The organism is Thalassospira sp., assembly GCF_030690045.1.
Classification (GTDB): Bacteria; Pseudomonadota; Alphaproteobacteria; order Rhodospirillales; family Thalassospiraceae; genus Thalassospira.
On the sequence record NZ_JAUYHK010000003.1, the window covers coordinates 57,672 to 114,252 of the forward strand.

The 56,581-nt window shown below is 57.0% G+C and carries 59 protein-coding genes and 1 tRNA gene (2 of these 60 only partly in view); 35 read left to right on the top strand and 25 right to left on the bottom strand.

What is annotated here, in order from left to right; all coding sequences use genetic code 11:
• From Q8O73_RS01900 to Q8O73_RS01910, 3 genes are all read left to right on the top strand, one after another.
• On the top strand, nt 1-470 hold the 3' end of the coding sequence (locus tag Q8O73_RS01900) for an RNA degradosome polyphosphate kinase (RefSeq protein ID WP_305554082.1). The gene continues 1,678 nt to the left of window position 1, outside the view; 470 of the gene's 2,148 nt are visible here — the last part of the coding sequence; the start codon falls outside the window, past its left edge; the stop codon is at nt 468-470.
• 26 nt (nt 471-496) lie between these two features.
• Nucleotides 497-1,993, top strand: coding sequence for an exopolyphosphatase (gene ppx, locus Q8O73_RS01905; protein WP_305554085.1), 1,497 nt, complete (start codon nt 497-499; stop codon nt 1,991-1,993).
• Between the two features lie 110 nt (nt 1,994-2,103).
• Nucleotides 2,104-3,393, top strand: a complete 1,290-nt coding sequence (locus Q8O73_RS01910) for a DUF1835 domain-containing protein (RefSeq protein ID WP_305554088.1) — start codon at nt 2,104-2,106, stop codon at nt 3,391-3,393.
• 24 nt (nt 3,394-3,417) lie between these two features.
• On the opposite strand, the gene Q8O73_RS01915 is transcribed toward Q8O73_RS01910, so the two are convergent.
• Nucleotides 3,418-4,335, bottom strand: coding sequence for a LysR family transcriptional regulator (locus tag Q8O73_RS01915; protein ID WP_305554091.1), 918 nt, complete (start codon nt 4,333-4,335; stop codon nt 3,418-3,420).
• A gap of 107 nt (nt 4,336-4,442) precedes the next feature.
• On the opposite strand from Q8O73_RS01915, the gene Q8O73_RS01920 reads away from it, so the two are divergent.
• Nucleotides 4,443-5,309, top strand: coding sequence for an SDR family oxidoreductase (locus Q8O73_RS01920; RefSeq protein ID WP_305554095.1), 867 nt, complete (start codon nt 4,443-4,445; stop codon nt 5,307-5,309).
• Between the two features lie 79 nt (nt 5,310-5,388).
• Here the strand turns inward: Q8O73_RS01920 and rnd are convergent, their stop codons facing one another.
• The 5 genes from rnd to chvE all read right to left on the bottom strand — a co-directional run bounded on the left by rnd (nt 5,389) and on the right by chvE (nt 12,405).
• Nucleotides 5,389-6,555 carry a ribonuclease D gene (gene rnd / locus Q8O73_RS01925; RefSeq protein WP_305554098.1) on the bottom strand — a complete coding sequence of 389 codons (1,167 nt, stop codon included), beginning with the start codon at nt 6,553-6,555 and terminating at the stop codon, nt 5,389-5,391.
• A gap of 133 nt (nt 6,556-6,688) precedes the next feature.
• Entirely contained in the window at nt 6,689-8,437 is a 1,749-nt protein-coding gene (gene araD, locus Q8O73_RS01930; RefSeq protein WP_305554101.1) for an L-arabinonate dehydratase, read from the bottom strand.
• A 52-nt stretch (nt 8,438-8,489) separates the two neighbouring features.
• On the bottom strand, nt 8,490-9,674 hold the full coding sequence (gene mmsB / locus Q8O73_RS01935; RefSeq protein WP_305554104.1) for a multiple monosaccharide ABC transporter permease: 1,185 nt from the start codon (nt 9,672-9,674) through the stop codon (nt 8,490-8,492).
• A complete protein-coding gene (mmsA, locus tag Q8O73_RS01940) occupies nt 9,671-11,206 on the bottom strand; it encodes a multiple monosaccharide ABC transporter ATP-binding protein (RefSeq protein WP_305554107.1) in 1,536 nt (511 codons plus the stop codon). The genes mmsB and mmsA overlap by 4 nt, the downstream gene beginning before the upstream one ends.
• A gap of 110 nt (nt 11,207-11,316) precedes the next feature.
• Nucleotides 11,317-12,405: a multiple monosaccharide ABC transporter substrate-binding protein gene (chvE, locus tag Q8O73_RS01945; protein ID WP_305554110.1), complete on the bottom strand. Its 1,089-nt coding sequence runs from the start codon at nt 12,403-12,405 to the stop codon at nt 11,317-11,319.
• Nucleotides 12,406-12,633: 228 nt separating this feature from the next.
• Here chvE and Q8O73_RS01950 point away from each other — a divergent pair, with 228 nt between their 5' ends.
• From Q8O73_RS01950 to msrB, 9 genes are all read left to right on the top strand, one after another.
• Nucleotides 12,634-13,623 (top strand): LysR family transcriptional regulator, encoded by a 990-nt coding sequence (locus Q8O73_RS01950; protein WP_305554113.1) that lies wholly within the window; start codon nt 12,634-12,636, stop codon nt 13,621-13,623.
• Between the two features lie 72 nt (nt 13,624-13,695).
• Nucleotides 13,696-14,142 (top strand): thermonuclease family protein, encoded by a 447-nt coding sequence (locus Q8O73_RS01955; protein WP_305554116.1) that lies wholly within the window; start codon nt 13,696-13,698, stop codon nt 14,140-14,142.
• A 227-nt stretch (nt 14,143-14,369) separates the two neighbouring features.
• Nucleotides 14,370-15,224, top strand: a complete 855-nt coding sequence (locus Q8O73_RS01960) for a transporter substrate-binding domain-containing protein (protein WP_305554119.1) — start codon at nt 14,370-14,372, stop codon at nt 15,222-15,224.
• 28 nt (nt 15,225-15,252) lie between these two features.
• Nucleotides 15,253-15,915, top strand: a complete 663-nt coding sequence (locus Q8O73_RS01965) for an amino acid ABC transporter permease (protein WP_305554122.1) — start codon at nt 15,253-15,255, stop codon at nt 15,913-15,915.
• Between the two features lie 12 nt (nt 15,916-15,927).
• Nucleotides 15,928-16,593 carry an amino acid ABC transporter permease gene (locus Q8O73_RS01970; protein ID WP_305554125.1) on the top strand — a complete coding sequence of 222 codons (666 nt, stop codon included), beginning with the start codon at nt 15,928-15,930 and terminating at the stop codon, nt 16,591-16,593.
• Nucleotides 16,594-16,615: 22 nt separating this feature from the next.
• The gene (locus Q8O73_RS01975; RefSeq protein WP_305554128.1) at nt 16,616-17,377 is read left to right on the top strand and encodes an amino acid ABC transporter ATP-binding protein; all 762 of its coding nucleotides are present in this window, start codon (nt 16,616-16,618) and stop codon (nt 17,375-17,377) included.
• A gap of 23 nt (nt 17,378-17,400) precedes the next feature.
• Nucleotides 17,401-17,784, top strand: coding sequence for a RidA family protein (locus Q8O73_RS01980; RefSeq protein WP_305554131.1), 384 nt, complete (start codon nt 17,401-17,403; stop codon nt 17,782-17,784).
• Between the two features lie 68 nt (nt 17,785-17,852).
• Nucleotides 17,853-18,629 (top strand): IclR family transcriptional regulator, encoded by a 777-nt coding sequence (locus Q8O73_RS01985; RefSeq protein ID WP_305554134.1) that lies wholly within the window; start codon nt 17,853-17,855, stop codon nt 18,627-18,629.
• Nucleotides 18,630-18,728: 99 nt separating this feature from the next.
• A complete protein-coding gene (gene msrB / locus Q8O73_RS01990; protein WP_305554137.1) occupies nt 18,729-19,172 on the top strand; it encodes a peptide-methionine (R)-S-oxide reductase MsrB in 444 nt (147 codons plus the stop codon).
• On the opposite strand, the gene Q8O73_RS01995 is transcribed toward msrB, so the two are convergent.
• From Q8O73_RS01995 to Q8O73_RS02020, 6 genes are read right to left on the bottom strand one after another with little or no spacing between them, the layout of a single operon-like run.
• Nucleotides 19,169-19,627: an HAD family hydrolase gene (locus tag Q8O73_RS01995; protein ID WP_305554140.1), complete on the bottom strand. Its 459-nt coding sequence runs from the start codon at nt 19,625-19,627 to the stop codon at nt 19,169-19,171. The genes msrB and Q8O73_RS01995 overlap by 4 nt on opposite strands.
• Nucleotides 19,624-20,226 (bottom strand): histidine phosphatase family protein, encoded by a 603-nt coding sequence (locus Q8O73_RS02000; protein ID WP_305554143.1) that lies wholly within the window; start codon nt 20,224-20,226, stop codon nt 19,624-19,626. Before Q8O73_RS02000 ends, Q8O73_RS01995 begins: the two co-directional genes overlap by 4 nt.
• A gap of 11 nt (nt 20,227-20,237) precedes the next feature.
• On the bottom strand, nt 20,238-21,326 hold the full coding sequence (locus tag Q8O73_RS02005; protein ID WP_305554146.1) for an MBL fold metallo-hydrolase: 1,089 nt from the start codon (nt 21,324-21,326) through the stop codon (nt 20,238-20,240).
• On the bottom strand, nt 21,326-22,435 hold the full coding sequence (locus Q8O73_RS02010; protein WP_305554149.1) for an ABC transporter ATP-binding protein: 1,110 nt from the start codon (nt 22,433-22,435) through the stop codon (nt 21,326-21,328). Before Q8O73_RS02010 ends, Q8O73_RS02005 begins: the two co-directional genes overlap by 1 nt.
• A complete protein-coding gene (locus Q8O73_RS02015) occupies nt 22,423-24,150 on the bottom strand; it encodes an iron ABC transporter permease (protein ID WP_305554152.1) in 1,728 nt (575 codons plus the stop codon). The genes Q8O73_RS02010 and Q8O73_RS02015 overlap by 13 nt, the downstream gene beginning before the upstream one ends.
• A 3-nt stretch (nt 24,151-24,153) precedes the next feature.
• Complete coding sequence (locus tag Q8O73_RS02020; RefSeq protein WP_305554155.1) at nt 24,154-25,134, bottom strand: ABC transporter substrate-binding protein; 981 nt, start codon at nt 25,132-25,134, stop codon at nt 24,154-24,156.
• 214 nt (nt 25,135-25,348) lie between these two features.
• Between Q8O73_RS02020 and Q8O73_RS02025 the strand changes: the two genes are divergently transcribed.
• Nucleotides 25,349-26,143 carry a DeoR/GlpR family DNA-binding transcription regulator gene (locus Q8O73_RS02025; RefSeq protein WP_305554158.1) on the top strand — a complete coding sequence of 265 codons (795 nt, stop codon included), beginning with the start codon at nt 25,349-25,351 and terminating at the stop codon, nt 26,141-26,143.
• Here Q8O73_RS02025 and Q8O73_RS02030 read toward each other — a convergent pair.
• The gene (locus tag Q8O73_RS02030) at nt 26,134-26,913 is read right to left on the bottom strand and encodes a class II glutamine amidotransferase (RefSeq protein WP_305554160.1); all 780 of its coding nucleotides are present in this window, start codon (nt 26,911-26,913) and stop codon (nt 26,134-26,136) included. The two genes, Q8O73_RS02025 and Q8O73_RS02030, sit on opposite strands and share 10 nt — an antisense overlap.
• Nucleotides 26,914-26,967: 54 nt before the next feature.
• On the opposite strand from Q8O73_RS02030, the gene Q8O73_RS02035 reads away from it, so the two are divergent.
• From Q8O73_RS02035 to Q8O73_RS02100, 14 genes are all read left to right on the top strand, one after another.
• Nucleotides 26,968-27,132, top strand: coding sequence for a hypothetical protein (locus Q8O73_RS02035; protein ID WP_305554162.1), 165 nt, complete (start codon nt 26,968-26,970; stop codon nt 27,130-27,132).
• Nucleotides 27,123-27,198, top strand: a tRNA-Thr gene (locus Q8O73_RS02040). The genes Q8O73_RS02035 and Q8O73_RS02040 overlap by 10 nt, the downstream gene beginning before the upstream one ends.
• A gap of 169 nt (nt 27,199-27,367) precedes the next feature.
• Nucleotides 27,368-28,972 carry a hypothetical protein gene (locus Q8O73_RS02045; protein ID WP_305554164.1) on the top strand — a complete coding sequence of 535 codons (1,605 nt, stop codon included), beginning with the start codon at nt 27,368-27,370 and terminating at the stop codon, nt 28,970-28,972.
• Nucleotides 28,969-29,442 carry a hypothetical protein gene (locus Q8O73_RS02050; RefSeq protein ID WP_305554166.1) on the top strand — a complete coding sequence of 158 codons (474 nt, stop codon included), beginning with the start codon at nt 28,969-28,971 and terminating at the stop codon, nt 29,440-29,442. Before Q8O73_RS02045 ends, Q8O73_RS02050 begins: the two co-directional genes overlap by 4 nt.
• A gap of 219 nt (nt 29,443-29,661) precedes the next feature.
• Nucleotides 29,662-30,714: an RNA polymerase sigma factor gene (locus Q8O73_RS02055; RefSeq protein WP_305554168.1), complete on the top strand. Its 1,053-nt coding sequence runs from the start codon at nt 29,662-29,664 to the stop codon at nt 30,712-30,714.
• Nucleotides 30,715-30,937: 223 nt separating this feature from the next.
• Complete coding sequence (locus tag Q8O73_RS02060; RefSeq protein ID WP_062952013.1) at nt 30,938-31,261, top strand: RebB family R body protein; 324 nt, start codon at nt 30,938-30,940, stop codon at nt 31,259-31,261.
• A gap of 229 nt (nt 31,262-31,490) precedes the next feature.
• Nucleotides 31,491-31,826, top strand: coding sequence for a RebB family R body protein (locus tag Q8O73_RS02065; protein ID WP_305554175.1), 336 nt, complete (start codon nt 31,491-31,493; stop codon nt 31,824-31,826).
• Between the two features lie 152 nt (nt 31,827-31,978).
• Nucleotides 31,979-32,320, top strand: coding sequence for a RebB family R body protein (locus tag Q8O73_RS02070; protein WP_305554178.1), 342 nt, complete (start codon nt 31,979-31,981; stop codon nt 32,318-32,320).
• 15 nt (nt 32,321-32,335) lie between these two features.
• Entirely contained in the window at nt 32,336-32,653 is a 318-nt protein-coding gene (locus Q8O73_RS02075) for a RebB family R body protein (protein WP_305554181.1), read from the top strand.
• The gene (locus Q8O73_RS02080; protein ID WP_305554184.1) at nt 32,653-32,829 is read left to right on the top strand and encodes a hypothetical protein; all 177 of its coding nucleotides are present in this window, start codon (nt 32,653-32,655) and stop codon (nt 32,827-32,829) included. Before Q8O73_RS02075 ends, Q8O73_RS02080 begins: the two co-directional genes overlap by 1 nt.
• 62 nt (nt 32,830-32,891) lie before the next feature.
• Nucleotides 32,892-33,116 (top strand): RebB family R body protein, encoded by a 225-nt coding sequence (locus Q8O73_RS02085; RefSeq protein ID WP_305554187.1) that lies wholly within the window; start codon nt 32,892-32,894, stop codon nt 33,114-33,116.
• Nucleotides 33,117-33,192: 76 nt separating this feature from the next.
• A complete protein-coding gene (locus Q8O73_RS02090) occupies nt 33,193-33,516 on the top strand; it encodes a RebB family R body protein (RefSeq protein WP_305554190.1) in 324 nt (107 codons plus the stop codon).
• Between the two features lie 53 nt (nt 33,517-33,569).
• Entirely contained in the window at nt 33,570-33,830 is a 261-nt protein-coding gene (locus Q8O73_RS02095) for a RebB family R body protein (RefSeq protein WP_305554193.1), read from the top strand.
• A 39-nt stretch (nt 33,831-33,869) separates the two neighbouring features.
• Nucleotides 33,870-34,352, top strand: coding sequence for a hypothetical protein (locus Q8O73_RS02100; RefSeq protein WP_305554196.1), 483 nt, complete (start codon nt 33,870-33,872; stop codon nt 34,350-34,352).
• A 4-nt stretch (nt 34,353-34,356) separates the two neighbouring features.
• Here Q8O73_RS02100 and Q8O73_RS02105 read toward each other — a convergent pair whose 3' ends face one another.
• The 3 genes from Q8O73_RS02105 to Q8O73_RS02115 form a co-directional block, all read right to left on the bottom strand.
• Nucleotides 34,357-35,661: an adenylate/guanylate cyclase domain-containing protein gene (locus Q8O73_RS02105; RefSeq protein WP_305554199.1), complete on the bottom strand. Its 1,305-nt coding sequence runs from the start codon at nt 35,659-35,661 to the stop codon at nt 34,357-34,359.
• 133 nt (nt 35,662-35,794) lie between these two features.
• Complete coding sequence (locus tag Q8O73_RS02110) at nt 35,795-37,324, bottom strand: ATP-binding protein (RefSeq protein WP_305554202.1); 1,530 nt, start codon at nt 37,322-37,324, stop codon at nt 35,795-35,797.
• Nucleotides 37,321-38,046: a response regulator gene (locus tag Q8O73_RS02115; protein WP_305554205.1), complete on the bottom strand. Its 726-nt coding sequence runs from the start codon at nt 38,044-38,046 to the stop codon at nt 37,321-37,323. Before Q8O73_RS02115 ends, Q8O73_RS02110 begins: the two co-directional genes overlap by 4 nt.
• 217 nt (nt 38,047-38,263) lie before the next feature.
• Here Q8O73_RS02115 and Q8O73_RS02120 point away from each other — a divergent pair, with 217 nt between their 5' ends.
• Nucleotides 38,264-38,917: a hypothetical protein gene (locus Q8O73_RS02120; protein WP_305554208.1), complete on the top strand. Its 654-nt coding sequence runs from the start codon at nt 38,264-38,266 to the stop codon at nt 38,915-38,917.
• A 136-nt stretch (nt 38,918-39,053) separates the two neighbouring features.
• Nucleotides 39,054-39,584: a GNAT family N-acetyltransferase gene (locus tag Q8O73_RS02125; protein ID WP_305554211.1), complete on the top strand. Its 531-nt coding sequence runs from the start codon at nt 39,054-39,056 to the stop codon at nt 39,582-39,584.
• On the opposite strand, the gene Q8O73_RS02130 is transcribed toward Q8O73_RS02125, so the two are convergent.
• The 4 genes from Q8O73_RS02130 to Q8O73_RS02145 form a co-directional block, all read right to left on the bottom strand.
• Complete coding sequence (locus Q8O73_RS02130) at nt 39,542-41,338, bottom strand: Na/Pi cotransporter family protein (RefSeq protein ID WP_305554214.1); 1,797 nt, start codon at nt 41,336-41,338, stop codon at nt 39,542-39,544. The genes Q8O73_RS02125 and Q8O73_RS02130 overlap by 43 nt on opposite strands.
• Nucleotides 41,339-41,432: 94 nt before the next feature.
• Complete coding sequence (gene glpD / locus Q8O73_RS02135) at nt 41,433-42,965, bottom strand: glycerol-3-phosphate dehydrogenase (protein WP_305554217.1); 1,533 nt, start codon at nt 42,963-42,965, stop codon at nt 41,433-41,435.
• A 195-nt stretch (nt 42,966-43,160) separates the two neighbouring features.
• Nucleotides 43,161-45,095, bottom strand: coding sequence for an asparagine synthase (glutamine-hydrolyzing) (gene asnB, locus Q8O73_RS02140; RefSeq protein WP_305554220.1), 1,935 nt, complete (start codon nt 45,093-45,095; stop codon nt 43,161-43,163).
• Nucleotides 45,096-45,180: 85 nt separating this feature from the next.
• A complete protein-coding gene (locus Q8O73_RS02145) occupies nt 45,181-47,097 on the bottom strand; it encodes a sigma-54-dependent Fis family transcriptional regulator (protein WP_305554222.1) in 1,917 nt (638 codons plus the stop codon).
• A gap of 346 nt (nt 47,098-47,443) precedes the next feature.
• Here Q8O73_RS02145 and adh point away from each other — a divergent pair, with 346 nt between their 5' ends.
• On the top strand, nt 47,444-48,964 hold the full coding sequence (gene adh, locus Q8O73_RS02150; RefSeq protein ID WP_305554225.1) for an aldehyde dehydrogenase: 1,521 nt from the start codon (nt 47,444-47,446) through the stop codon (nt 48,962-48,964).
• A 66-nt stretch (nt 48,965-49,030) separates the two neighbouring features.
• A complete protein-coding gene (locus Q8O73_RS02155) occupies nt 49,031-49,453 on the top strand; it encodes a DUF779 domain-containing protein (RefSeq protein WP_305554229.1) in 423 nt (140 codons plus the stop codon).
• Nucleotides 49,454-49,534: 81 nt separating this feature from the next.
• Here the strand turns inward: Q8O73_RS02155 and Q8O73_RS02160 are convergent, their stop codons facing one another.
• On the bottom strand, nt 49,535-50,545 hold the full coding sequence (locus Q8O73_RS02160) for a YeiH family protein (protein WP_305554232.1): 1,011 nt from the start codon (nt 50,543-50,545) through the stop codon (nt 49,535-49,537).
• A gap of 106 nt (nt 50,546-50,651) precedes the next feature.
• On the opposite strand from Q8O73_RS02160, the gene Q8O73_RS02165 reads away from it, so the two are divergent.
• The 3 genes from Q8O73_RS02165 to cydB all read left to right on the top strand — a co-directional run bounded on the left by Q8O73_RS02165 (nt 50,652) and on the right by cydB (nt 54,145).
• On the top strand, nt 50,652-51,578 hold the full coding sequence (locus Q8O73_RS02165) for a LysR family transcriptional regulator (RefSeq protein WP_305554235.1): 927 nt from the start codon (nt 50,652-50,654) through the stop codon (nt 51,576-51,578).
• A 184-nt stretch (nt 51,579-51,762) separates the two neighbouring features.
• Nucleotides 51,763-53,133 carry a cytochrome ubiquinol oxidase subunit I gene (locus tag Q8O73_RS02170; protein WP_305554238.1) on the top strand — a complete coding sequence of 457 codons (1,371 nt, stop codon included), beginning with the start codon at nt 51,763-51,765 and terminating at the stop codon, nt 53,131-53,133.
• Between the two features lie 13 nt (nt 53,134-53,146).
• Nucleotides 53,147-54,145, top strand: a complete 999-nt coding sequence (gene cydB, locus Q8O73_RS02175; protein ID WP_305554309.1) for a cytochrome d ubiquinol oxidase subunit II — start codon at nt 53,147-53,149, stop codon at nt 54,143-54,145.
• A 135-nt stretch (nt 54,146-54,280) separates the two neighbouring features.
• Here cydB and Q8O73_RS02180 read toward each other — a convergent pair whose 3' ends face one another.
• The 4 genes from Q8O73_RS02180 to Q8O73_RS02195 form a co-directional block, all read right to left on the bottom strand.
• Complete coding sequence (locus Q8O73_RS02180) at nt 54,281-54,562, bottom strand: HigA family addiction module antitoxin (protein ID WP_305554241.1); 282 nt, start codon at nt 54,560-54,562, stop codon at nt 54,281-54,283.
• A gap of 16 nt (nt 54,563-54,578) precedes the next feature.
• The gene (locus Q8O73_RS02185) at nt 54,579-54,857 is read right to left on the bottom strand and encodes a type II toxin-antitoxin system RelE/ParE family toxin (protein WP_305554244.1); all 279 of its coding nucleotides are present in this window, start codon (nt 54,855-54,857) and stop codon (nt 54,579-54,581) included.
• Between the two features lie 113 nt (nt 54,858-54,970).
• Nucleotides 54,971-56,284, bottom strand: a complete 1,314-nt coding sequence (locus Q8O73_RS02190; protein WP_305554247.1) for a TRAP transporter large permease subunit — start codon at nt 56,282-56,284, stop codon at nt 54,971-54,973.
• A 2-nt stretch (nt 56,285-56,286) separates the two neighbouring features.
• On the bottom strand, nt 56,287-56,581 hold the 3' portion of the coding sequence (locus Q8O73_RS02195) for a TRAP transporter small permease subunit (RefSeq protein WP_305554249.1). 224 nt of this gene lie beyond the right edge of the window; 295 of the gene's 519 nt are visible here — the last part of the coding sequence; its start codon lies off the right edge, out of view; its stop codon occupies nt 56,287-56,289.

The following is a 56,581-nucleotide window of genomic DNA, read 5'->3' on the forward strand; positions in this document are numbered from 1 at the left end:
GCGCCGGGGTGCATATCGAACTGGTGGTGCGCGGCATTTGCTGTTTGCGGCCCGGTGTGCCGGGGCTTTCGGAAAATATCCGGGTCAAATCGATTGTCGGGCGGTTCCTTGAACATTCGCGAATCGTGATTTTCGCCAATGGGGCCAAATTGCCGTCGCGCAAGGCCAAGGCCTTTATCTCGTCGGCGGACTGGATGCCGCGCAACCTCAATCGTCGTGTGGAAACACTGGTGCCGGTAGAAAATCCGACCTGTCAGCGGCAAATCGTTGACCAGATCATGATTGCGAATCTAAAAGATACGGCGCAAAGCTGGTATTTGCAGCCCGATGGCAGTTATGAACGGTGCGAAGGCGGCCCCAATGCCTTCTCCGAGCATGAATATTTCATGACCAACCCGTCCCTGTCGGGCCGTGGCAGCGCCATGAGCGAAGAAGACGTTACAGTGCCGGTTCTGGTTCTGGACGAATAGGCGACAAAAGCAGGTTCAAGACCCGTATGCTGACTGACCAAAGGGCTTCCAACCGCATTGCCATCATTGATGTCGGGTCGAACTCGGTGCGACTTGTTGTGTTTGATGGCATGACCCGCGCCCCCGCCCCGATTTTCAATGAAAAGGTGATGTGCGGGCTGGGCCGCGATATCGACGCCACCGGCCAGCTTAACCCCGAAGGCGTTGAAATGGCCGTAACCGCCATGCGGCGTTTTGCCGGGTTGCTGCGTGCCATGAAAATTGTCCGGGTCGATGTTCTGGCCACGGCCGCCGTGCGGGCGGCCAGTGACGGCGATGCCTTTTGCAAACGCATCAAAACCGAAACCGGCCTGACGATCAAAATCATCGATGGTCTGGAAGAAGCCCGCCTGTCCGCCCTTGGCGTCATTTCCGGTGATCCGGATGCCACCGGCATCATGGGCGATATTGGCGGTGGGTCGCTGGAACTGGTTTTGCTGGATCAGGGCGCGATCCGGGAACGGGTCAGCCTGCCGCTGGGCGCGATGCGTCTGCAAACCCTGTTTGGCAATAACAGAAGTGCGGTCGAGGCCGAGGTGGAAAAACATCTGTCTTCTGTGCCGTGGCTCGATCAGGGCAAGGACAAGCCGTTATTTGCGGTTGGCGGATCGTGGCGGTCGATTGCCAAACTTTATATCGCACAGGAAAACTATCCGATTTCGGTCATTCACAATATGACCCTGCCACGCCCGGAAATTGCCGAACTGACCCATATCCTGTCCCAGCAAAGCCGCATATCGCTGGAAAAAATCGGCGGGGTTTCCAAACGCCGTGTGGACAGCTTGCCGCATGGCGCCCTAGTGATGAGCCGCCTGATCAGCAAGATGCAAGCCCGCGACGTGGTCTTTTCCGGGCATGGCCTGCGCGAAGGCTGGATGTTTGAGGTTCTGCCTGCTGCCATTCGCGACCGCGACCCGTTGCTCGATGCCTGTCAAAGTTTCGCCGAGGACAGCGAACGGTTTCACCAGCATGGCGAGGAATTGTATCGCTGGACCGATCCGATTTTCCGCGATCAGCCGGAAAATCTGCGCCGGTTGCGTCTTGCCGCCTGTATCATTGGCGATATCGGCTGGAACGAACATCCGGATTACCGCGCCGAACAAAGCTATAACCGCATTTTACGCCATCCCTATCTTGAACTCAGCCATCCGGAACGGGTGTTTCTGGCCTATACCATGGGGTCGCGCTATACCGGTAATTTCAAGGGCGATGCCTCCAGCGACCGTTTGCTGGATGACGAGACCCGCCTGACCGGTCGCCTGTTCGGGCAGGCCATCCGGCTGGGTCACAGCCTGTCGGGCGGGGTCGAGGGGATTTTGCCCGGCACCCAACTGGTGCCCGGCGACCGCGAACTGGTGTTGCGCCTGCACAAGGATTATGCCGCCATCAATGGCGAAGTGGTCGAACAAAGGCTGGCAAAATTCGCCAAATTGATGGACCGCGACAGCCGGATCGAAATTGTTGAAAATCTGGTTTCTGCCTGAATTTCTTTGATCGTCTTTTCATCGGATGATAGTTTCGCGCACCATCATCCGCATTGTTTATTGTTTGCATGTCTGCCAGACAGACACAGCCCTATCAGAAAGACACTTTCTTGTCGCGACACGATCAGACCCATTCACAGGAACCGGCCGATGACGGCATTCCTGATCTTGAGCATCAAAAAAAACGCGCCAAGGACCTGTTCAAGGCGCTGCGCGCCGGAAATGTTGTTGAACGCAAGCGCCTGACAGCGGTTTTGCCCAAAACCGCCCATGTTGCGGCGGCGGATTTGAAATTGTCCGATGCCCAACAGGTGATTGGCCGCGAAAACGGCTTTGCCGGATGGCCGCAAATGAAATCCTATATCGACAAAATGGCGATCACCCGCCAGTCGATTGCCAATGGCAGCCTTACCATCCCCGATGATGACCGGACCTTGCATATCCGGTGTGGCACAGACATTCGTCATGCCTTGCAAATTGCCGGATTTCAGGGGAATTTCCACGAATTTTCCGATCCGTTCTGTCAGGGACCGATTCCCGATGCGCCGTTACCGGTTCTGATGCAAACCCGTGCGGATTTTATCAGTGCCGCCTTTGGCATTCCGCCCGCCGAGGCGATGGACCGCCAGCAACGCGCCTATGCCGGATTGATGCAGGCCGGGGATTATGCCCGTGTTGTGCTGTGGTTTGAACATGACAGTTTCGATCAGTTGATTTTGGCGTTTTTGCTGGATTTCTTTGGGGCCTTGCATCTGCCGGCCCGTCTTGAACTGATCTGTGTGGACAAGGTGCCCGGTGTGACCGACTTTGTCGGTCTGGGGCAATTGTCGCCCGAAATGTTGCGCAAATTATGGGACAATGCCCGTGGTCAGGTGACCGATGCGCATTATGATCTTGGCAAAAAAGTCTGGCGCGCCATCCGTGCCAGCGACCCGGCGGAACTTGCCGCCATTGCCAAATCAGATACCCGTCCGGTGCGCCTGATGGCCCGTGCGCTGGAACGCCATCTGGCAGAATTGCCTGCGATTGAAAATGATCTTGGCCTGACACAGAAACTGGTTCTGGAAATTCTCGACGAAGCCGGACCATTTCCGGCCAGCCGGGTGTTTGGCCGCCTGATGCGCGGCAAGGAACCGTTGCCGTTTCTGGGCGATATGATGTTCTGGCATTTGCTGGATGATCTGGCCAATACCACAGTTCCGCTGATTGACTGGGCGCGGGATAGCGGCGTGGCATGGCCGGACCGGGTTTTGACCCTGACCGACACCGGCAAACAGGTTTTGGCCGGGCAAAAGCGTTTCTTTGAATTTTATCGCGGCACGCGCTGGGTCGGGGGGGTTAAAATCACCGCCGATGCGCCCTGCCCGCACTGGGACGCGACCCGCCGCAAGATTGCCTGATCGTCGATGGCAAAATGCGGCCCATCAGGCCGATAATCGCCGCACAATGCGAAACACCTCGCCCCGCAACCATTGATGCGGGGCGGCGGTCGCATTGCGCACATGCCAGGTTTGATAAAATCCGAAATCGGGCAACGGCACCGGGCAGGCACAGGTGGCAAACCCGGCCATCACATTATGGCGCAGCCCCGATGGCAGGGTGGTAATCACCCGGGTTCCCCGGATCAGCCGCGGCACATTGTCAAAGGTTGAAACCTGCAACACAGTGCGCCGGTCGCGTTGTATTTTCGCCAGTTCGTCATCGATGACAGAACTGTCATCTTCGCCAAAACTGACCCGCGCATGCGGTAACGCGCAATAGCGTTCCAGCGTATCGGGCGGTGCATCATGCTGGCTGGCATCATAAAAACAGACCAGCCGTTCCCGAAACAGCGCCTGGCGCGTCAGATCGGCGGCATCCTGCGCCACATCCAACCCCAGAACAAGGTCAAGCTGCCCGCTGCGCAGGGCCTCCATCATATGACCACCGCCCCGCACCGGATGGATTTTCAGGCGGATATCGGCGGCACAGGATTGTATTCTTTGGAACAGGCGCGGCAGGATTACCGCACTTTCAAAATCATTCGCGCCGATCACACAGCGAAAGGAATGCGCCGGATTATCCGGGTCGAAAACATCGACCCGCGCCAGATTGCGGATATCTTGCAGCAAGACCCGCACCGGCCCGGCCATTTGCCGGGCATGGGCGGTTGGCGTAATGCCGCGCCCGGCACGCACAAACAACGGGTCGTGCATGATCCGGCGCAACCGTTCCAGCCCGTGACTGACGGTGGGTTGCCCGACCCCCAGACGATGGGCCGCCCCCGTGACCGATCCTTCGTCATAGATGGTCAGAAACAGGTGCAACAGGCGGGTGTCAATATCCAATTCATCGATTTTCATGCATGAATAATATCATTTTGATCGAATTGATCATATGGAATTTTGAGGTCATCTTCTGCGTCAGAAAGGCGGGCCTGTTTCCCGCGACACAAACGGAGAATACGACGATGAAATATCTTGTAACCGGTGCAACCGGCCAGCTTGGCGGCCTTGTGGTCAAACATCTTCTGGATCGTGTTGCCGCCAGCGACATCGCGGTCAGCGTCCGCAGCCCCGAAAAGGCATCCGGCCTCACGGCGTTGGGCGTTGATGTCCGTCACGGCGATTTTGACGATCTGGCCCTGACCACGGCGGCCTTTCGCGGCGTTGAAACGGTCTTGATCATTTCCGCCGAAGCCGACAACGCCACCCGCATCCGCCAGCACCGCACGGCAATTGATGCCGCAAAGGCCGCCGGAGTGGGTCATGTGACTTACACCAGTGTTGTGGACCCGCGCCCCGACAGCGCCTTTACCTATGCCGCCATTCATGCCGATACCGAACAATATCTGGCGGCCAGCGGCCTGAAATATACTGTGCTGCGCAATTCATTTTATGCCGATCTTTTGCTGGCCGGGGTGCCGCACGCCCTTGAAACCGGCGATTATGCCGCCCCCGCCGGACAGGGCCGCATCACCTATGTCCCGCGCAACGAACTGGCACTGGCCGCGGCCAGTGTCCTTGCCAATCCGGCGGACCATGTCAACAAAACCTATAACCTGACCGGGGCCAAGGCCGTCAGTTATGACGAGATTGCGGCGATGATTGCCAGTATCACCGGCAAGGAAATCCGGTATGTCGATCTGCCGCCTGCGGTTTATAGCGACATCCTCAAAAGTTTTGGCCTGCCGGAACATGGCGTGACCGCCATTGTCGGCCTGTATGAAGCCGCCCGCGCCGGGGATTATGAACCGGTCAGCACCGACCTTGCCACCCTGCTGGGCCGCCAACCGCAATCCGTGCAGGATTTCCTGACGGGGGCGTTGCGGAACTGAAAAACACCATATCGGATCAATGCAAAACGGGGCTCAAAATCTGGCCCCGTTTTGTGTTTCTAAAGCCCGACAAGAACGATCAGGCGTTGTCGAGTTCCACCAACGCCACTTCACCCTTTTCAAGCCTGAGCGCGATCTGGCCGTGTTTGAGGCGCAGGGCGTACTGGCCGAACAATTCATGGCGCCAGCCATGCAGCGCCGGGACATCGGCGTCATCGTCGGCGGCGATAGTGTGCAGATCCTCGCTGGAGGCGACAAGGCGCTGGGCGACGCCCTTTTCCTCGCTGCACAGTTTCAGCAGAACCTTGAGCAATTCCACCGTCGGGCCGATGCCCGAGGGCAGTTCGGTGCGCAATTTGGGTTGCGGTAACTGATCGGCGGGTAAATCAAGGGCGGACTGGATCGCATCAATGATCTGCTGTCCCGATTTGCTGCTGCCAAAGCTGCGCCCGACCCCGCGGGTTTTATCAAGGTCCTGTTCGCTTAGGGGCTGCCGGGCGGCAATATCAAGCAGGGTATCATCGCGCAGCACCCGGTTGCGCGGCAGGTTCTTGCGTTGTGCCTCGGTCTCGCGCCAGGCGCACAGCGCCCGGGTCACCGCCAGAAAACGCGGGCTGTTGGACCGGGTTTTCAGGCGCAGCCATGCCTCATCAGGATCGACACTGTAAATCGACAGATCGGTCAGCCGTTCCATTTCCTCGGCCAGCCAGTGCGCCCGGCCATTCCCGACAAGACGATCCCGGAATTCCTCGTAGATCGACCGCAAATGGGTGACATCGGACAGGGCATAGCTGAGCTGTTTGGCCGATAACGGGCGATGCGACCAGTCGGTAAAGCGCATTGATTTATCGACATTCTTGCGCACCACCTTGTTGACCAGGGTTTCATAACCCACCTGATCGCCATAGCCGAGCACCATCGCCGCCACCTGGGTATCAAATACCGGGTGCGGGACATGGCCACTGAGATGGACAAAAATTTCGATATCCTGCCGGGCGGCGTGGAAAACCTTGACCACGCTTTCGTCCTGCATCAGGTCAAACAGCGGGGCAAGATCAATGCCCTCGGCCATTGGATCAATCGCAGCACCCTGATCATCCGGGTCCGGTCCGGCCAGTTGCACCAGACACAAAATGGGCCAATAGGTCGAATCGCGCATAAACTCGGTATCGACCGTCACATAATCTGCCTGACGCAGCCTTGCGCACAGAATGCGCAGATCTTCTGTTTGTGTAATAGGTTCCATGAATCCTGCTATAGCATTGCCCGGCGCGAACTGCCAGAGGCTTGCGCATGCATGATAAACACATCTGCCAAGACAGAAGGCCGGGCATGTAAACCCGGCCTTCCAGATTGTTTATATGTGTGACACTGCCGGTTTAATGGCTGTCTTTGGGGATCGCCTTGCCGCGCGACCCGACCAGGAAATCGAAATCCGCCCCCTTGTCCGCCCCGGTGACATGGCTGTGATACAAAAAGGCATAGCCATCCTTGGGGGCTTTTACCCGGCTTTGCCAATTGGCAAGACGGCGGGCAATTTCCGCATCCGGCAAATCAAGATGCAAACGGCGGTTCGGCACATCAAGTTCAATCATATCGCCCGATTGGACAATCGCCAGCGGCCCGCCTGCGGCGGCTTCGGGCGAGGTATGCAATACCACCGTGCCATAGGCCGTGCCGCTCATCCGGGCATCGGAAATCCGCACCATGTCGGTAATGCCCTTGCGCAGCACCTTGGGCGGTAGGCCCATATTGCCGACCTCGGCCATGCCCGGATAGCCCTTGGGCCCGCAATTTTTCAAAACCATCACACAGGTTTCGTCAATATCGAGGGCCTCGTCATTGATGCGGGCCTTGTAATCGTCGATATCCTCGAACACCACGGCGCGACCGCGATGCACCATCAGATGTTTGGACGCCGCCGAGGGTTTTACCACCGCCCCGTTCGGGGCCAGATTGCCGCGCACCACCGCAATGCCGCCACTGGCGGTCAGGGCCTGTTCAATCGGGCGGATCACATCTTCGTTCCAGTTGCGCACCTCGCACACCTGATCCCACATGGTTTCGCCTGCCACGGTCAGGGCATCCTTGTGCAGATGTCCGGCATCGCCCAGCGCCTTGATCACCACCGGCAGGCCCCCGGCATAAAAGAATTCTTCCATCAGATATTTGCCCGACGGCTGCAAATTGACGATGGTCGGAATATCGCGGCCCAGCCGGTCCCAGTCGTCCAGATCCAGTTCAACGCCCAGACGCCCGGCAATCGCCAGCAAATGAATCACCGCATTGGTCGATCCGCCAATTGCACCATTGACGCGAATGGCGTTTTCAAAGGCGTCCTTGGTCATGATATCGGATGGTTTGAGGTCATCCTTGACCATCTGCACAATCCGCCGCCCGGTCAGATGCGCCATCACGCGGCGGCGGCTGTCCACCGCCGGGATCGCGGCATTGCCCGACAATGCCATGCCCAGTGCCTCGGCCATGCTGGCCATCGTGCTGGCCGTGCCCATGGTGTTGCACGATCCGGGTGACCGCGACATCGCCATTTCGGCTTCGAGGAAATCCTCGGTGCTGATTTTTCCGGCCTTGCGGTCTTCGGACAATTGCCACAGGGATGTGCCCGACCCGATATCCTGACCGCGCCATTTGCCATTGAGCATCGGCCCGCCGGTAACGACAATTGCCGGAATATCGACACTGGATGCCCCCATCAAAAGGGCCGGGGTGGTTTTGTCACAGCCGACCATCAATACCACACCATCCAGCGGCGTGCCGCGCAGGGCTTCTTCCACATCCATTGCGCACAGATTGCGAAACATCATCGCCGTCGGGCGCAAGGTGCTTTCGCCCGGCGAAAATACCGGAAATTCAAGCGGCAATCCGCCGGCCTCGTAAATCCCGTGTTTGACCCGTTCCGCCAGATCACGCAAATGGGCGTTGCAGGGGGTCAATTGCGACCAGGTATTGCAGATACCGATCACCGGACGGCCATCGAACAAATCGGCCGGCAGGCCCTGATTTTTCATCCAGCTGCGATGATAGATATTGTCCTTGCTGGTGCCGCCAAACCAGCCCTCCTGCGAACGCAAGGTGCGGGGCCAGGGCGCGGGCGTGAACTTGCTCATGCCAGATCTCCTTTATGGATTGTTGTTGGGTGGCGATGGACACACATAGCGGTCATGCCTTGTTTTTGTTGTAGACGTCGAAAATCACAGCGGCGAGCAACACCAGCCCCTTGATCACCTGTTGCCAGTCAATGCCGACACCGATGATCGACATGCCGTTATTCATCACCCCCATGATCAGGGCACCGACAACAGCACCGATCACCTTGCCAACCCCGCCCGACATCGACGCGCCGCCAATAAAGACGGCGGCAATCACATCGAGTTCAAACGCCACCCCGGCCTTGGGGGTCGCGGTATTGAGGCGGGCGGCAAAAACCAGCCCGGCAAGGGCGGCCAGCATGCCCATATTGGCAAAGGTCAGAAAAGCCAGCCGTTTGGTATTGATCCCCGACAGCTTGGCGGCCTTTTCATTGCCGCCTATCGCATAAATGCGCCGACCAATCGTCGTGCTGTTGGTGATAAAGGTGAAAATCGCAATCAACAGCGCCATGACGATCAAAACGTTCGGCAGACCGCGATAGGTTGACAACAGATAGGTGATATAAAGGATCGCAATCCCGGCAATGGCGTGCTTTGCCATGAAAAAGGCCAAAGGTTCGTCGATTTCGGCAAATTTCGCCTGTTTTGCCCGCGACCGCAGCCCCAGAACCGGCAGGGTGACGGCAACGACAATGCCCAGAACCATCGAAAACAGGTTAAACCGGCCTTCGATCAGGCCGCCGAAGAAATCGGGCACAAACCCCGATGACAGCAACTGAAACGATGCCGGGAACGGCCCGACCGACTGCCCCGACAACAGGGCCAGCGTCAGGCCCTTGAACACCAGCATCCCGGCCAGGGTGACGATAAAGGACGGAATGCGCCAATAGGCGATCCAGTATCCTTGCGCCGCGCCAATCACCGCCCCGGCCGCCAGACACACCGGCACCACAATGATCGGCGGCAAATCCCAGTTGACCATCATTACAGCGGCCAGCGCACCGATAAAGCCCACCACCGATCCGACCGACAGGTCAATATGCCCGGCGACGATCACCAGCAACATGCCAACGGCCATGATGATGATATAGCTGTTTTGCAAAAACAGATTGGTCAGATTGACCGGCCGCATCAGGACGCCATCGGTGACAACCTGAAAAAAGCCCATAATCACCACAAGCGCCAGCAACATGCCATATTCACGCATATGGGTCTTGAGGTAGTGGCCGATTGAATTTGCTGAAGTCTCAGTCATTGGTCTTTTCCTCGCCCCTTCAGGATCATATGCATGATTTTTTCCTGGCTGGCCTCGTGCCCCGCCAGTTCGCCATTCATCGACCCTTCGTCCATGACATAGATGCGATCACACATGCCCAGAAGTTCCGGCATTTCCGACGAGATCATGATGACCCCCTTACCGTCGGCAGCCAGTTTGTTAATGATGGTATAAATTTCGTATTTCGCCCCGACATCAATCCCGCGTGTCGGTTCATCGAGAATCAGCACATCCGGCCCGGCAAACAGCCATTTGGACACGACAACCTTTTGCTGGTTGCCGCCCGACAGATTGACGACTTTCTGGGCGACATTGGGGGTGCGAATATTGATCCTGCCGCGATATTCCTCGGCAACCTGACGTTCGGCACCTTCGTTGATCACGCCGCGCTGCGACACGCCGGGCAAATTGGCCAGCGTGATGTTGCGCGTGATGTTTTCATCAAGAACCAGCCCCATATCCTTGCGGTCTTCGGTGACATAGGCCAGACCGGCGGCAATCGCCTTTTCAACCGTCGAAACATCGACCGGTTGCCCGTGCATCAAAACCTCGCCGCTGATATTGACACCATAGGCCCGGCCAAAAATGCTCATGGCCAGTTCGGTGCGCCCGGCCCCCATCAACCCGGCAATCCCCACCACTTCGCCGCGCGCGACACTGATATTCACATCCCGGATCAGGTGCCGGTCGATATGCAGCGGGTGATAGACATTCCAGTTGCGGACCTCCATCAGGGTTTCCCCGATGACCGGGGTGCGGTCCGGGTAACGGTGCGCCATATCGCGCCCGACCATGTCCTTGATGATTGCGCCTTCGCTGATCGGGCCATCATGACAGTCAAGGGTCGAGACCGCCTGCCCGTCCCGCAGGACCGTGATCCTGTCGGCGACCTTGCTGATTTCATTTAACTTGTGCGAAATCAGGATCGATGTAATGCCCTGCTTGCGAAATTCGATCAGCAAATCCAGCAATTTCTGGCTGTCATTTTCCTGCAAGCTGGCGGTCGGTTCATCCAGAATCAGCAATTTGACCTTTTTGGACAGCGCCTTGGCGATTTCCACCAATTGCTGTTTGCCGACCCCGATATTGGTCACCAGGGTATTGGGTGCCTCTTTCAGGCCAACCTTGCGCAGCAATTCGATTGTTCTGGCAAAGGTTGCAGGCCAGTCAATGATGCCGTTTTCGGCAATTTCATTGCCCAGAAAAATGTTTTCGGCAATCGACAGCAACGGCACCAGCGCCAGTTCCTGATGAATGATGATAATGCCGCGATCCTCGCTGTCGCGAATGTCGCGGAACGTCTGGATTTCGTCGTCAAACAGGATATCGCCGTCATAGGAACCATGCGGGTAAACCCCGCTCAGCACTTTCATCAGGGTCGATTTTCCCGCGCCATTCTCGCCACATAACGCATGAATTTCACCGCGCCTGACTTTCAGGCTGACATCATCAAGCGCCTTCACTCCGGGAAATGTTTTGGTGATATTGCGCATCTCCAGGATGGTATCCATCCAGTCCTCCCGATACCGGCGTTTATCGCCGGGTCTTTATTCCAAAATTGCGAACAAGGGGGCGGGTTGCAGATCACCACAACCCGCCGCCCCTGCGATATGAAGGATGCTTATTTCACCTGGTCTTCGGTGTAATAACCCGACCCGATCAGAATGCCTTCCCAGTTGACCGCATCCACCAGAACCGGTTTCAGCAGATAGGACGGCACCACTTTCACGCCATTGTCATAGGTCGAGGTATCGTTGATCGTCGGTTCCTTGCCGCCCAGAACGGCGTCAACCATCGTCACGGTGACGCGGGCAAGTTCGCGGGTATCCTTGAACACGGTTGAATATTGTTCACCGGCAATGATCGATTTGACCGACGGAACTTCGGCATCCTGACCCGAAACGATCGGCATCGGCAGATCGCCCGAACCATAACCGACACCTTTCAGCGACGACAGAATACCAATCGACAGCCCGTCATAGGGCGACAGAACGGCATCGACCTTTGCATCGGTGTAATGGGCCGACAGCAGATTATCCATACGGGCCTGTGCCACCGCACCATCCCAACGCAGGGTGCCGACGGTATCCATGCCCATCTGGCCGGATTTGACATTCATAACACCGCCATCGATCAGCGGCTGCAACACCGACATCGCACCATTATAGAAGAAATAGGCATTGTTATCGTCCGGCGATCCGCCAAACAATTCGATATTGAACGGGCCGTTGCCTTTCAGGGCTTCGACAATCGAGGTTGCCTGCAACACACCCACTTCAAAATTGTCAAAGGTCGCATAATAATCGACATGCGCACTGTCGCGGATCAGGCGGTCATAGGCAATGACCTTGATCCCGGCGGCATTGGCATTTTCAAGGGCGTTTGACAGGGTGGTGCCATCAATCGCGGCAATCACCAGAACCTCAACCCCCTTGACGATCATGTTTTCGATCTGGGCCAACTGGTTGGGAATGTCGTCTTCGGCATATTGCAGATCGGTTTTATAGCCTGCGGCCTCGAACTGCTCGACCATCGAATTGCCATCCGAAATCCAGCGGGCCGATGATTTGGTCGGCATCGAAATTCCGACATAGCCCTTTTCCTGCGCCTGGGCGGCAGAAATGCCAAAGCCGGTATCCGTCATGACGGGGCTGAACAATGCCGACGCGCCAAAGGCAACGCCAGCCAGTAAAATGCTGAGACGCTTCATATGTTTTCTCCCTGTGCGACGCGGGCCTGAACAGCCTCTTGTCCGATGATGCGGGCAGATGAATTGCCCATTTCCGCGTCTTGTTCTTCGTTTCCGGTGCGACCATCGCATCTGTGACAGCCTGGCCCGCATTATTCCGCATCCCCGCTATAACAATCAAATAATGAAAATTGAAATCGACATATCAATATTGATATGCGACAACCCTCAAAACACAGGATTGGCCCCATGCAGCACATCGTGACATCGCCCCATATGACCCCCGACAAATCCCTGTTGACCGGGGCGGGCAATCTGTCGTTGCGCGGCCTGAAAATCAGCCATCTGCGCATGATTGTCGCGATGGAGGAAACCGGCCAGATCAGCCAGGCCGCCATCCTTCTCAAAACATCGCAACCGGCGGCATCCCGGCTTTTATCAGAAATGGAGGCCTTGCTGGGCACGCGCCTGTGCGAACGCGGGGTGCGCGGCATTGAACTGACCCATGCCGGGCAGGCTTTGGCGCGCCGCGCCCGCACCATGTTGATTGAAATGCGCGATGCCGAACGCGAGATCGAGGATATCAAACAGGGCGGCGGCACGGTTTTTGTCGGGGCTGTTACCGGGGCGGCGGTTAATCTGGTTGTGCCTGCGATCCGCGATATCCGGGCGGCCAACGCGCTGTTGCAGGCCAATGTCGCCATCGGACCGTCGCATGTGCTGGTCCGGGATTTGTTGGCGGGGCATCATGATTTTGTCATTGGCCGTGTGCCCGATGACATGGATCCGCGCCTGTTTACCATCCGCGAAATCCGCAGCGAGAAAATCCGACTGATGGTCCGTGCCGGGCATCCGTTGTTGCAACACGGGTCCTTGTCGCTGGAACATCTTGAAGGTTATGAATGGACGTTGCCGCCGCCGGGCAACCTGATGCGGCGCACCATCGAGGATGCTTTCATTTCGCGGGGCCTGCCCTTGCCGCAATCCAATGTCAATTCGGCATCCCTTCTGGTCACGCTGGCCACCATCCGCGATACCGACGCCATTGCCCCGATGGCCGAAGAAGTCACCAGCATGTTGTCTGTCGGGGGGATGATTGCCGAATTGCCCCTGCATGAAACCATCGAAATCAAACCCTATAACCTGTTGACGGCACGCGGGCATCGTCTGTCGCCCTCGGCACAACTGGTCAGCAACCATATTCTGGCGCAATCGGATCATTGGAAAAAACAGCCCTGACTCCGCCACAAAGTCTTGCCATACATTCTGTCGGCACTGCCGTGCCTGCCGCCTGTACCGGAAAGACCATAAATGCCCCGCCTGCGCCTGATTTTGACAATTTCGGCCCTCCTTGCCTGCATCGTCCCCCCTGCTTTTGCCAATTGTTATGACTGGCCGTTGCGCGACCAGAATGGCGAATATGCCTATGACGGCGATACGATTTATATCCGGCTGCCCGGCCTGCCCGATGAAATCGCCAAAATGTCGGTCCGGGTACGCGGGGTCGATACCCCGGAAATACGCGGCCAATGCCCGATGGAAAAGGACCTTGCCAACAAGGCCCGCGATTTCGCCCGCCATACCCTCAAGACCGCCAGCAAAATCGAATTTTGCGACCCGGAATGGGACCGATATGGCGGTCGGGTGGTGGCATCGGTGCGGATTGATGGCCGGGCCTATGAACATGACCTGATTGATCGGGGCCTTGGCCGCCCCTATGACGGCAAGACAAAACGCCTGCCGTGGTGCAGTTCATAGTCCCTGACGATCCTGTTTTCAGACCATCCACCCCCCCCCCCCGGCAGGCCAAACCTGCCGGTTTTTTTGCGCGTATCGTCACGCCCCGCATCCGCATTGCCGCAGCGGCACAGATATTCTGCCGTCTTGACAATCTGATTTGAGATATCGTAGCTTTATTTTCCGTTATAACGAACTTAATTCCGTTATAACGGAATAAAGTCCATCAAAACAGGCGAGGTATTGATATGTGGAGACAATTTGCAGGTCAGGCGACGAAGATCGCCACCATTATGGGCGTATTGGCAGTGTCATCGACGACCGCCATGGCGCAGGAAAAAAGCAAACTGAATGAAATTCTGGATCGCGGATATCTGATTGTCGGCACCGGAAGCACCAATGCGCCCTGGCATTTCAAGGATGCCCAGGACAATCTGGTCGGCTTTGACGTTGACATGGCGCGTCTGGTCGCCAAGGGGTTGTTTGACGACGCGGACAAGATCGAATTTGTGTTTCAATCCGGCGACGCCCGGATTCCCAACCTGACCACCGACAAGGTGGATATCACCTGCCAGTTCATGACGGTAACACCAGGAAGGGCGCAACAAGTCGAGTTCACCATCCCCTATTACCGCGAAGGGGTTGGTCTTTTGCTGCTGCAAACCGGCAAATATGCGGATTACGATGCATTGAAGGCCGCAGGCGATGATGTAACCGTATCGGTTTTACAAAACGTCTATGCCGAAGAAATGGTTCATGCGGCCCTGCCCGAGGCTTCGGTCGATCAGTATGACAGTGTTGATCTGATGTATCAGGCGCTCAATTCCGGGCGCGCCGATGCTGCGGCAACCGACCAGTCATCGTTAAACTGGTTCATGTTGCAAACCCCGGACCGCTACAAGGATGCCGGTTATGGCTGGAATCCGCAAAGCTATAGCTGTGGCGTCAAACCCGGCGATCAGCGCTGGCTGAATTTTGTCAATGCGGTCTTCCACGAAGCGATGACCGGGGTCGATTTTGACACTTATGCCGCATCGTTCAAAACCTGGTTCGGTGTTGAACTTTCGCCGCCGCAAATCGGCTTCCCTGTCGAATACAAGTAAATCCATCCCATAACCGGAGGCCGTTACCGTGGGATACAATCTGAATTTCAACGCCGTATGGCGAGATTTCGATCTGCTTCTTTCCGGATTGGGATTGGGACTCATACTGGCAGTGATATCCATCTTTATCGGATGCATCATCGGATTGGTGGCGGCCTTCGGAACCCTGTCGCACAACCGGGTCGTGCGGGGATTTTCAACCGGCTATGTCTCGGCCATTCGCAATACGCCGCTTTTGGTCCTGATCTTTTTTACCTATTTTGCCCTGCCCCAGATGGGGTTGAGAATTGGCAAGATCGAATCCTTTGTCGCCACCTTTTCCCTCTATGCCGGGGCCTATTTGACCGAAGTATTCCGGGCAGGCCTGATCAGCTTGCCAAAAGGCCTGCGCGAAGCAGGTCTTGCGATTGGTCTGACCGAATTCCAGACGAAACGATATCTGACCATTCCCGTCATGTTGCGCAATGTTCTGCCCTCGTTGGGAAACAACTTCATTTCCCTGTTCAAGGATACCTCGCTTGCGGCGGCGATTGCAGTTCCCGAACTGACCTTTTATGCCCGAAAAATCAATGTTGAAACATTCAGGGTCATCGAAACATGGATGGTCGCCAGCCTGATGTATGTCGCGGCTTGCTACATCATCGCCCACGCGCTGCGTCTTCTGGAACGCCGCATGGCAATCCCGAAATAGAGGAACCCGAACATGGAATTTCAACAATTCATTGCCGATGCGTGGGCGGCACGCATATCGATTATGAACGGGATCGGCCATACAATCGTCATCTCGGTTCTTGCGGTTGTTTTCGGGACAATTCTGGGCATTGTTGTCGGTCTGATCCTTACTTACGGGCACTGGACCGCGCGCTTTATCATCAGAATCTATACCGATATCTTGCGGGGAACGCCGGTTTTTGTCCTGATCCTCGCCAGTTTCTACATTCTGGGGGTGATCGGCATACATCTTAGCGCCTTTCAGGCCGGTATTTTTGCCCTGACCCTCTTTTGCAGTTCGCATGTCGGTGAAATCGTCCGCGGAGCCCTGCAAGCCATCCCCAAAGGCCAGATCGAAGCCGGAAAAGCCATAGGACTGACATTTTCCCAGATTTTTGCCTATGTCCTGCTGCCACAGGCCCTGCGTCAAATGCTGCCGACCTGGGTCAATACCGCAACCGAAATCGTCAAGGCCTCAACGCTTTTGTCCATCATCGGTGTCGTTGAACTGCTGCTGTCGGTTCAGCAAATCATTTCCCGAAATTTCCTCAGTCTTGAATTCTACTTTTTTGCCGGTTTCGTCTATTTCCTGATCAATTTCCTGATCGAAAAACTGGGCCGCGCCATCGAAAAAAAGGTTGCAATTCCGTCAGTATAAGAACGGTCAGGAGAATGACAAAATGAGCCTTCTGCAAATCGAAAATCTTCATAAAAACTTTGGCGACCTTGAAATCCTGAAGGGCATCGACATGACGATGAATGCCGGTGATGTCGTCAGCATCATCGGGGCAAGCGGTTCTGGAAAAACCACATTGCTGCGCTGTGTCAATCTGCTTGAAGAATTCAGTGATGGCCGCATTCTTATTGACGGCGAAACAATCGGTTATCATGAACAATCGGGCAAACGCACCCGTCGGGGCGAAAAAGAAATAGCCCGCCAACGTGCCATGACCGGCATGGCGTTTCAGCAATTCAACCTTTTTCCGCATATGTCGGCACTCAAAAACGTGACTTTGGGCCTGATCAAGGTCAAGGGACTTGAAAAGGACGCCGCCGTCAGCATCGCCGAAAAATGGCTGGACCGCGTCGGCATGTTGAACCGTCGCGACCATTTCCCCGGTCAGTTATCCGGGGGGCAACAGCAACGTGTCGCGATTGCACGGGCCATCGCCATGAACCCGAAACTGATGCTTTTTGATGAGGTGACATCGGCGCTGGACCCTGAACTGGTCAATGAAGTCCTGAATGTCATTACCGACCTTGCCAGGGACGGCATGACCATGCTGCTGGTCACGCATGAAATGCGCTTTGCCTATGAGGTCTCGAACCGGATCATCTTTATGGGCGGCGGCAACATCATCGAGCAAGGCCCGCCCAAGGATGTGTTCCACAATCCGAAATCGCCACAGCTTGCCGATTTCCTGAAAAATTCGAAATTCTGATCCAAAATCCGCAGGAGGAAAAGATGTCCATAACGCGCTACGGAAGTGGTGAACGCGGGGCTGGCGGACAGCCATTGCCCTTTGCCCGTGCAACAGAAGCAAATGGCTGGTTATATGTTTCGGGGCAGGTCGCCATGGAAAACGGCGAAATCATTGATGGTGGCATCATTGCGCAAAGCCACAAGGCCATCCAGAACATGCTCGCCATTCTTGACGAGGCCGGTTATGACCGGTCCAATATTATGCGGATCGGTGTATGGCTGGATGACCCACGCGATTTTTGGAGCTTCAACAAGGTTTTTGCCGAATATTTCACAGACCATCCACCTGCGCGGGCATGTGTCCAGTCCAGCATGATGGTGGATTGCAAAGTCGAGGTTGACTGCGTAGCTTACAAAGTCCGATAAAATGGCGAATAATGATCGAACAGGAAAATGTTCGATCCGGCACGAATACCCGGAAAGCGAGCAAAACCATGACGACCAAAAGGGCCCGCGGGCTGGACAGGGCATTTGACATCCTTGATTGTCTGATGACGAAAAAAGGCCCGATGCGCCCCAACGAGATCGCAACCGCAATTGATGCGCCCAAATCCTCGATTTACGAGATCGTCAATCTGCTGCTTGAAAGCAATGTGCTGGAACGGAGCGGAGCCGAAGGTCAGGTCTTTCTGGGGCGCAGACTGTATTTCTGGGGACGCGGTTATCTGAACCATTTCGATCTGGCCCGCGAAGGCCGGGAGCATTTGCAATATCTGGCCGAAAAAACACGGGAGACCGCGCAGCTTTGTATGCTGGAAGGTCAAAAATACACCGTCATCATGATGAATGAAGGTTCCCGGCATTTTCGCATCAGCGCCGATGTCGGCGAAATTGTGCCCATTCCGTGGACCGCATCCGGCCGGTTGCTTGTCGGCCACCTGAGCGATCAGGAAATCCTGGATTTCATTCCTGCGGAGGATTTCATCCTGCCATCCGGAAGCAAACTGCCGCCGGAAGAATTCATTGCGCAGGTCCGCAAAGCCACCCGCGAGAATTTTTTCGCCTTTGACAGTATCGCCGATAATTACACACATTGCTTTGCCGCCCCGGTTTATGACGATCAGAAACAGTGCATTGCGACACTGTGCCTGATTACACCGCGTGTTGATGGCATTCAGCATTTCGATCTTTACAAACATGAACTGACAACACGCGCCGAATTGCTGACCCGGCAACTTGGCGGCCATACGGCAAACGCCACGGCAGTATGACGGCCCCCGGCACGGCGTAACTTTATCGTGAAAAGGCTGGACAGACCGGATGGATAGCCCATTTTACCGGCAACGACCTTCGCCACAAAAGGGCCCCTCATGACCGCATACAGGAAAAATCCCGAAGCACTGGCCGACCTTTCACCCGAACAATATCGGGTTACCCAGAAAAACGGCACCGAACCGGCGTTTCAAAATGCCTTTTGGGATCACAAGGAAGACGGGCTGTATGTCGATATCGTTTCGGGCGAGCCTTTGTTTACGTCATCCGACAAATTCGATAGCGGCTGCGGCTGGCCCAGTTTTACCAAACCGGTCGAACCCGATCATATCATCGCGCGCACCGACACCACGCATGGCATGCGCCGGGTCGAAGTCCGGTCCAAACATGGCGAAAGCCATCTGGGCCATGTTTTTCCCGATGGCCCGCCCGAAACCGGCGGCCTGCGATATTGCATCAATTCCGCCAGCCTGCGCTTTATCCCGGTCGATGATCTGGAAGCCGAAGGATATGGCGACTACAAACACCTGTTTGCCGGTTAAAAATCCCCGGGCGCGCATTGCAAACAGGTCAGGCCCATGGCCCGCCATTTATCCACCACCCGTTGCCGGTCGTCGACCACCAGCCACGGGTTAAATCCATCCTGCCGGATTTGCGCCAGAAGGTCTTCCTTGACCTGTTCATCCGTGCGGTGATCGGCGTTTGCCGGGCGCAAATACATGCCGTCAAACGGGATATCATGGGCACGCAGCCATGATTCGGACCGGTGTTGCCACCCGGCAGGCCGCCCCGAACAAATCACAATCGCCTGCCCCGATTGATGCAAAACCCGCAACAGCCGTTCGATATTGGCAATCGGTGCGGCATGGTCCATCGCATCAAAAAATGCATCCCAGTGTTTTTCCACCCCATGCACCAGATGCCCCAACGCATCGGCATCAAAATGGGCAAGGGTGCCGTCCATGTCAAACACCACCGCATCGCGCAGAACCGTCATCGGGAAATTTCCTTTATCAGATCATCGGTCAGAATATCATGGCGCCAGCCCCGGTTTTCCGGGCGAAACAGGATCGGGGTGGCATTGGCGGTTTGCGGGCCATCCCCATTGAACCCGGCCAGATGCAGGATGCAGCGAATAACACCGGAATGGGCGACAATCACCGGCACATGATCGGTGATTTCCCGTTGCACCACCGTCATCGCGTCAAACACCCGCACACACATCGCCTCAAATGCCTCGCCCGCAGGCGGGGTTTCATAACGCGGGCAAATATCGGCCATCGGACGGCCTTCCAGTTCGCCCCAATGGCGTTCGCGCAACCCATCGACAATTACCGGATCATAACCGGGCAAGGCCAGTTGGGCGGTTTGCCGCGCCCGGTGTTGCGGACTGACGAAAACTGCCTGCCATCTGCCTTGCGCCATGAGGGCGGCGATGGACCGCGCCTGTGCCATCCCGGTATCGTTCAGGGGCGGTTCATGCGACCCGGCAATGATGCCCAGCCGGTTGGCCTCTGTTTCGCCGTGACGAATGAAAACAAACGGAACGGCGGCAGGCAGATGCCGCGGAATTGAGGCCAGGTCTGGCGCATTCATAGTCGCTATCCTCAAACATAAAACCGGTCGGCAAGCTGCAACCGGCCTTCAAATCCATCTACCAGCCCGAAATCCTCGGGCCGGTTATAAAACAGGGGCACGATCTGCATCGCATGACAGGAATTGGCGACCGAGACAACATCATCAAGTAACGGATGCACATTCCAGCGCCGGAAATGCGCCTTGCCATCGGCGACCATTGCCCGCGCCGGGGCCGCCATATAGCCGGTGAAAATCACATGGGCATCGCGGCCCAGCCGCCCGTCATTTTCCCACCGGGCAATCAAATCGCCCGCCATGCCGCGTGTGCCGCACGGGGCATGGCACAACAGGATCCGCGCATCGGGGTTGAAATCACGCGCCTTGTCACTGACATCGCGCAGGATATTGATCGCATCGGGCTTGATATAATCGCGGCCTTCCTCGCTTAGCATCCGGCGGACCCAGCCATAACAGCGTGCATCCATTGACCAGTCGGCAATGCCGTTTTGTTCAAACAACAGGGCCATTTCACTGGCCCGACCACTGGGCGGCACCGGAAACAGGATTTGCCCGTCAAGCCGTGCGACCGTATCGATCACCGCATCCATCCGCACCTGTTGCCGGGTCCGTTCAAGACCATAGGACGCATCGAGCAACACGGTGGCGGCATCGGGCGGCGTTTCAAACAGGAAACAGTCGGATTCCGTACAAAAATCGCCGCTGTAAAACACGCCGCCGCCCAGACTGAAATGCAACCACACCCCGCCATAGGAATGGCCGGTGCGCCCGGTGGTGACGGTTACACCATCCACCTGGATTTCACCGCTGGGCGGCAGGACATTGACATCCGCGCCGGGCGGCAGGGCGCGGGCCGTTGCCGCCGTGCAATAAATCGGCAGGCCCGCCGCAATCGCATGATGGGCCGCCCCAATATGATCGACATGATCATGGGTGATGAAAACAGCGTTAACTTTGGTCAGCCATGCCGGATCAAAGATCGCATCGTCTTCCGGCCCTTCGCCGCAATCGAGCAACCAGCGACGATTGAAAAAATCCAGTCGCAAACAGGCCGGGCCTTTTTCACCCAACCCTGAAAGAATACGAATTCCTGCCGACATCAGGCTGCCTCTGTCCGTTCAAAAACCCATCCATCGGACACAGCCAGACGCAATGCCTCGCCAATCCGGGCGCGTTGTCCGGCGTAAACCGGGATAATATGATCCACACCAATCCGCACCAGCAAGCGGAATCGCCCGCCCAGATACACACAATCATCAACCACCCCGGCCAGACTGCCACCGTCATCCACCCGGACATCCTCGGGCCGCAGACACAGGCCCAGATCGCCGATCCGTTCATCCGGATGGTTCAGATTGGCCGTGGCTCGTGACAATGTCCGGGCACAAATTCGCGCCTGTACCCCGGTATCGTCATCGCCGATCCGCACCAGACACCGACCACCATCACCCGGTGCAACCCCGGCCACCGGCAATACCGCCCCCGCCCCGACAAACCCCGCCACCATATGATCCACCGGTTCGCGATACAGGGTTTCGGGCGATGCCATCTGACGGATGCGGCCCTTGTCCATCACCGCGATGCGGTCGGCCATCGCCATTGCCTCGGACTGGTCATGGGTCACATAAATCATCGTCGCCCCGGTGCGGCGGTGAAATTCCAGAAAGGCCTGTTGCATGGTTTCGCGCAGATGCACATCCAGATTGGCCAGCGGTTCATCCAGCAACACCGCCCGCGGTTCCATCACCAGACACCGCGCCAGTGCCACACGTTGACGTTGCCCGCCGCTCAGTTCCGCAGGGCTGCGATCGGCATAAGCCTCCAGCGACACAATCGACAAAGCCTCGCGGATGCGCCGGTCCCGTTCCGCCCGTGGCAACCGCCGGACTTCAAGCGGATAACCGACATTGCGCGCCACCGACATATGCGGCCACAGGGCATAGGATTGAAACACAATGCCCAGATTACGGTCTTCGGGCGCGATCATAATGCCGCGTGCCGGATCGGCCACCGCATGACCATCCAGCATGATCGCCCCGCTATCGGGGGTTTCAAACCCGGCCAAAAGCCGCAACAACGTGGTCTTGCCACAGCCCGACGGCCCCAGCAATGCCACAAATTCACCGTTTCCGATGGTCAGCGACACATCATCAAGTGCCCGGTAATCGCCAAATTTTTTGGTGATTCCGGTCAGGTTTATGTCTGCCATGGCACAACTCCCTTGGGCAAGCGCCGCGATGCCAGTTGAAACACCGTCATCAGCGCAATCACAACGATCACCACCAGCACGGCCACCGCCGATGCCATGACGGTATCGCCACTGTCATCCAGATTGAAAATCAAAACACCCAGCGTTTCATTCCCCGACGACCACAACAGGGCCGAAACCGTCAGTTCGTTAAACGCCGTCAAAAACACCAGAAGGGCTCCCGCCGCCGCCGCAGGGGCGGCCAACGGCAGCAAAATATCGCGCAATCGCCGCCCCGCCCCGGCCCCGCAGGCCTGGGCGGCTTCTTCCAGGGCGGGGTCAAGCTGCATGAAACTGTTCATTACCGGGCGCAGCGCAATCACCAGAAACCGTGCCAGATAGGCCATAAAAATAATCGCCAGCGTGCCATACAGACTGACATCAATCACCGGGATGCGGATAAACAGCAAAATACAGGCGATTGCCAGAACCACACCGGGCAAGGCATAGGGCACCTCGACCAGCAGATTGACGATTTTGGTGATTTTCGACGGGCGGCGCACAATGACATAGGCCAGCGGCAAACAGATCATCACAAGGGTTGCCGATGCCCCGACTGCCAGAACAAAACTGTTCTGAAAGGCGCGCATGGTGGCGGGCTGAACAAACATCACCTCGTGAAAGGCCGCCAGACTGAAATTATCAAACCCCAACCGCACGCCAAAGGCAGGCACCACCGACGTTGCGATCAACGCCATCAACGGCACCACCAGAATGGCAATCAGAACCAGCCACAGGGTCCCTTCAATCAGGCTGCGGTGACGGCCCAGCCGGATATCAAGCGACTGCCCGACAATTCCCATCAAACGATAATCGCGTTTGCCCAATAAATGATGATGCAGGGCAACACCGATAATCGCGATCCCGCCAATCAGCATCGCCAGGACAGATACCTCGCCCAGAACCGACGGGCCAAACCCCGCCAGTTTGCGGTAAATCAGGGTCGGCAAGGTTGGATAGCCCGCCGGAATGCCCAGCATGGCGGTAATGCCGAAATTCCCCAGCGCGGTGACAAAGGCCATCGCGGTTCCGGCAATCAGGCCGGGGCTGGTCAGGGGCAGGATGATCTGCCACCACAGGCGCAATCCCCGCGCCCCGGCCAGCCGGGCGGCTTCGATCTGTTCGCGCGGCAGCAGGCGCAAATTGGCCCGCAGGGTCAAAAACACAATCGAGGCATGCTGAATACCCAGCAACAGGGCAATGCCGCCTGCCGAATATAACGGTTGGGGTGATCCCATCGGCGGCGCAATGCCAAAGGCGTTCAACAACGCACTGTTCGGCCCGGTCAGTTGCACCCACGCCAGCGCGGTAATTTGCGGCGGGATCATCATCGGAATCATAAAACAGAAAACCAGTACCGCCTTGGCGCGGATATCGGTCAGCGCCACCAGAAAGGCAAAAACCCCGCCAACCAGCAGCGAAATAATCGTCCCCAGACCGGCGGTATAAAGGCTGTTGGCGGTCGCCTGCCATGTCGATGGATTGCCCAGCACCGACACCAGATAATGCGTACTGGGCACCCCATCAATGAAAATGCCTTCAAATCCCAGACGCAGGATCGGCAGAATGGAAATCACCACCACCAGCCCGATCAGAAGCGGCAGCAACCGGTCCGAAGACCGGTTGCCAAACCCCGCAAATCCTGTCAGGCCACGCAGGCTCAACACAGCAGACATCGCTTATTCAGCCCCAAAAATCCCGGCGAACTTTTTCTTGTTCTCTTCGGCCTGTTCAAGGGCAAGGGCGGCATCAAATTCCATCAGTTTGATGGTATCGCGTGCCGGGAAACCTGCGGGCAACGGCATGTCGCTGCGTGCCGGAACATATCCCATATCCAGAACCAGTTTCTGCCCGGCATCCGACAGCACGAAATCAACGAATTTATGCGCAGATTCGACGTTTTTGGCGGTGTTCATGATGGCAACCGGTTCGGTCACATAGGTTACACCTTCGGTCGGGAACACAAATTCCACCGGCGATCCGTCGGCCTTGCCGCGAATGGCCATGAAATCGACGATCACACCATATGGCTTTTCGCCCGATGCCACCGCCTTGAACACGCCGCCATTGCCACCCTGCGCACGGGCTTCGTTCGCCGCCAGCGCCTGATAATAATCCCAACCCAGATCGGGGTTTTCCGTCAGGGTGGACAGATGAATAAGGGCCGCACCGGAATACAGCGGGCTTGCCATTACCACCTGGTTTTTAAAGGCCGGGTCGGACAATTCTTTCCACGATGCCGGTTTCATCGCCGCCGCACTGTTATAAACAATGCCCGTCGTGATCAGCTTGGTCGAATAATAATACCCGTCGGCATCATAAAGGGCGGGGTCAAAGCTGGCGGCTTCGGGGGATTTATAGGCCTGCAACAGCCCCTCGCCCTTCATGCCTTCGAGTGTGACGGTATCGGCAATCAGCAACACATCCGGGCGCGGGTCGCCTGCGGCGATTTCGGCACGCAGTTTCGCCATCAACTGGGTGGTGCCATCGCGCACCCAATCCACCTCGACATCCGGATAGGCAGCCTTGAAGGCATCGACGGTAATCTGGGCATCCTGATTGGGCTGGCTGGTATAGATCACCAGCTTTTCAGCCGCCTGTGCCGCAAGCGGCAACAACATCGCGGCCGACGCCGCCGCAGCAAGAACGATTTTACGCATGGTCCACATCCCTTGGCATGGTTGAAACTTTTTGGTTTCGTACGAAAACAACGCAAGACGGAAGCTACAGAGGTTTCGGTAACAGTTGTGTGACAAACCCAAGAATTAATTGTTTCATTGCCGATACCGGGCTTCTCAGGCCGTGTTTTTGCCCGCTATACTGTGCCTGTAAACGAAACCACAACTTTCGTGCGAAAGAACCACGGACCGAAAAATGACAGAAACCATATCCCCCGTGCCGATTGACCGCCGCCGCGACCGCATTGTCGCGCTGGTGAAATCCTGTGGCTTTATGGCGGTCGAGGAACTGGCGCGGCGGTTTAATGTTTCAGTCCAGACCATCCGCGCCGATCTGCGCGATTTGCAGGAACAGGGCCGGGTGTTTCGCCGTCATGGCCTTGCCGGTCCGGCCCCGAACCCGGACAATACCAGTTATGAAAGCCGCGAAGTCTGGAACCGGGGCGGCAAACGCGCCCTTGCCGCCCGGCTGGGCAGCCTCATTCCCGAAGGTTGCACCATTGCCATTGGCACCGGCACAACGGCGGAACTGGCCGCCGAATGCCTGTCATCGCATCGCAATCTGACGGTTCTGACCAACAATATTCATGTGGTTTTGACCCTGCAACATGCGCCGGGTGTCACCCTGCGCATGGCGGGCGGCACGGTGCGCACCCGCGATCTGGATGTGATCGGGGCGGACAGTGCGGATTTTTTTGGCGGGTATCGTGCCGATTACGGCATTGTCAGTGTCGGCGGCATGACCGAGGACGGCGATCTGATGGATTTCAATATGGATGAAGTCCGGGCAAGGCGGGCCTTGATGAATTGTTCGGACGCCGCCATTCTGATGGTGGATGATCGCAAAATTGGCCGCAAGGCCCTGTGCCGCGACGGCCATGCCAGTGATTTTCACACCGTGATCGTCAATTCGCCGCCCTCCAACAGCCTGCAACAACGTCTGGTGCAAAGCCGCACAACGCTTTACGTCACCGGGACGGCTCAGGCATAAACGGCCAAAGTCGGTTCGGTCGTGACCTGCAAATCCGGGCAGACATGCAATGTGTGGTTCGGGGCCACCGCGATCCAGCTTTCGGCCTCGGCATCAAGCGGTTCGGACACGACAATCACATGATCGCCGCGTTTGCGATAATATAACGAGGGTGATTTGTCGTCGCTGGCATGGCGGATGGCGCAAATGCTGTTGCCATCGGCAAGGCAGGCGGTAAAGCGGAACGGGGTGGTGATGTCCTTGTCGCGCATCGCCCCTTCGACCACTTCGATGGTTTTACGAATGGCGCGGTGCGGGTCGGTTTCCAGCCCAAGGGTCAGCATCAGATAGAAAATCAGTTCGCTGTCGGTTGTGCCCTGCCGGGCGCAATAATACCGGTCATCAATCAGGGATTCGAGATAGCGCCGCACCAGACGGTATTCACCGATCTGGCCGTTATGCATGAACATGTAACGGCCATGCGCAAAGGGGTGGCAATTGGGGCGGCTGGTTGCCGTGCCGGTCGAGGCGCGCACATGGGCGAAAAACAGCCCGGACCGGATATTATGCGCCAGAGATTGCAGATTGGGATCGTTCCAGGCCGGCAGGATTTCGCGATACAGGCCCGGTGTTTCCCGTTCGCCGTACCAGCCAATGCCAAAACCGTCACCATTGGTCGGGGTTTTGGCCTGTTCGGCATGCAGGCTTTGTTCGACCAGCGAATGCTTGGGCTCGAACACCATTTTTTCCAGATAAACCGGTTCCCCGATATAACTCAGCCAGCGACACATCCCACATCGTCTCCCGCATAATGCCCGGCCCTGCGTCCGGATCATGCCCAATCTATGACGCTGAACTACAGCAAGGTCAATGTTCTATTGCGCAAACCGGCATGCTTCCCGTTGCAGGGCTGCCATATGCTCATGCGTGCCCTGCGCCGCACAACAAAGCACTTGCCAAGCCGGTTTAATATCCGTATTTTCCGCGCCACAAACACCGTGCTGGTGTAGCTCAGCTGGTAGAGCAACGCATTCGTAATGCGTAGGCCGTAGGTTCGAATCCTATCACCAGCACCATCAAAACCCCGTCCTGCCCTTGTGGCGCGACGGGGTTTTGTGTTTTGCGCGGAAATTTTTCACAAATCGCGTTTCTTCCCGTCATTGGTGCATTGATCCGTCGCACATCACCCTGCGGAATGTCTGTGCGGCTTGTGCACATCGCGCAGGGCACACAGGGAATTGCATCATGAGTCAAACGCAACAACCCGCTTCTCAGGGAAATTCGCGCCCCGTCGCCCCACCGGTTTCCCAGGCCCCCGCACCCGCCGATGACATTGCCCAGACCGAGGCCCTGTTAACCGCCGTCAGCCAGTATTGCGGCTATAAACCGCAAGGCGCAGATGGCCCGAATGACGGCATGCAAAATCTGGTCGAATATGCGATGCAGCAGATTGAAAATGCCCTTGGCCGATCCGGCAGCGCATCAGGCAGTGCGGCGGCGATTCCGGCGGCGGCACGATCATCTTCGCCCCTTGCCGGGCTGTCGCAACCTTTGGCAACACCGATCCCTTTCACCAGCACATTGTCGCATCAGGATGGACGAACGACACATCTGGGCGGCGTGATTGCACCTGGTTCGGTATCACCCTTTCCGGTTCTGTCGGGGACAGACGCAACCACGCACTGGCAACTGGCCATGAATGCCCGTGCGTGCGGCAACAGCCAGAACCTGACCGGCAGCCTGATTGTTGACAATACGGGGGCCGATATCGACCAGTGGCAACTGGCCACCGGCACCGATGATCAGCCCGGAACGGTGTTAAGCCTTCAGGATGGATCGATTGCCGACCGCCTGATCACTTGCCAGACCTGTGGCACACCGGCACAACCGGGCATCGGCATGACATATCAGTCCGGCCAGCCCGGCAGTCAGGCCTTGCAATGGTCGGCCCATATAACCCTTGCCCTGACAGCAGCCCCGACCGGATCCGCGGATACAGATATGCCCGATGCGGCATCGCCAGGCCCGGCAGGCACCAGCCTTGCCCTGTGCCATCAGGGGGATTTGCCCGGACCGTTGATTGCCGCCTGTTTGCCGCTGTCCAATGCGCCATCCGTCCGGGTGTGGTTGCAAATCATCACAGCCGATCCACAAGACACAACCGGCAATCCGCTGTTGCTGGTTCTGATCGACGGGCAGGAAATCCCGGCCTTTGTCGCCCGCGCCGGTCTGGGCGATGGCAATAACGTCTTAACCCCCGATGCCATCCTGTCGCGCCGCAATCCCTATCAGTCCGACACATTGCAGGCCGAAGCGGCCATTGCCGATGGCGATACGCCGTTACGAGTGCGCCTGATCTGCGCGACGGGGATTGATGGCGTCAATGGCCTGCCGGAATTTGGCTTTGTCATTCCGGCAGTCCAAACGGCACCAAATGCCGTGGCACCGCGCACGCCGACCATGATGGCGACATCAACAGCCCCGCTTTCCGATAACAGCGAAGAGGACGAAACCGCCAATATCGAATCCGAAGCCGAGGACGAAGCCGCAGAGGGCGAAGAGGAGCAAGAAACAGAGGGTGACACCGAAGGCGACGCCGCAAGCGATGAGGCGGACGGTGCCCCTTCAACACCGGAAACAGATCCTGCTCCTGATCCGGCCCCTACTCCGTCACCGGCCCCGGCTCCTACTCCTGCGCGTGGCAAGGTGGCCGTCAAGGTCAGTAAAACACTGAATGTCACGGCAATATCGACCCCGGATGCCCCGGCACCCGACGCATCAACGGCCCCCGATACATCTGATGGCACAGAAAGCACCGACACCCCCGGCACGCCGGAGAAAAAACCATGACCGATCCGCGCATCGGCGTTCAGGCCGCAGCCCAGACTGCCACCGCGCGACGGGACGCCGTCAAACAGGCCTTTAACAAGGAATATCAGGCAACGATGCAGGCCATGAGCAACGCCGCAGAAAAAGCCCGTAAACAGATTCTGGATCAGCGACTTGTGCCGTCACGCCCCACGCAAACAGGCAAAGCCCCGGATATTGACACCTTGAAAAACAACAATTCCGATGCCCCGGCCATGGTTATGGTTCAGATCGCCGCCGAAATTCGTCGCATGGTGTTGCAGGAAGTCGACAAACGCATGGTCATTCTGACCGCCCAGGTCGAAGAAGCCATCACCCATGCCTTTGCGATCAATGCCGGAGAATCTGGTGACGCGACGCAAAAACCGGATGAAACTGCGGTTGATACTGCCGCCAAAACCAAAAATACCACAGCCAAAGATGGCAAGACTGACACACCCGGAACTGCATGATCCGGGATACCGAATCGGGGGGACTTTCAGGGCGCAATGATCATCCGGCATGCCGAAAATGATGAATTGCGCCCGACTTTTCCCCCAAAATATATGAATATAACAACTTAAAATAGATTTATTTAAAAAAATCACAAATATAAACAAGGCTCGTCATAATAAATACGAACAACCATTGCCACCAATGATTGTATCTTCCTTCAACAGAAGAGGTCCGCGGTGCAGAATAAAAACGACTACGACAGGGAACAGCGGGCGCTTTCGCAAAAAGAGACGGTTTTTGCAACCGCATTACAAGAAGCGCTTGGCAAGGCACTGGGCGACGCCAGCAATGTCACGTCGATCTGGTCGCATCTTGATGCGCACCAACGATCACAACTGGCCGAAGATTTCGTGCTGGGCGTCAGCCAGCACGCCCGTCAAAACGTTCCTCCCGAACCCCGAACCGCCTTACATCGTGAACCGCCGCAACCGCCCCCTGCGGTCCCGTCGGTTCCCCGTGGATATCCGGCAAATTTCAATCCGCTGGCCGGGTTTCCGGGGCTTGAGGCCCCGACACATGGCCCTTCGCCAACCGATGTGATTGCCAGTGCGCTGGGCGGGGCTTTTTCCCTGCCGGGGCCGGGAATTGGCGCAGGGATTGGAACAGGTGGGATCATCCCACAGTACCAACCATTTCCGATCCCGCCACAATCGCCTGTACCGGGCGCAGCCCCCGATCCAACGCAGGACCCGGATATCGCCGACAGTGCCGCCCCCAATTTCTGGCCGCTTTGGATCGAACAACAGGACAAGCTGTTGAAACAATGCCTGAAACTGATGTCAGGCAATGTTGACGACGCGCAGGACGCCCTGTCCGAGGCGATGGTCAAGGCATCGGTCAAGTTCGAGGATTCGATGGAGGATATCCGCAATCACCGGGCATGGCTGTCGCGCATTGTTCATAATGCCTGTATCGACCTGCACCGCCAAAACCGGCGAAAGGCGGAATATAACGAAGAGACCCACGGTCATTCCGACGATGCCCTGCCGCCGATTTCGGGCCATAACGAACCCTCGCCCGAAGAAAATTGCCTGACCAGCGAAATGTATGAACACCTTGAACGCGCCCTGGCGTCCCTGCCGGAAAAATTGCGTCGCCCGCTTTTGATGCGCTGCGTTCAGGATCGCAGTTACGAGGATATCGCCCTTGATCTGGGCCTCAGCAACTGTGCCGTACGCAAACGGGTTCAGCTTGCCCGTGATCAGTTGCGCGATGCCGGTATCCGGTAATCCCCATCATCATACTGATCACGTCAAACCATTTTCCCCGGCCATTTTGCGCCGGGGAAAATGCTATCTGGCCCTTGGAATGCGCAGAAAATCAGGAAAAATCACCAAAATATCCTGTTATCCGTCACAACTGCCAACCCGATGCGTCTTTATGTTGAATTCGGGACGGCCAAACCCCCGTCAGGATTTTCCACCGTAAGCAGCATGCGAAGGAGTATTCAAAATGGCGATTCCGACCCCCGTCAACGGTCAGATCACCGATGCCGTCACCCAGGCCAATGTCAAGGTTCTCGGTGACGCTCCGGCGATGGCAATGGGCTCGATCTTTCAGTCTTTGGCCCATTCCACCGGCATTCTTTACGAAAACGCCGTCAGCGCCCAGCAGCAGTTGGGCATCGCCTCCCAGGCGGCAACCAATCAGGGCGTCATCCAGATTTATTCGGTCGATACCATGGCCGATGCCGTCGCAACGTCCAAGATCGCCCAAAGCGACGTCCCGGATAACATGCTTTCGCTTCTGACGACGCTTCAGGCCGTCAAAAGCTGAGCCTCCCGGCTTTGTCATCTTTTAATCGGGCGGTCTTACGGGCCGCCCGATTGTCTTTCCACTCCGGACTCTTGCCGTTGGGATATTTGGGAATATCGGCGGAAAACTGCCGGAATCACGCAGTTTTTCGCATCACAAATCCCACCCTTTAACGTCAATAGTCTGATCGCCGCGCCAGTCGCGGAACGGGCCGGTTTCCGGCATATTTCAGGCAATCAGGAGACAGATTATGGCTGACAATACCCCGCTCAATGGCCAGATCACCGATGCAGTCACCCAGGCCAATGTCAAGGTTCTGGGCGATGCACCGGCTATCGCCATGGGCTCGCTGTATCAGTCGCTGGCGCATTCGCACGGCATTCTTTACGAGAATGCCGTCAGCGCCCAGCAGCAGATCGGCATTTCCTCGCAGGCGGCGACCAATCAGGGCGTCATTCAGGTTTATTCTGTCGATACCATGGCCGGTGCTGTGGCAACGCAGAAAATCGCGACCAGCGATGTTCCCGACAACATGCTGTCGCTTCTGACCGCACTCAAGGCAACCACCGGATCGTCGGTTTCCTGACAGGAACCACGCACGTCATCGCCCCAAACCGGCCCGGCATGCCTTGGCTTGCCGGGCTTTTTATATCCTTCGTTTTTTTAATGTCACATCCAAACGTCCCAACCGTCATCAAGACAGCAATTTCATCCGCACCGCACCGCAAGGAGACTGTCATGGCACCGCCCGATACCGACAGCACGGCCCCTGCCGACGGATCGCAGAAAGCGCCGGGATTTGTATCCGCATCCCGCCCCGCATCTCCTTCCCCGGCCAGTCCGGCAGCACCCGATGAAAACAATCAGGTCAGCACCCAGATCAGCGACGCCATCAGTCAGGTCAATGTCAGCACCATCGGCATTGGCCCGGCCTATGCCGCGTTGCAATCCATGCTGGCCCAGTCACAGGCCCAAAGCATTTTGATGGCCAATATGGTGTCAAGCCAGCGACAGACATCCATCACCGGACTCAGCACCCTGACCAGAAGCATCGAACGGCTGCTTGATGGTCGTTCCTAATCAAGGATTTGCATCATGACGAACAATACTTCCGTCGACGAACAGATCACCGATGGCATTACCCAGACCAATACCGCCGTCATTGGCAGCGGCCCGGCCATGGGCGCGATGCAATCCTATCTGGCACAGGCACAAGCACAGGGCATTCTGTTTTCCAACATGGTCAACGAACAGCAGCAACTGGCGGTCGCCAGCCTTGCCACCACCGTCGAAGCCGCGAGGTCTACCCTGAATATGGGGGAGCGCCGTCCGCGGTTTCAGTCGGCAGGCCGCGGACCGGATTTTCGGCAGCCCGCAAAGAACAATCAGACGGACCACGACCAGAACCAGTGATGCTCACTTCGCCACCGGAAGCACCAGCACCCAAAGCGGCGACGGCATCGAAACTGCCCAACGCCCTGACGGATCTGGAAGCCACCGATGACGAATATTTTCTTGTCACCGGCTATCACCGGCCAACCGAAAATGACGAACCGAACCCCGAACCGGAACCAGCCACAACGGGTTGACTGCCAAAACAGAACAACCCGGAGAACACCCTGTTTGACCCGAAATCGAAGGAGTCTGTGCGATGAGTGACATCGTCAATGCACAAATCACCGACGCCGTCACCCAGACCAATGTCAAGGTTCTGGGGGAATCCCCGGCACAGGCTGTTTCCATCGCCTTGCAGGCGCATTCCCATGCCACCGGCCTTGCGATGCAAAACGCCACCATCGCCCAGGGCAATATCCAGCAGGTCGCCAATACCGCCTCGTCCAAAATCATCGCACTGATTGTCGCCGAGGCCGGATAAATTCCGGTCACAACCCATCTTCTGCACCGTCTTGGTGGATAGACAGCGATCCGAGATCGCCACATTGGAGGAAGAAATGGCAATTCCCACCCCGGTCAACGGACAGATTACCGATGCTGTGACCCAAAGTTCGGTCAGCATCCTCGGACAGGCTCCGGCCATGGCCATGAGTTCGATTTATCAGAGCGCGGCCCATTCGACATCGATCCTGTTCCAGAATGCCGTTCAGGCGCAGCAACAGGCATCCATCTGTTCACAGGCCGCCACCAATCAGGGCGTGATGCAGCTTTATTCGGTCAATACCATGGCCGGGGCAACCGCGACGGCAAAGATCGGTCGTTCCGATAACAGCAATACGCTTCTGACTCTTTTGGTCTTGTTGGCGGCAACCCGCCGCTAGGCACTTTTCCGGCGGCGACATCGCCGCCAACGGTTTATCAGTGAGGGCGTGATATGGCAGACAACACCCCCGTCAATTCCCAGATCACCGACGCGGTCACACAAACCAACGTCAAGGTCCTGGGTGAAGCACCGGCACAGGCCATGGGCATGGTGTATCAAACGATGGCCCATTCCATCAGCCTGTCGATGCAAAACGCCATGCAAACCCAGGGCGGATTGCAACAGATCGGCAATGCCGTGACATCAAGTGCGTGCCGCATGATTCTGGATACCACCGGCGGCGGCATGGGTGGTGGCGGCACGACAAAATAACCGCGCCCGATCCGACACATATAAGGCAGAGGTTTGATTATGGCCGACGATACCGACGATCCCAAAACCACCGATCCGGCAGCCGCATCGGGCAGTGATGACACCCCGCCTGCCACCCCGGCGGGCGAAGGCGGTGATACTTCCGGCGGCAGCAGTGGCGGCAGCAACAACGCACCTGTTTCAACCGCCCTGAACCCGCAAATCGTTCAGGCGGTCGGCACCACCAATCATGCGGTTCTGAACGGGGCCTTTCCGGGCGGCAATGGCATCGCCTATCAAAAGGTTGCCCAGGCCGCCGCCTATGCCGTGCAGGATTCAACCGATTATATGCGCAACATCATGTCAATGGCATCTGCCGCCACCGGCGTTGCCCTGCAAAAGATGCTGGCCGAAAAAACCACCACCCCCTATGCCGACATCATCACCGCGGCAACCAAGGCCGTCGGCGATGCGCAGGAAACCTTTACCAAGGTCGGCACCGCCGCCAGCACGGTGGTCAAGGATTTCGATACGCTGGCCTGAAACGTCAACCGGCGCGTAAAAGCTGGATTCTCTGGCAGGCCTCGGCGAAATCCGGGGCAAACAATGTCAGGCGCGTTCCCGTGCCTTCCAGTTCGTATTCCCCGATATTTTCGGTCGGGCAGGAAATGAACCGGGCGACCGGCCCGCTGACCAGAACCCGTTTGCCAAGTTTCTTGGTCAGTTTTTCGATCCGGGCGGCCTCGTTTGCGGCCCGCCCGACAACGGTAAAATCAACCCGTTCCGGCACGCCGACATTGCCATACACCACATCGCCAACATGCATGCCCAACCCGTAATCAAAACCGGGCATCCCTGATTCTTCGCGCCGAAGGTTAAGTTGTTCGATATTCATTTGTGCCTCGGCGGCGGCATAAACGGCGGCATGACAGGCCTGTTCCAGATCCTGTTCATCATCGCGGATCGGGAAAATCGCAAGGGTCGCATCGCCGATATAACGCAACACCTGCCCGCCATGCTTCAACACTGCCCCGGCGGTGGCGGCAAAAAACGCATTCATTTCACCCAAAAACGCATCATCGCCGACGGTGGCGGCAACACCGGTGGAATTGCGCATATCCGAAAACCATATCACCGCACGGGTTTTGGTGCCGTCACCCAGTTTGATCTGACCATTGCGCACCCGCCCGCCCGCATCCGACCCCAGATAGGTTTCAAGGATCATGCGGGTTTCCTCATGCATGATCCGCATCTTGCAGGCCACGGCAAAGCGCCCCTGAATGGCCGACAGGATCGACAAATCCTCGTCGGTAAAACCGCTGCTTCGTTTGGTCAGATAGGTCATGAAAATATGGTTGCGGCCCAGATCGCTGTCCTTGTCGGTGACAAAGGGCGTCATCAACGCCAGATAATCCGTCCCGCGATTCTTTTTAAATGTTGATAACACCGGAAAATCGACAATCGAGCCCGGCCCGATCAGATGACGGCGCAAAAAGACCACATCATTGTCCAGCATCCATTTCATCGGGCTTTCGGCCCAGTCCGGATCGTCATTGCGCAAACCGGTATGAAAGGCCTGCTCCACCAGTTCCTGGTCTTTTTCCCAGATATAACTGACGCCCTCATACAGGGGATGCAGGGTTTTGAACCCCACCATGACCCGGTCAATCGGAATACCCGCCGCCACCAGACGCGACACCATACCGCCAACCACGTCACCAATGGCGGTATCTTCCAATGCGCGTTCCATCAGCCAGTCATTGACGGCACGGACAAACCCGCTGCCCGACAGGGCGGAATTGGTGCCCGGCAAGGCCGTGACATTTCCGGTGTTTTTATCTGACAGGTTCATAGGCTTGCTCCGTCCCGCAATTTTGCATATTTGTTACACCGCTTAGATAGGCGAAACAACGCGTACCGCAATTGCCTGATCGTACAAAAAGATTATCATTTTCGCGTTCCTGACAAAAGCTGTCAGGCCGGGGTCACACACCCACCGGGGCGGGTAGGTAAATCCGGGCGGCCAAACCGCCTTGCGGTGCGTCATCCAGATAGATTTCGCCGCCATGCCCGCGGATTGCGGTCCGGGCAATCGACAATCCCAATCCAATGCCGCCGGTTCCCTGATTGCGGGATTCTTCCAGCCTGAAAAACGGCTCGAACACCTTGTCGCGGCTTTCGACCGGAATACCCGGCCCGTCGTCACAGACATCAATCCACAACCCGCCATCATCGGCGCGTTTCACCGAAACCGTCACATGTTCGCCATAGGCCAGACCATTGCCCAGCAAATTGCCCAGGGCACGCTTGATCGACAACGGACGGCAAGCATAGGTCAGATGATCAATGGCGCTGACAAAGGTCACCGGATGGCCGGTTTCTTCCAGATCGGCACAGGTCGCCTCGACCAGGGCGACGATATCAATCCGCCGGGTTTCCTCATTGGCGGTTTCCTCGCGGGCAAAGGTCATCGCGGCTTCGACCATCTGCTCCATCTCATTGAGGGTTTCGATGATCTTGCGGCGGTTTTCCTCGTCATCGACAAATTCCGCCCGCAGACGCAGGCTGGTGATCGGGGTGCGCAAATCATGGGAAATCGCCGCCAGCATCCGGGTTCTGTCGCTGACAAACCGTTTCAGGCGTGCGCTCATGCGGTTAAAGGCCCGCGCCGCACGGGCAATTTCCAGCGGGCCTTTTTCCGGCACCGGTTCCGGGAAATCTCCACGCCCGATCCGGTCGGCGGCGGCCGCCAACACTTTCCACGGGCGCGTTACCCGACGGGCAACAAAAAAGGCAATGATCCCGATCAGCAACGCCGACAATACCACCCGCGCCAGACTTTGCATCGCCAACCAGGGCGGCGGTGTAAAGCCATTGATCCGCGCATCCAGCCACACCACCGGCATCGCACCATCCCCATCCGGCGCAATGCCCGCACGATTGTCAAAAATCGGCACCGAAACCGCCATCACCGCCGGGCCATCGCATTTTATGTCACCGAAAAACCGTTTCCCCCCACGGCCATGATAGGATCGTTTGTCGCGATCCTGTTCCAACCGGCGGTCCTTGTCCTTGCGTTTGCCCTTATCATCATCATCGTCGTCATCATCATCGCGTTCCTTGCGACAATCGCTTTCAGACAACAAAACAACCCGTGCGGCCATTTTCGGGTTATCCAGGGCCTCGTTCAGCCGGGTCGAGAGCAGGCGCGTCACCTCGCTATCATCATCCGGTGGCAAGTCCGGTGCCTCAATCAACCGAAACCTGTTCATCGGGCTTTCGGCAACGCGCAAAACATCGCGCCAGTTTTCCGGTGCGGTTGTTGACAGGATGCGCGATATTGCTGCTACACGGGCCAAAGCCCCGCCGCGCCGTTCGCTCAGCACCGCATCATGGCGTTCCTCGGCCAGCAAAACCGCCAGCACCACATGGGTCAGGATCACCGCCCCCAATAACAGGCACACCAGTTGCGCCGTCAGGCTGCGCGGGTAAAGCCGGGCAAAAAACCGTTTCATTGCGATATCACCGGCACAGTCAGCATATAGCCACCACCCCAGACGGTTTTAATGATGGTCGGGTTTTTCGGATCGGGTTCGATCTTTTTGCGCAGACGACTGACCTGATTATCGATGCTGCGGTCAAAGGGGATTGCCTCGCGCCCCTTGGTCAGGTCCAGCAACTGATCGCGGTTCAAAACCATGCGCGGATGATCGACAAAGGCGTTCAGCAAGGTGAATTCCCCGGCACTCAGCGGGATCACCACATCATCGTCGCTGCGCAATTCATGGCGGTTGCGATCCAGAATCCAGCGATCAAAATGTACTTCCCCACCGGCCAGCGGGCGTTTGCGCCCGGTCGGCAGGCTTTGCGCCCGGCGCAATACCGCCTTGACCCGCGCCAGCAATTCCCGCGGGTTAAACGGCTTGGCCAGATAATCATCCGCGCCCATTTCAAGACCAATGATGCGGTCGGTTTCCTCGCCCAGTGCGGTCAACATCACCACCGGGATATCGTGGCTTTCGCGTAACCAGCGGCACAGGCTTAATCCGTCTTCGCCGGGCATCATCAAATCCAGCACCACCAGATCGGGCATGACATCGCCGCCAATCATGCGGCGCAATTCCTTGCCATCGGCTGCCAGCGACACGCGATAGCCATGCTGGCGCAGATACCGCCCCAACAGGTCGCGAATATCGCGGTGATCGTCAACAACCAGAATATGGGCCGATTCCGTCATTTTGCCTTACGCCTTTACAGGTCAATTATTTCATAATCACACGGTATCCGCCGGACCGGTGCGAAAGAACCGCTAATTTGTATCAGACTGTCGCAAAAGCCGCGATTGGCAAACATTGCGACCATTCAGGCCTTTTGGCGGGATCATTTTGCGACATCCGGGCGGTTATATGGACCTCGACACACAGAAGCATGTCTTCACACAAACGAGGTCCAAAATGAAACTCTCCAAAAAATTCATGATCACCGGTGCCATCCTTGCCGCCGCCCTTGCCACCGCCCCGATCGGCAGCGCCTTTGCCGATGGCCCCGGCAAAAACCGTGGCGACTGTTCGTTCTATGACAAAGACGGTATGCCCGGTGGAATGCGCGGCGATATGCGGGGTGGCAAACACCCTGGTCATTGGGGCATGGGCAATCAGGGCATGATGCGCGAAACCGCCCTGACCACCGACGAAGTCCGTTTGCTGGTCGAGGCGATGATCCTGCGCAGCGGCACCGAAAATGTCAAAATCGGTTCGATCACCCCCGATGATGACGGCGAAGAAATCACGGTCACCCTGCAAAATGAGGCGGGGGCCGTTATTACCGAGCTGGAAATCGATGCCTTTTCCGGCCGCCCGGATCGTGGCGACATGCGCAAGGCATTCGGCAAACCCGACCGCACCGATCGCCTCAATCGCAGCTTTGACGCCGCCCAGATGGAAACCCTGACCAAGGCAATGGTCCTACGCCACGGCAAGGGTGAACTGGTTCTGGGATCCCTGACGGAAACCGACCGTGGCACCTTTGTCGCCACCATCACCAACAAGGCGGGCGATCTTGTCCGCGAAGTCGAACTCAGCCGCGTGACCGGTATGCCGGTCAGCTAAACCGCAATTCTTCCCGATCCCAGACTCCGGACATCTCTGGTCCCAACCACCCTGTCCGGATACTTGAGCGGCCCCGCCTTTATCGGGGTCGCCTTTTTTTGTGCAAACCGCATTGACGCACCGCAGGCAAATGATAATGCTGTGGTTTTATCAGGATACCACCATGAATGTGCCTGCCATCGCCTCGGCTCCCAGACCTGCAACCCTTGACGATATCCCTGCCCTGACCCGTCTCTGGCAGGAAACCGGCCTTTATCGCCCCTATAATCTGCCGGAATGGGATGTGGCTTTTGCCCTGCAATCGCCCAATGCCAACCTGCTGGTCTGGGAAGATGTTAACAATGCTCTCATTGCCTGCATTCTGGCCGGGCATGACGGGCATCGCGGCTGGATTTATTATGTAGGTGTGACGCCGGATCATCAGAAAACCGGACTGGGCCGCAAAATTGTCACCACCGCCGAAGACTGGCTGCGCAGTTGTGGCGTCTGGCGGATGCAATTAATGGTCCGATCCGAAAACAGCGCCATGCAGGATTACTACCGCCATCTGGGTTATAACGCCCTGGATGTCACGGTGATGCAGAAAAACATCAATGTTCCGCCTGCCGACCGTCTTCCTGCCGATCAGGAAGACGGTGTTTCGGCAGGATCAATCCCGGCGGGTTGATCGATTGTGGCTGGCGTTGCCATGCGCATCACCGCATTGGCAATGCGCCGTGCCCGGACAAACAGGCGGTCAATCCGTTCGATCACCGACAATTCCAGCCGGTACAGGCGAATATCGGCCTCGGTCATGCCAACATCATCGCCAATGCGCTGACGTACCAGTTCCAGCCGGTTCACAAATGACGCTTTGCCATCAATAATGCCTTGGGCTTTTTCGGTATCTTCTTCGACAATTGCCGAAACCGCCGTGTGCAGGGCCGTTTCGGCATCGCGAAATAACGTCACCAGACTGTCGGTGATCTCGCTGTCGGGTTCGCGCCCCAGACGTGTCATCCGCCCCAAAAGATCGGCTAGTTCCTCGCTGACGATATCGCCGACCACTTCCAGATGATTGCCGATACCGACCAGTTCACGCAAACGCACCTGATCCTGCGGCGACAATTCATGCTGCCGCAACCGGGCGGCATAACCGACAATGGCATCCACCAGCGTATCCACCCCGTCATCCAGCCCGGCAAGGTCGTCCAGCCGCGCGGTTTTGGGATGGATGATCGCCTGCCGCCCGCGTCGGGCAATATCAAATACAATATCGGCCATATGCAGGACTTCCTGCCGCACCAGCGCCAATGCCACTGCCGGAGTTTCCAGAACGCCGACATCCAGATAACGCGGCGTTGGGTCCAACGGCGGATCGGCAACATCGCGCGATGGCAGAATTTTTTCAATCCCCCGCGCAATCCACGGCACAAAACCGATCATCAACACCACATTGGCAATATTGAAAATGCTGTGCGCATTGGCAATCTGGCGCGGGATTTCCGATATGTCGGCCCCGGCATCGGGCGAAATATCCCGCACGAATTCTGCCAGCCCCGGAATAAATGGCAACCAGATCAAAACCCCGACCACATTGAAAATCACATGCGCCATCGCGGTGCGCAGGGCATCGCGGTTTTTACCTATCGTCGCCAGAAGGGCGGTAAAGCAGGTGCCGATATTCGCCCCGAAAATCAGGGCAATCCCGGCATCAAGTGTCACAAGTTGCTGCCCGGCCAAAACAATCACAATGCCGGTGGTCGCCGCACTTGATTGCACCAGGGCGGTAAAAATGGCGGCCACCGCAATCGCCAGCAAAGGCTGGCTCATCTGTGTCATCAGTTCGATAAACGGCGGATAACTGCGCAGCGGGGCCATTGCCTCGCTCATCATGCCCATGCCGAAAAACAGCAGGCCAAGCCCCAGAACCGCCCGGCCAATTTGTGACCAGCGTTCGACACGGGTAAAAAACATCACCCCGAAACCCAGCGCGATCATCAATGGCGCAATCGCCTCGATCTTGAAAGCAATGATTTGCGCCGTCAGGGTACTGCCGACATTGGCCCCCATGATCACGGCAATGGATTGCGGCAGGGTCATCAGACCGGCCGAGACAAACCCGACGACCAGAACCGTCGTCACCGATGAGGACTGCAAAAGTGCGGTGATCCCGGCACCGGACAGCGCACCGACAAAGCGGTTGCGCGTCATCTTGCCCAGCGCCAGACGCAACCGCGCCCCGGCCAGTACCTTTAACGCCCCGGCCAGATGATCCATGCCATATATAAACAGCGCCAGCCCGCCCAGCAAACCCACGACCATCCAGCCACCGGGAATGCTCCCAACGGGTTCAACGGATGGTGCAGCCTGTACCGCCGCCACCGGGGCAAAAAACAAACCGGCGACCACAGCCCGCCCAATATGGCAACATCTGAACATCAAGTAGATACCCGCCATCGTAAAAGGGCAGGAACAATAGCGCGGAAAAACTTTATTTCCAATGCCTTGTCATCAGGGTATCGGCCACGCACTGTTATTCGGCGGCACGCACAATTCCGGCATCCGATGCCAGACGATCCCGCAAAAGATCAATCCCGACATCTGTCAGACGCAGCCCCAGTTTGGATCGCCGCCAGATCACATCTTCCACCTTGCGCACCCATTCATGGGCAATCAGATAGCGGATTTCGGCTTCATACAGATCGTAACCATAGCAGGTTCCCAGATCGGCCCGCGACGCACATCCGGCCAATACGATATCAATCCGGCTGCCATAGGCCCGCAACAGGCGATGCAAGGTCGTGGCGGGCAACCAGCCATACGTCTCGCCATACTGCGCCAGGGCCTTTTCAAAGGACTGATCGGGCAAATCCCCGCCCGGCAAAGCGGCGGTTTCTGTCCACGGCGCATCCGCAAGGCCCAGTTTCCCACAAATCAGGTGCAGGGCATGTTCGGCCAGTTTGCGATAGGTGGTTATTTTGCCGCCAAACACATTCAGCAAGGCCGGTTCATCGCCCTCGCCATCCAGTTTCAACGTATAATCCCGCGACAGTTTCGAGGCATTTTCCGCGTCCCCGCCATAAAGCGGCCGCACCCCGGAATAGCTCCAGACGACATCGGATGCGCTGACCGGTTTTTTGAAATAATCGCTGATCAGTTTGCACAGATAATCAATCTCGCCCGCATCGATTTTAACGGCAGACGGATCGCCCTGATAATCAATATCGGTGGTGCCGATCAGGGTAAAATCATGTTCATAGGGAATGGCGAAAACAATCCGGCCATCCGGGTTTTGAAAAATATAGCAATGATCATGATCGAACAATTTGGGCACCACAATATGGCTGCCCTTGACCAGACGGATATGGGCCGGTTTGCGGGCCTCGACCACGCCGGTTGCCGTGTCAATCAGCGACGCGCACCACGGCCCGGCGGCATTGACCAGCATTCTGGCCGACACATGGCGCGTATCCCCCGTGGTTTCATCACGCAGACTGACCTGCCATGCCCCGTCGCGGCGCACCGCCCCGGTGCAGATCGTCCGGGTCAGGATTTCGGCCCCTTTGTGATGGGCATCCATGGCATTCAGCACCACCAGACGCGCATCATCGACCCAGCAATCGGAATAAACAAAGCCTTTGGTCATCTCGGATTTCAGCGGCGCGCCTGCGGCATGGGTCCGCAAATCAATCCCCGTGCTGCCCGGCAGTTTGTCACGCCCACCCAGATGATCATATAAAAACAGGCCCAGACGAATAAGCCATGCCGGGCGCAGCCCCTTGACATGCGGCAGGACAAATCGCAGTGGCCAGATGATATGCGGCGCATTGCCCAGCAATACCTCGCGTTCCTGCAAGGCTTCGCGGACCAGACGAAATTCGTAATGTTCCAGATACCGCAATCCGCCGTGAATCAGCTTGGTACTGGCCGACGAAGTGGCGCTGGCAAGATCGTCCTTTTCGCACAGCAGGACTTTCAGGCCCCGCCCGGCGGCATCGCGTGCGATCCCCGCCCCGTTAATCCCGCCACCAATGACCACAAGATCGTAACTTGCTGTGCTAGACATGATCACATTCGCCTTCAAAAATTTTGAAATCGAATTTTATTTAGTTCATTTACGAATATTTTTCAAGATCGCGATTGTGACAAAATATGTCGAAATCCCGATACCGAGCTTAAAACTCCCATAAAAATTTGCGGCGCGACTGAAACAATCGCACCGCCATAAAAAATTCATTATCGAAATTTTTGGGTCTCCAGTTTAACCCATCCAGCGTTGCTGCCAGTCCGACAGCATGGCGATACACCATAATTGATGCGGCCAATTGCGCGTTCCCGCCTGATGTTCGGACAGGCATGTTTGAACCCTTTGACGATCCAGCCCAAGATCCTCATACAGCGCATCCCGCGCCAAAAGATCATGCAGCCAGTCCTTTAATGGCCCGCGCAGCCATTCGGCCAGTGGCACGCCAAAACCAGCTTTGGGCCGGTCGATCAATTCATCGGGCACATATTTGTGCAAAATCCGCCGCAGGGCGATTTTGCCGGTTCCGCCCTGAATTTTCAGATGCATCGGCAACCGCCAGCCAAATTCAATCACCCGATGGTCAATCAACGGCACCCGGACCTCCAGCGAACTGGCCATCGATGCCCGGTCCACCTTGGTCAGGACATCATCAACCATATACATCAGCGTATCCATCACCTGCATCGCCGATACATAATCCAGATGACGGTTGCGCGAAAACTTGTCGCCCGGCACGGCAAACGAAGCCGTTAACGCCTCTCCGGTCAAAAGGGTCTTCGGGTCCCACAACTGTAATAACGCCAGATAACGGTCATTATCATCGCGGATTTTCAAAAGCGGCGCGACCTTGTGGATTTTATCGCCAATCGCCGTAACCCCGCGCTTGCCGGGCAACATCCCGATCATCGCATCCCAGTGTTGCGGCGATAGCCGGGTCAAAAGCCCCGCCATCGCATCGCCGCCAAACGGTACAGCGTTCGAGAATTTGCGGATTTTCCCGGCCCATAAATACCGGTTATAGCCGCCAAAGGTTTCATCGCCGCCATCGCCACTGAGTGCCACCGTCACTTCCTTGCGCGTCAGCGCCGAAATCAGCGAAGTCGGAATCGATGAACTGTCAAAAAACGGTTCGTCATAGGTCTGCGAAAGTTTCGGCACCATATCAAGCGCATCCTGCGCCGTGACATAAAGTTCGGTGTGATCGGTGCCCAGATGTTTGGCCACTGCCCCGGCAAAGGCGGCCTCGTTATAGACGTCTTCTTCAAACCCGATCGAATAGGTTTTGACAGGCCGGTCCGACACCGACTGCATCAGGGCAACAACGGTCGAAGAATCAATCCCGCCCGACAAAAACGCGCCCAGCGGCACATCGGCAATCATCCGGCGTTCCACTGCATCGCGCAGCAAATCTTCAAGGGCATCAACCGCACTTTGATCATCACCGGCCCACGGATGCGCCTGCCCGTTGATCACCGCATCTTCCAACGACCAGAATGCCGATTCCTTCCACACACCCTGGGCATTGATTTCCAGTATATGGCCGGGGCGCAACATTTTGGCCGCATCATAAATCGACAGACCCGACGGCACATAACCAAACCGCACATAGGCCGACAAGGCCCGCGCATCGATATCGCGCGAAATCACTCCCCCGGCCAGCAATCCCTTAAGCTCGGACGCAAACCCGACAATGCCCTTATGACGCGACCAGTAAAGCGGCTTAATGCCCAGACGGTCGCGCACCAGTGTCAGCTTGCGGTCGCGGCGGTCCCAAAGGGCAATGGCAAACATGCCGATCATGCGTTTCAGGGTGTCGCTTACCCCCCAATGCGCAAAGGCTTCCAGAATCACTTCGCTGTCGGAATGGCCGCGCCATGCAATATTGAACGACGCCAGCTTTGCCCGCAAATCCCCGGCATTATAAACTTCGCCGTTATAAACCATCACGTAACGGCCATCGGCGGAATGCATCGGCTGTTTTCCGGCATCCGACAAATCAATAATCGCCAGACGACGTTGCCCCAATGCCAGACCAGCCCCGTCATCAATCCAGACATCGCCGCCATCCGGCCCGCGATGCACAAGGGATTCCGTCATCCGGTCCACAATCTGGCCGACCGGTTCGGCGCTGTCATTTTGCAAGGCCCACAGGCCGGTAATGCCACACATAAAGCGCCTCAAAATTTCCCGATATCAACTGATTACAGGAGTTAAAAACCATCTGCGACCATTCGACAATCGAAAACAGCAACTTTTATATTATGCCCGGACCTTGCCCACACCGCCGGATGCCAAAACGGTCCATCTTGCGATACAGCGTATTGCGGCTCAGCCCCAGTGACCGGGCGGCATTGGTAACGTGCCAGCGATGATCGGCCAGAACCCGGCGCAGGGTCTGGGCTTCGGCCTGTTGCAGGGCGCTGTTACCATCATTGGCGGCAATTTTGTCTTCCGGCCAGAAATCATCGGGCAGATGGTCGGGCGAAATCACGCCGTTTTCGGCAAAGACACTGGCATATTGCAACACATTGACCAGTTCACGCACATTACCCGGCCAGTCATAGCGCGCCAGAACCGCCATCACCGCATCATCGCATGTCAAACCGGCCCCGCCGCCATTACCCGCCGCCAGCAACCGTTTGACCAGGTCCTGCAAATCATCCCGGTCCCGCAAAGGCGGCAGCGCCAGACGCGCCCCCTTGATCCTATACAGCAAATCCTCGCGGAACCGGCCCTCCGCCACGGCACGGGTCAGATCGACATTGCTGGCGCAAATCAGGCGGAAATTGACCTTGACCGATTTGGTACTGCCCAGCGGCTCGACACAGCGTTGTTCCAGCACCCGCAACAACCGGCTTTGGGCGGACAGCGGCATGTCGCCGATTTCGTCCAAAAACAAAGTCCCGCCTTCGGCCTGACGGATGCGCCCGCCAAACCCGTCCTTCGCCGCCCCGGTAAAGGCCCCGGCGACATGGCCGAACAATTCACTTTCAATCAGGTTTTCCGGCAAGGCGGCGCAATTGATCGCCACAAACGGTTTGCGGGCCCCCACCACCTGATCATGAATGATCCGCGCCATATATTCCTTGCCGCTGCCGGTTTCACCCGACATCAGGATATTGATACCACTGCCCAGCAATTTGCAGCCGATCCCGAACAAACGACGAATTACCGGGTCCTGATCGGGGATATCGGCGTTCTTGCGCATCGAAGGTGTTGCGACCGGTCGCGGGGTGGCGACAAAGGTCCGGCGCTGTTTTTCCGGCAGGGTCATTTGCCCGAACAAAACACCGCCCCCGGCCACCGACAGGGCGCGGGGCCCATTCTGGCCCTGCCCGTCTGCGGCCAGACGGTCCACCAGGTCCCCGACATCCAGCCCAAAGGCCGTCCGAATGTCAAAACCCGATCCGGTCGCCGACAATAATCGCCGTGCGGTGGATGTCGCGCCGCGAATGGTGCCGTCCGGTGCCACCGCAATCAGGGCATCGCGGGTGGAGCCGACATAACCGGCATCCGGGTGCAAATGCACAATCAGGTCGGCCGCACATTCCTCAAAAAACAAAATCCGTTCCAGTGCGCTCGCATAATCCGCCACCAGACCGCGTACCCGCAAACAGTCATTGCGTTTGATATCATCGCGCACCGCCGACACATCCAGAACCGAACAGACCTGCCCGTCCGGATCGAACACAGGGGCGGCGGTACAGGTCAGCACTGCATGGCTGGACAGGAAATGTTCATCCTTGTGAATGGTGATCGGGCGGCCTTCGATGATGCAGGTGCCAATGCCGTTGGTGCCCTCGCGTTCCTCGCTCCAGACCGCGCCGGGCAACAGCCCGTTGGTGCGAAAGGACGGCAACAGGGAATGGGCGGCAACACTGTCAAGGATCACCCCGTCATGATCGGTCAGAAACACCGCATACCCCGCCGCATCAATCTTGCGATACAGGGTGCGCACCAGATCATGGGCGTGATGATACAGCCGCCCGCTGCGATCCCGGCGTTGCCGGGTCTGGCTTTCAGGCATGACTTCGGGGCGGCGGGTCATGTCATGGGCAAGGCCAAACCGTTCTTCGCAACGTTGCCACGATTCAAGAACGGCGCGGTTTTGCGCGATGCCACTTAACTGCAACGCGGCCTCAACCCGGCCACCAGACTGGTTTCCAGACATCAGACGTTACTCCCTGCGTGCCGGTTGTTTTTTGCTGCGTAGGAACAGCTCCGATCACTTGGAAATGGTATCAAACCCGCCCCGGCGCAACAAACGGTTTCGCAGACCATCTTACCGCCGCCCAGACACTGTCCCAGATTCGGGACAGTTTGTTGCAACTGTCACCCCGCCCGGCCACAACAACCGGCGCACAAAATACCCCCATCCCACCGATAATGCCTTGATCCGGCGGCACTTCCGGTTTCGGCATACCGGCTTTTGCAAACTGGCACGGCCTTTGCGGGTAAAACCGGGCAAATCACAAAAAAGGTGGTGAAACCGCCACCGATCACGGAGGAAACCCAAAATGATTTACAAGAATCCGGGCGACAACGGCAGCCTCGTTACCTTCAAGGCCCGTTATGACAATTTCATCGGCGGCGAATGGACCGCCCCGGTCAAGGGCCGCTATTTTGAAAATGTCTCGCCGGTTAATGGCCGGGTGTTCTGCGAAGTGGCCCGTTCCAGCGCCGAAGACATCGAACTTGCCCTGGATGCCGGCCATGCCGCCGCCGAGGCATGGGGCAAGACATCGGTCACGGCACGCGCCAATATCCTCAATAAAATCGCCGACCGCATGGAACAGAATCTTGAAATGCTGGCGGTTGCCGAAACATGGGACAATGGCAAGGCGGTGCGTGAAACGCTGGCCGCCGATATTCCGCTGGCAATTGATCATTTCCGCTATTTTGCCGGTGCCATCCGTGCCCAGGAAGGATCGCTGGGTGAAATCGACGATAACACGGTCGCCTATCATTTCCATGAACCGCTGGGCGTTGTTGGCCAGATCATTCCGTGGAATTTCCCGATCCTGATGGCGGTGTGGAAACTGGCCCCGGCCCTGGCCGCAGGCAATTGTGTGGTTCTGAAACCCGCCGAACAAACCCCGGCCTCGATCTGTGTGCTGATGAATCTGATTGGCGATCTGTTGCCTGCCGGTGTTCTCAATGTCGTTCAGGGCTTTGGCCTTGAAGCAGGCAAGCCGCTGGCGCAAAGCAACCGCATCGCCAAAATCGCCTTTACCGGTGAAACCACCACCGGGCGGCTGATCATGCAATATGCCAGCGAAAACATCATCCCGGTGACGCTGGAACTGGGCGGCAAATCGCCCAATATCTTCTTTGGCGATATCATGGACGAAGATGATGATTTCCGCCAAAAGGCCGCCGAAGGCCTGACGATGTTTGCTCTTAATCAGGGTGAAGTCTGCACCTGCCCGTCCCGCGCCCTGATCGAGGCCCGCATCTATGACAAATTCATGGATAACGTCCTGTCGCGCGTTTCGGCGATCAAGCAGGGCAACCCGCTTGATACCGACACCATGATGGGCGCACAGGCCTCGAACGAACAGATGGAAAAAATCCTGTCCTATCTCGATATCGGCAAACAGGAAGGTGCTGAAACCCTGATTGGTGGCGGCAAGGCCGATCTGGGCGGGGATTTGGCAGGCGGATATTACATCCAGCCGACAATCTTCAAAGGCCACAACAAAATGCGGATTTTCCAGGAGGAAATCTTTGGTCCGGTGGTGTCGGTCACAACCTTCAAAGACGATGCCGAAGCCCTGTCGCTGGCCAATGACACGCTTTATGGCCTTGGGGCCGGTGTCTGGACCCGCAATGCCAATCGCGCCTATCGTTTTGGCCGCAATATCAAGGCCGGGCGCGTCTGGACCAATTGTTATCACCTCTATCCGGCCCATGCGGCCTTTGGCGGGTACAAACAATCGGGCATTGGTCGCGAAAACCACAAAATGATGCTCAACCACTATCAGCAGACCAAAAACCTTCTGGTCAGTTACGACCCGAAACCGATGGGTTTCTTCTGATTGTGGTGATGCAAACTGTGGGGCGGCGACACCGTCGCCCCACCCGTTTTTGACGGAGCCCCGACCATGACATCCGATCCCGGCGAAAATGACATCCCCAAACGGGTGATTGCCACCGATGCCGCCATTGATCTGATCCGCACATTGCGCGATCAGCACGGCCCGGTGATGTTTCACCAGTCCGGCGGTTGTTGCGATGGCAGTTCGCCGATGTGCTATGCCGATGGCGATTTTCGCACCGGCGCGCAGGATATCCTGCTGGGTGAAATTGACGGGTGTCCTTTTTATATGGGCAAGGCGCAATTTGAATATTGGCGTCATACCCAATTGATCATTGATGTGATCGACGGGCGCGGCGGCATGTTTTCGCTGGAAGGACCCGAAGGCAAACGTTTTCTGACCCGGTCCCGGGTTTTTGGTGACGCCGAATGGCAACGCCTGTCCGATTATGAAAAAACCGCTGCGACCAGCATCCCTGTTGATGAGTGACTCTCCGCCCTGAATCTCCCTGACCTCCCCTGCCAACTTGTCATGGCCCGCCTTTCCCCCGGCGGGTCTTTTTTTTTGCGATCAGACCACCGTCAATAGCGCAATCAGCCCCAACGCCAACCCCGACAGCACAACAAGCGACATCAGGGCCGCCATCATCACCCGCCCGCCCACATGCAAGATGGCGCGCAGATCAACCATCAGGCCCAAGGCGGCCATCGCCATCACCGTCAGGATCGGCGATGTTGCCTGCATAACCCCCAACATCACCGGCGGGATCACGCCCAAAGACCGCAACGCCATCATGGCGATAAAGCCGACAATGAACCACGGCACCAGATGGGCCAGCGGCAATTTGACGCCCGCGCGACGCCCGCCCACAATGGCCAGCCCCAAAATCACCGGTCCCAGCATCAAAACCCGGATCAGCTTGACCAGCGTTCCCACCTGAACCGCCAACGGCCCCATCGGAGCCGTTGCCGCCAGAACCTGTGGCACGGCATAAACCGTCAACCCGGCAAAAATACCGTATCGCGTGGCATCAAGGCCCAACACAGCGGGCAATAATGGCAACAGAAAAACAAACAACACGCCCAGAACGGCGGTAAAGGCAATGGCCGCGGCCACATCGTCATGGTCGGCGTCAATCACCGGGGCAGTTGCCGCAATCGCCGAATTGCCGCAAATCGACGTGCCACAGGCAATCAGGGTCGCCAGCCGTCGCGACAGTCCCATCATCCGCCCGATCAGAAAAGCCACGCCCAGACTGATGACCACCGCCGCCGCAATCCCCGCCACCAACCCCGGCCCGGCCGCCGCCATTGCCGCCGCACTCATCGAGGCCCCCAGCAAAACAATGGCAATTTCCAACATGATTTTGGCGCTGAAATGTACCCCGGCACAAAATAAAGGGGCCAACCCGAAAACCGACCGCACCAGAACCCCGATCAAAATCGCCAAAACAAGGCCTTCGATCATGCCGGTTCCCAAGACGTGGCGTTCCGCCTGCTCGATCAGCAAGGCAACAACCGCCACCGCACCGCACAGGGCAATGCCGGGCAACAGGCGGTTAAGGGCGGGGATAAAAAACATGCAACACCTGTGAAATCATCAACAGGCGCACTTTGTCATTCCCATTCATTCATTTATATCGGATAATATGATATAAAATGTTCGCTTTAATCGAATGATTGTTGTCATGACCTTTGAACAGCTTTACATTTTTGTCGCCGTGGCGGAGCGCGAACATTTGACCCGTGCAGCCGAAGCCATCCATCTGACCCCTTCCGCTGTCAGTTCTGCCATCCGCAATCTGGAAAATTTCTATGGGGTGGAATTGTTTCACCGGGTCGGGCGGCGGATCGAACTGACCGAAAGTGGCCGGGTGTTTCTGGGCGAAGCACGGGCAACACTGGCCCGTGTGCGGGCCGCCGAACTGGCCCTGGCGGAAATGGGTGGGTTGAAACGCGGCGAAATCCACATTCAGGCCAGCCAGACCATCGCTGGATACTGGTTGCCGCCCTTGTTGATGCAATTTCATTATCATCATCCCCATATCGATCTGCATGTCGAAACCGGCAATACCCGCACCGTTGCCGATGCCGTGCTGCGTGGCACCGCCAATATCGGCTTTGTCGAAGGGGAAATTGAGGATCCGGCTTTGGCCCGCGAGGAAATCGGCGAAGACGCCCTGACCATCGTGGTCGGCGCACAACATCCATGGGCAGATGGCCGCACCGTCACCCTTGATCAACTGGTACACGGCACACCATGGATCCTGCGCGAAGCCGGGTCGGGCACCCGGTCGGAATTTGAAAACGCCCTGATGCGCGACGGGGCCGACATCACCCGGCTTTCCGTCACCATGATCCTGCCGTCAAACGATGCGGTGATGTCGGCGGTTCAGGCCGGGCTGTGCGCCACCGCCGTTTCGCGACTGGCGGCATCCGCCCTGATCGATCAGGGGCGGTTGGTGCCAGTTGCCTGGTCCCTGCCGCCGCGCAAGTTTTTCATGCTGCGCCACAAGGAACGCCATCACGGCAAGGCGGCAGCAACGCTGGCCGAACTGTGTCGGGCGACCTGCGCCAGGGAAAAGCCCGGCCTGCCGGACCCGGCCCGATCCTGATCATCCGGTTTTTCCGGTCTGAAATTGCGAATACGCAATGTGCAGACCGGTCAAAATGACTATGGATGCACTCCGGAATTAAAATAAGACAAAAGAGTGGCATGGCTGCCAGTCTGTACTATCTGATCAGGGTCAGGGTTCGCGACATCGGGGAGGATTCGCAGATCATGAGGACAAACAGGTTATGCTTGATCCCGAAATACTGGCCCGTGTGCAATTCGCCTTCACGATGGCCTTTCATATCATCTTCCCGTCCCTGACCATCGGTCTGGCAAGCTATCTTCTGGTACTTGAAGGGCTGTGGCTGCGCACCAAAGACGATACCTATCTGTCGCTTTACAAATTCTGGGTCAAAATTTTTGCGCTGGCCTTTGGCATGGGTGTCGTGTCGGGCATTGTCATGTCCTATCAGTTTGGCACCAACTGGGGCCCGTTTTCGGAATTTTCCGGCCCCGTCATTGGTCCCCTGATGGCCTATGAAGTTCTGACCGCCTTTTTCCTTGAGGCCGGCTTTCTGGGTATCATGCTGTTTGGCCTGAACCGGGTTGGGCCGCGTCTGCATGTGGTTGCCACCGGCATGGTGGCGGTGGGCACCGTGATTTCGGCCTTCTGGATTCTGTCTGCCAACAGCTGGATGCAAACCCCGACCGGCCATATCTTGCAAGATGGCCGCCTGATGGTCGAAAGCTGGTGGGATGTGGTGTTTAATCCCAGTTTTCCCTATCGGCTTGTTCATATGGTGCTGGCGGCCTATCTGACCACCGCCTTTACGGTGGGGGCGGTCGGGGCATGGCATTTGTTGCGCAACCGCGACAATGGGGCGGCACGGGTGATGTTTTCGATGGCAATGTGGATGGCGGCGATTGTCGCCCCGATCCAGATCATCGCCGGGGATTTTCATGGCCTGAATACACTGGAACACCAACCCGCCAAGGTCGCGGCGATGGAGGGCCATTTTGAAACCCGCACCGGTGCGCCGCTGATCCTGTTTGGCCTGCCCGATATGGCGGCAGGGGAAACGAAATATGCGCTGGAAATTCCCAAACTCGGCTCGTTGATCCTGACCCATGACTGGAACGGCGAAGTCGTCGGCCTTAATGATTTCCCGCCAGAAGACCGACCCAATGCCACCATTGTTTTCTGGTCGTTCCGCATCATGGTCGGTATCGGCTTTTTGATGGCGCTTTTAGGGGCGGCAAGCCTGTTTGCCCGCTGGCGCAAATCGCTTTACAGCTGCGCCTGGTTGCATCGTTTTGCCCTGCTGATGGGCCCCAGCGGCTTTATCGCCATTCTGGCAGGCTGGACCACGACCGAGGTCGGACGGCAACCCTGGGTGATTTACGGCATCATGCGCACCGCCGATGCCGGATCACCGGTCGCCCCGATGGCGATTGCCGGGTCACTGGCCGCCTTTGTGGTGGTTTACACCGTGGTTTTCGGGGCGGGCACCGGCTTTATCCTCAAGGCAATGGCCAAGGACCCGCGTCACGCCCATGCCCCGCATGGTGAAGTCACCCGCACCGGCAGCCGTCCGGTTGCCGATCAGACCCGCTAGGCAAAGAGGAAATATCACAATGGATTACCAACTGATCTGGGGCCTGTTGATCGCCTTTTCCGTCTTTGCCTATGTCACGCTGGACGGGTTTGACCTTGGCATCGGCATTCTGTTTCCGTTTGAACCGGGGGCCGAAAACCGGGGCAAAATGATGAATGCCGTCGCCCCGATCTGGGATGGCAACGAAACATGGCTGGTGCTGGGCGGCGGCGGGCTTTATGCCGCCTTCCCGCAGGCCTATTCCCTCCTGATGACCGCCTTTTACATTCCGGTCATCACCATGTTGCTGGCTCTTGTCTTTCGGGGCGTGGCGTTTGAATTTCGCTTCAAAAGCACAAAACACCAAAAACACTGGGATTTCGCCTTTAGCACCGGCTCGCTGATTGCGGCCGCCATGCAAGGTGCCATGCTGGGCGCGTTTATCGAAGGCATTGATGTTGAAAACGGGGCCTTTGTCGGCGGACCGTTTGACTGGGTCAGCCCGTTTTCGATTTTCTGCGCCAGCGCGGTTGTGGTCGGTTATGCCCTGCTGGGGGCGGGCTGGCTGATCATGAAAATCGAAGGCCCGTTACAGGACCATCTGCGCACCCTGACCAAACCGGCCATTTTGTGGATGACGGTCAATCTGGGCGTGGTGTCGCTGATGACCAGCTATGTCAATCCGGCCTATGCCGAACGCTGGTTTTCCTTCCCCAACATCATCTATCTCGCCCCGATCCCGATCCTGACGACGGGCTTGCTGGTCTGGTTGTGGCGGGCGGCACAGCACCGCGAACGCACGATTTTTGGCATTACGCTGGCGATTTTCTTTCTGTGCTATCTGGGATTTGGCATCACGCTGTATCCCAATATCGTCCCGCCCACGATTGATTTTCGCAGTGCAGCGGCCCCCGATAACAGCCTTGCCTTTATGCTGGTCGGGGCGGCGATCATGTTGCCGATCATTATCGGCTATACCGCCTATGCCTATTACGTTTTTCGCGGCAAGATTGATGACGAGGGGTATCACTGATGCATATATCCCTTTCCCCCACCGCGAAAAAATGGCTGTGGTTTGTCGGGCTTTATCTGGCCGGGCTGGCAACCGTTTCCGCCGTCGCCTATGGTATCCGGGCAGTGATTATGTAGACAATCGGGGCAAACGGAACTATCCGGCGAACCGTTCGATCGGCGGCTGGTCGCGATGTTCCGCCTGCCACAAATCATAATCTGCCTGTACGCCAAGCCATACCCGCGCCTTGCCAATTCCGGCGCGTTCCAGCCGCACAGCAAGATCGGGGCTGACCGGGGCGTGTTCGTGCAAAATGCGCGACAAGGTTTCCCGCGCAAAGCCCAGCCTGCGAGCCAGTTCAGTTATGCTGATCCCCAATTGGGGCACTATATCTTCCCGCAAGGTTTCGCCGGGATGGGGCGGGTTAAACATCGCCATCTTGCATCTCTCTTGTTTAATGATAATCCAGATAGTCAACCAGCTCGACATCATTGTCGATGAACCGGAAAATGATGCGCCAGTTGCCACTGACCGTCAGAGACCAGAACCCTTCCCGTTTTCCAGACAGACCATGCAATCGCCATCCGGGAATGTTCAGATCATCGGGTTCCGTCGCACGATCAAGAAACGATAATATCCGCGCGACACGGCGCACATGAGACGGATTGATCCCCCGGTGCGATCCCGTCTCGTAAAACAGCCGAAGGCCTTTGTGCTGAAAGCTCCTGATCATAGCTTGATCGTGATGCATTACATCACACTTTTCAATAAAAATCTATCCCGCCTGTAACAAAAAACCGCCCGGACAATACGTCATCCGGGCGGTTTGTATCGGGAATACCCTGTCTAGAAACCCACAATTTTGGAAGGTAGCCACGTCGCGGTTTCGGGGAACAATGCAACCAGCGCCAAAGTAATGATTTGCAGGATGATAAACGGCACCACCCCGCGGCACATCTGGGCATAGGTCATATCGGGCGGTGCTATGGATTTGAGGTAAAAGATCGAGGATGCCATCGGCGGTGTCAGATATCCGGTCTGGATCACAATAATCACCATTGTGGCGAACCAGACCGGGTCAATGCCCGCCGCCTTGACAAAGGGCGTAAACAACGGCACGCAAATCAGCACATTGGCCGTCCAGTCCAGAACAAAGCCCAGAACGAACACGACGACCAGAAAAAACACAATCATCCCGACTGTGCCAATCCCGGCACTTTCGATGAAATTCCGGATCAGTTGCCCGCCCCCATTGGCGGCAAAAACCCCCATAAACATCGTGCCTGCCGCAACGATCAACAGGATCATCGCCGAAATCCGCACCGTAATTTCAAGGGATTCCCGCAAAACTTTAAAACTGAACCGACCATAGGCGATGCACAGGATCAGCGCACCGACCGCCCCGACCGATGCCGCCTCGGTCGGGGATGCAATCCCCGCCAGCAAAGACCCCAGCACCGCGACAATAAGGGCAATCACCGGCAACAGGGTCCCGGCGGTTATTTTCAGCTTTTCCGCCAGCGGCAAGGCCTGTTCTTCATCGACAATGCCATGATCGACCGGTTTGGACAGCACACCGCGCACAATCAGATAGCCGATAAAAAGCCCGATCATGATCAGGCCGGGAAACACCATCCCGGCCAGCAATTCCCCCACCGACAACTGGGCAAGCGACGCATACATCACGGCGATCACCGACGGCGGGATCATGGTGCCCAAGGACCCACCCGCGCATACCGTGCCGGCAATCAGGCTGTTATCATAGCGATAACGCTGCATCGCCGGAATTGCCATCATGCCGATCATGACTTCAACCGCGCCGACCACCCCGGCGGCGGCGGCAAAAACCGCGCCCATGGCAATGGTCGCCACGGCCAGACCATTGGGCAACCGCCCCATCCATAATTGCATGGTTTTAAACAGGCGTTCGGCAATGCCGGACCGTTCCAGTATCGCCCCCATCAGGATGAACATCGGGATGGCCGACAGGATAAAATTGGTCGATGCCGAATAAAGGCTGCCGTAAAGCTGATTGAAAATATGAGGGCCAAAGGCAACCAGCCCCGCCGCAAAGGAAACAATCGCCAGCGAAAAGGCAATGGGAATACCCGCCAGAACCAGGGCAAAAAGCCCCGGAAACATCAATCCCGCAACAAACATGGTCAGATCTCCACCTGCGACTGCAACCGACCCTTGCCGCCATAGGCCCGCAGGCCCTCGACCAATATCTGCAAACTGAGGATGACAAGCCCTATGGCCAACAGGCTGTAAAACGGCCACATCAGGGGCGCCCACGGGCTGACCATTTCAACCTCGCCCCGTTCCCATGCCCGAAAGGCACGCCGGATGCCAATCCATGACAGACCCGAAAAAATCGGAAACAGCACCACAACAAAAACCGTACCTTCGATCAGTTGCGCCAGACGTTTGGGAAACCGCATTGACAGAAAATCAATG

What these genes read in the sequence shown, in the direction of transcription:
- ppx (WP_305554085.1), top strand. Translation starts at nt 497, where the DNA reads ATGCTGACTGACCAAAGGGCTTCCAACCGCATTGCCATCATTGATGTC.
- Q8O73_RS01915 (WP_305554091.1), bottom strand. Translation starts at nt 4,335, where the DNA reads ATGAAAATCGATGAATTGGATATTGACACCCGCCTGTTGCACCTGTTT.
- Q8O73_RS01920 (WP_305554095.1), top strand. Translation starts at nt 4,443, where the DNA reads ATGAAATATCTTGTAACCGGTGCAACCGGCCAGCTTGGCGGCCTTGTG.
- rnd (WP_305554098.1), bottom strand. Translation starts at nt 6,555, where the DNA reads ATGGAACCTATTACACAAACAGAAGATCTGCGCATTCTGTGCGCAAGG.
- araD (WP_305554101.1), bottom strand. Translation starts at nt 8,437, where the DNA reads ATGAGCAAGTTCACGCCCGCGCCCTGGCCCCGCACCTTGCGTTCGCAG.
- mmsB (WP_305554104.1), bottom strand. Translation starts at nt 9,674, where the DNA reads ATGACTGAGACTTCAGCAAATTCAATCGGCCACTACCTCAAGACCCAT.
- mmsA (WP_305554107.1), bottom strand. Translation starts at nt 11,206, where the DNA reads ATGGATACCATCCTGGAGATGCGCAATATCACCAAAACATTTCCCGGA.
- chvE (WP_305554110.1), bottom strand. Translation starts at nt 12,405, where the DNA reads ATGAAGCGTCTCAGCATTTTACTGGCTGGCGTTGCCTTTGGCGCGTCG.
- Q8O73_RS01950 (WP_305554113.1), top strand. Translation starts at nt 12,634, where the DNA reads ATGCAGCACATCGTGACATCGCCCCATATGACCCCCGACAAATCCCTG.
- Q8O73_RS01955 (WP_305554116.1), top strand. Translation starts at nt 13,696, where the DNA reads ATGCCCCGCCTGCGCCTGATTTTGACAATTTCGGCCCTCCTTGCCTGC.
- Q8O73_RS01960 (WP_305554119.1), top strand. Translation starts at nt 14,370, where the DNA reads ATGTGGAGACAATTTGCAGGTCAGGCGACGAAGATCGCCACCATTATG.
- Q8O73_RS01970 (WP_305554125.1), top strand. Translation starts at nt 15,928, where the DNA reads ATGGAATTTCAACAATTCATTGCCGATGCGTGGGCGGCACGCATATCG.
- Q8O73_RS01975 (WP_305554128.1), top strand. Translation starts at nt 16,616, where the DNA reads ATGAGCCTTCTGCAAATCGAAAATCTTCATAAAAACTTTGGCGACCTT.
- Q8O73_RS01980 (WP_305554131.1), top strand. Translation starts at nt 17,401, where the DNA reads ATGTCCATAACGCGCTACGGAAGTGGTGAACGCGGGGCTGGCGGACAG.
- Q8O73_RS01985 (WP_305554134.1), top strand. Translation starts at nt 17,853, where the DNA reads ATGACGACCAAAAGGGCCCGCGGGCTGGACAGGGCATTTGACATCCTT.
- msrB (WP_305554137.1), top strand. Translation starts at nt 18,729, where the DNA reads ATGACCGCATACAGGAAAAATCCCGAAGCACTGGCCGACCTTTCACCC.
- Q8O73_RS01995 (WP_305554140.1), bottom strand. Translation starts at nt 19,627, where the DNA reads ATGACGGTTCTGCGCGATGCGGTGGTGTTTGACATGGACGGCACCCTT.
- Q8O73_RS02000 (WP_305554143.1), bottom strand. Translation starts at nt 20,226, where the DNA reads ATGAATGCGCCAGACCTGGCCTCAATTCCGCGGCATCTGCCTGCCGCC.
- Q8O73_RS02005 (WP_305554146.1), bottom strand. Translation starts at nt 21,326, where the DNA reads ATGTCGGCAGGAATTCGTATTCTTTCAGGGTTGGGTGAAAAAGGCCCG.
- Q8O73_RS02010 (WP_305554149.1), bottom strand. Translation starts at nt 22,435, where the DNA reads ATGGCAGACATAAACCTGACCGGAATCACCAAAAAATTTGGCGATTAC.
- Q8O73_RS02015 (WP_305554152.1), bottom strand. Translation starts at nt 24,150, where the DNA reads ATGTCTGCTGTGTTGAGCCTGCGTGGCCTGACAGGATTTGCGGGGTTT.
- Q8O73_RS02020 (WP_305554155.1), bottom strand. Translation starts at nt 25,134, where the DNA reads ATGCGTAAAATCGTTCTTGCTGCGGCGGCGTCGGCCGCGATGTTGTTG.
- Q8O73_RS02025 (WP_305554158.1), top strand. Translation starts at nt 25,349, where the DNA reads ATGACAGAAACCATATCCCCCGTGCCGATTGACCGCCGCCGCGACCGC.
- Q8O73_RS02030 (WP_305554160.1), bottom strand. Translation starts at nt 26,913, where the DNA reads ATGTGTCGCTGGCTGAGTTATATCGGGGAACCGGTTTATCTGGAAAAA.
- Q8O73_RS02035 (WP_305554162.1), top strand. Translation starts at nt 26,968, where the DNA reads ATGACGCTGAACTACAGCAAGGTCAATGTTCTATTGCGCAAACCGGCA.
- Q8O73_RS02045 (WP_305554164.1), top strand. Translation starts at nt 27,368, where the DNA reads ATGAGTCAAACGCAACAACCCGCTTCTCAGGGAAATTCGCGCCCCGTC.
- Q8O73_RS02050 (WP_305554166.1), top strand. Translation starts at nt 28,969, where the DNA reads ATGACCGATCCGCGCATCGGCGTTCAGGCCGCAGCCCAGACTGCCACC.
- Q8O73_RS02060 (WP_062952013.1), top strand. Translation starts at nt 30,938, where the DNA reads ATGGCGATTCCGACCCCCGTCAACGGTCAGATCACCGATGCCGTCACC.
- Q8O73_RS02065 (WP_305554175.1), top strand. Translation starts at nt 31,491, where the DNA reads ATGGCTGACAATACCCCGCTCAATGGCCAGATCACCGATGCAGTCACC.
- Q8O73_RS02070 (WP_305554178.1), top strand. Translation starts at nt 31,979, where the DNA reads ATGGCACCGCCCGATACCGACAGCACGGCCCCTGCCGACGGATCGCAG.
- Q8O73_RS02075 (WP_305554181.1), top strand. Translation starts at nt 32,336, where the DNA reads ATGACGAACAATACTTCCGTCGACGAACAGATCACCGATGGCATTACC.
- Q8O73_RS02080 (WP_305554184.1), top strand. Translation starts at nt 32,653, where the DNA reads ATGCTCACTTCGCCACCGGAAGCACCAGCACCCAAAGCGGCGACGGCA.
- Q8O73_RS02085 (WP_305554187.1), top strand. Translation starts at nt 32,892, where the DNA reads ATGAGTGACATCGTCAATGCACAAATCACCGACGCCGTCACCCAGACC.
- Q8O73_RS02090 (WP_305554190.1), top strand. Translation starts at nt 33,193, where the DNA reads ATGGCAATTCCCACCCCGGTCAACGGACAGATTACCGATGCTGTGACC.
- Q8O73_RS02095 (WP_305554193.1), top strand. Translation starts at nt 33,570, where the DNA reads ATGGCAGACAACACCCCCGTCAATTCCCAGATCACCGACGCGGTCACA.
- Q8O73_RS02100 (WP_305554196.1), top strand. Translation starts at nt 33,870, where the DNA reads ATGGCCGACGATACCGACGATCCCAAAACCACCGATCCGGCAGCCGCA.
- Q8O73_RS02105 (WP_305554199.1), bottom strand. Translation starts at nt 35,661, where the DNA reads ATGAACCTGTCAGATAAAAACACCGGAAATGTCACGGCCTTGCCGGGC.
- Q8O73_RS02110 (WP_305554202.1), bottom strand. Translation starts at nt 37,324, where the DNA reads ATGAAACGGTTTTTTGCCCGGCTTTACCCGCGCAGCCTGACGGCGCAA.
- Q8O73_RS02115 (WP_305554205.1), bottom strand. Translation starts at nt 38,046, where the DNA reads ATGACGGAATCGGCCCATATTCTGGTTGTTGACGATCACCGCGATATT.
- Q8O73_RS02120 (WP_305554208.1), top strand. Translation starts at nt 38,264, where the DNA reads ATGAAACTCTCCAAAAAATTCATGATCACCGGTGCCATCCTTGCCGCC.
- Q8O73_RS02125 (WP_305554211.1), top strand. Translation starts at nt 39,054, where the DNA reads ATGCTGTGGTTTTATCAGGATACCACCATGAATGTGCCTGCCATCGCC.
- Q8O73_RS02130 (WP_305554214.1), bottom strand. Translation starts at nt 41,338, where the DNA reads ATGTTCAGATGTTGCCATATTGGGCGGGCTGTGGTCGCCGGTTTGTTT.
- glpD (WP_305554217.1), bottom strand. Translation starts at nt 42,965, where the DNA reads ATGTCTAGCACAGCAAGTTACGATCTTGTGGTCATTGGTGGCGGGATT.
- asnB (WP_305554220.1), bottom strand. Translation starts at nt 45,095, where the DNA reads ATGTGTGGCATTACCGGCCTGTGGGCCTTGCAAAATGACAGCGCCGAA.
- Q8O73_RS02145 (WP_305554222.1), bottom strand. Translation starts at nt 47,097, where the DNA reads ATGTCTGGAAACCAGTCTGGTGGCCGGGTTGAGGCCGCGTTGCAGTTA.
- adh (WP_305554225.1), top strand. Translation starts at nt 47,444, where the DNA reads ATGATTTACAAGAATCCGGGCGACAACGGCAGCCTCGTTACCTTCAAG.
- Q8O73_RS02155 (WP_305554229.1), top strand. Translation starts at nt 49,031, where the DNA reads ATGACATCCGATCCCGGCGAAAATGACATCCCCAAACGGGTGATTGCC.
- Q8O73_RS02160 (WP_305554232.1), bottom strand. Translation starts at nt 50,545, where the DNA reads ATGTTTTTTATCCCCGCCCTTAACCGCCTGTTGCCCGGCATTGCCCTG.
- Q8O73_RS02165 (WP_305554235.1), top strand. Translation starts at nt 50,652, where the DNA reads ATGACCTTTGAACAGCTTTACATTTTTGTCGCCGTGGCGGAGCGCGAA.
- Q8O73_RS02170 (WP_305554238.1), top strand. Translation starts at nt 51,763, where the DNA reads ATGCTTGATCCCGAAATACTGGCCCGTGTGCAATTCGCCTTCACGATG.
- Q8O73_RS02180 (WP_305554241.1), bottom strand. Translation starts at nt 54,562, where the DNA reads ATGGCGATGTTTAACCCGCCCCATCCCGGCGAAACCTTGCGGGAAGAT.
- Q8O73_RS02185 (WP_305554244.1), bottom strand. Translation starts at nt 54,857, where the DNA reads ATGATCAGGAGCTTTCAGCACAAAGGCCTTCGGCTGTTTTACGAGACG.
- Q8O73_RS02190 (WP_305554247.1), bottom strand. Translation starts at nt 56,284, where the DNA reads ATGTTTGTTGCGGGATTGATGTTTCCGGGGCTTTTTGCCCTGGTTCTG.